The organism is Archangium sp., assembly GCF_057119385.1.
This window is the reverse complement of sequence record NZ_DBNGVP010000154.1, coordinates 1-55,506: the sequence shown is the minus strand read 5'-3', so window position 1 is coordinate 55,506 and position 55,506 is coordinate 1. Positions and strand designations below refer to the sequence as shown.

The window sequence follows — 55,506 nt, the reverse complement described above, 5'->3', positions numbered from 1 at the left end:
ACCGCACCGTTGTCAAGCCTGTGTACCACGGCCCCACAACCCCAAAGACTCGCCTCTCCCATCAATCGCACCAACCGCGGCCCAAAGAACGTCCGGGCAAAGAGCGTATCCGGGCCCCAACGTACGTAGCCCCGCGGATGCTGCAAGTTCCCTTCCTTCAACAGCAACTCCGAAGCGGCTTCCTGGAACTGGATGTCCACCAAGCCGTACTCCACGGGCAGGACAGTGGCCAGTCGTTTAGCCAATTCGAAGAAGAGACATGGATCCTCGGGTCTCAACCTCATCCGGCTGTCGATGCATAGCCAGCCGGGAACACTGTCACTCATGCTCCACGACGCGTTATAGCGCGGCGGAGTCGTCCGCATCAGCACCGGCACGGGTGAATCATCCCCGCGACGCGCCCCATCACCGAAGCGCACCAGCGTCTCACGCTGATAAGGTTTGCGCAGCCCCTCGGCCTCTCCCCAGTGGGTCGGCGCCCCCAAAGGCCCCTGCTCCATCACATCCAGCAGTTTCTGCTTCCACTCCCAAGGGGAACCCGGCAGCAAGAGCTGCAATCTGATCCGGTCGACAGCCTCCATGCTCACCCTCCCATGACAACGATCATCTTGATTTTGTCATCTGAATACTCCACCCGCAGGATGTGAGACCCCTCCTCCCAGGCATCGTAGTACGACTTGGAATCGTCCGGTTCACGCAGCGCCTTGCGGACCTGCTCGCGCGTCATGGAAAAATCCAGACCACCTGGCAGCTTTCCAAAATAGCCAGGCTTGCCCTGGCGAGGAGCCTTCAAAAAGATGGTTCTGATGCAGTTTGTTTCGCTATCCGTGACCAGGCTCACGCCGTGCGATTCGAACATGTAATAAATCTTCTCGGGAGCACCGAGTTCTTCATCGACCACCGGCTCTCCCAGCCTGGCAACGAACTCCTGAACTTCCTCCACCCCATACGGCTTTCCAACCAACTCTCCCAGCCTCAGTGCGCTCATCTCAGCCCACCTTATTCACCATGACCAGCTGCGAAGCACGTCGAAGCACGTCCGGGGCCGAATTCTCGGCCTCCGAGTCGTCTCGTGAAGCGATGATCCACTTCCCCCGTTGGGTGCGTGGAAGCGTGGAGGTTCCCGTGCCATGAGCACGGCAGATGCCGAAAATTCGGCCTCTGGGCCTCTGGTCGCTGAGAGAGGAAGCAGTTGGTGAATAAGGTGGGCTCAGGAGGTCGGGAAGGGATTGCGCTCCTTGAACTGCTTCTGGTGCCAGTAGGGATAGACCGGAGGCGTGGCGCTGGCCGCGTCGAGCTTCGCCACCTGCTCCGGAGTGAGGCTCCAACCAATGGCCCCCAGGTTCTGGCGCAGCTGCTCCTCGTTGCGCGCGCCGATGATGACGTTGGCCACCGTGGGGCGCTGCAACAGCCAGTTCAGGGCGATCTGCGGCACCGTCTTGCCCGTCTCCTTCGCCACCGCGTCCAGGGCGTCCACGACCTGGTAGAGGTACTCCTCGGGCACCTGCGGTCCGCCCGCGGCCGTCACGGCGTTCTGCAGACGCGTGTCCTTCGGCATGGGCTGGCCACGGCGGATCCTGCCCGTGAGCCGCCCCCATCCCAGCGGGCTCCACACCACGGCGCTGACCTTCTGATCCACGCCCAGCGGCATCAGCTCCCACTCGTACTCGCGCCCCACGAGCGAGTAGTACGCCTGGTGGGCCACGTAGCGGGCCAGGTTGTACCGCTCCGACACCGCCAGCGACTTCATCAGGTGCCAGCCCGAGAAGTTCGAGCAGCCGATGTAGCGGATCTTCCCGCTGCGCACGAGGTCATCGAGCGTGTTGAGCGTCTCCTCCACCGGCGTGACGGCGTCGAAGCCGTGGAGCTGGAAGAGATCGATGTAGTCCGTGCCCAGGCGGCGCAGGCTGCCCTCGACGGAGCGGATGAGATGGTGGCGCGACGAGCCCACGTCGTTGGGGCCCGCGCCCGCGCGGAAGGTGGCCTTGGTGGAGATGATCACCCGCTCGCGCCGGCCCTTGATGGCATGGCCCAGGATCTCCTCGGCCACTCCACCGGAGTAGATGTCGGCCGAGTCGAACATGTTCATCCCGGCCTCGAGCGAGATGTCGACGAGGCGGGTGGCCTCCTTCACGTCACTCTCACCAAAGCCCTTGAAGAACTCGTTGGTGCCACCGAACGTCCCGGTGCCCAGACTGAGCACGGGGACCTTGAAGCCTGAGCCACCCAGTTGCCGGAATTCCATGCAGTCGACCTTCCCATCCAGAGGACCGCGCCGACGGGCGCGGTGACGCGCGTTCTAGCGAATCACCGGCGATCCTCAAGCAGGGAGCCCCATGGCCCCCCGTGGATTACAGGAAGAGCGTGGGATCGAACTCGTCCACGCGAACCGGGAGCAGACGCGGGAGCGGCCGCTGGAACACCTTCGCGTTCATCTCCAGGTCGAGGATCTCCAGCCCGGCGGGGACGAGCTCCCGGAAGCGCTGGCTCATGTACTCGCGCAGCCCCAGGATGGCCACCTGCCGCTTCTCCTCGAGGAGCAGGCGCAGGGCGTCCGCGAAGTCCGTCCCGTCGTGGCTGGCGAGCCCGACCGCCGCCTTGGGACGCTGGGTGCGGATGGCCTCCAGGAGCTTGAGGATGCCCAGATCCACCACCTTCTGATCGGGCCGGCCATGCAGGAGCGCCACGTCACAGCCGGCGGTCTTCAGGGCGCGCACGAAGCCGATCATCACATCCGGCAACTGCTCGCCCCGGGCATTCAGCACCACGATACAGCGCACGGGCTTGGGGAAGTGATCTTCACAGAAGGCCACCAGCCGATCGAACTGCACGCGATCCTGGGGCTCGGGCTTGCGTCCCACGACATTGGAGACGGCCCAGTCGACGTTCTCGGCGTCGATGAGGACGTAGGAGGCTGCGGGAGGACGAGAAGAGACCATGGCGCGGGAGAATACCGCGATCCCGCGCCATGCGAGGACGATCCTCGTCCTGCCTCAGTGCTTGACCGCGTACTGCAGGAGCACCACCCCGTTGCGGTACGCCTTGGTCGAGAGCAGCTCGAGCTCGGCCTTCCGGGCCAGATGCGGGGCGAGCGTCTTGCCCGCGCCGATCAGCACCGGGTTCAGCTTGACGATGACCTCGTCGACGAGGCCCGCGTCGAAGAGCGCCGCCGCCAGGGGTCCGCCGCCGCACAGGTAGATGTCCTGGGGGACGCTCATCTTCGCCGCAGCCACCGCGCGGCTCATGTCGGTCTGCTTGCCGGGACGCGACTTGAGTTCCCGGACGAAGGCGACGGGGTCCTCCCGGACGAGGTGCACGCGTGGATCCGGGCTCTCCTTCAGGGTACGCGAGAAGACGTAGGTGTCCAGGGAGGGATACGGATCCGTGACACCCGCCTTGAGCGCGGGCGCGTAGGTGCCACGGCCCATCAACACCGTGTCGTACTCGGACAGCAGGGAGTGGAAGTAGTCCATCACGTGCTCGGGCGAGAGGTTCGCGGGGAAGAAGTCGACCGAGTCGTCCTCACCGGCGATGAAGCCATCGAGCGTCGTGGCCACGTGGTACTTGAGCTTGCGCATCTGGGATTGCATAGGGTCTCCGCTCCTCGCATGCACATGCAACGACGCACCTGCCGGACGTGACAGACAGCGTCACACCCGAGGGTCGCTTCACGGAGCGGAGGTCTTCAGCGAAGGGAGATCATGGACGACACGGCTTCCCGTGCCGGCGCGCAAGGTCTCATGGGCACGCACTGGAGACAAGCATCTCCTTCACCTCGGTGTCTCGTGGCGAACGGCCCCCCTGTCCGTTGCCATCCCGGGCCCGCCCGGCCAGTTTGTCCTTCGGGACAGGCGCGGGAGGGGAACATGGCAGGCACTCGACGGTTGCGAGGACCCACGTGGGTTCCGGGACTCCTCGTCGTGCTCTCGATGGTGGCGAGCGCCGCACCCCAGCCGGTCTTGCCCGAGTACTGGGATGTCCGCGCGTACATCTCCCTCAACTGGGATGTGCTGACGCGCTCGCTGGACACGTGCAAGGTCCTGACGGATCCCAAGGTCCCGGACAGGTCCGTGCTCTACCTGCCGAAGGATCTGCCCGAGCCCGCGTCCATCCAGCCCCTGCGCGAGAGGTGCCCGCGGGTGCGGATCGAGCGTCTGCCCTCGGACATCACCCGGCCCGGGCAGGCGGACGTCCGGGCGATCGATCCACCGGGGCTGCTCTTCCTCGAGAACCCGTATGTCGTGCCCGGCGGCATGTTCAACGAGATGTATGGCTGGGACAGCTACTTCATCATCCGCGGGCTGCTGCGCGATGGGCGGCGGGAGCTGGCCCAGGGCATGGTGCGCAACTTCTTCTTCGAGCTCGAGCACTACGGGGCGGTGCTCAACGCCAACCGCACCTACTACCTCACCCGCTCGCAGCCGCCCTTCCTCAGCTCGATGGTGCTGGCGGTCCACGACTCGCTCGGGGAGGCGGAGAAGCGCGCGTGGCTGACCGAGGCCCTGCCCTACGTGGTCCGCGACTACGAGATGTGGGTGAAGGGAGAGCACCTGGCCGGGGACACGGGGCTGTCGCGCTACTTCGACTTCGGCGAGGGGCCCGTGCCCGAGCTCGACACGCACGCCCGCTACTACCGGGACGTGGTGATGTACTTCCTGAGCAACCCGGAGGCAGGCCAGCCCTACCTGCGCAAGGTGGATCCGGACAACCCGGAGGCGGCGGCGGTGGGCCCCGTCTTCACCGCGCAGATCTGCGAACGGCGAGTCGGGACGACCAGCTGCACGGCCATGGAGTCCTTCACGCTCACGGAGGAGTACTACAAGGGTGACCGCAGCATGCGCGAGTCGGGCTTCGACGTCGCCTTCCACCAGGGGCCCTTCAACGCGGACACGCACCACTACGCGCCGGTGGATCTGAACAGCCTGCTGTACAAGACGGAGACGGACCTGGAGCGCATCAGCACGATGCTGGACCGGCCCGCCGAGGCCCGTCAGTGGCGGGAGCGCGCCGCCCGGCGGCAGGAGCTGATGAACAAGTACCTGTGGGACGCCCAGCGGGGCATGTACTTCGACTACGACTTCGTGGCCGGCAAGCGCTCCACCTACGAGTACGTGACGACCTTCTATCCGCTCTGGGCGGGGCTGGCGTCGCGTGAGCAGGCCCAGGCCGTGGCGCGCAATCTCTCCCGCTTCGAGCAGCCCGGAGGAGTGGCGATGAGCCGCAACGAGTCACACACCCAATGGGACTACCCATATGGGTGGGCGCCCATCCAGCTCCTCACCGTCGAGGGGCTGCGCCGCTACGAATATGACGAGCCCGCCGACCGACTCTCCCGGAAGTTCCTCGACATGGTCGCCGAGAACTTCCGCCGCGATAAGAACATCCGCGAGAAGTTCGACGTGGTGAAGCGCACCACGGAGGTGGACATCAAGGGCGGCGGGTACAAGGAGAACGTCGTCGGCTTCGGGTGGACGAACGGTGTCTTCCTGGAGCTGCTGCACGGGCTGCAGCCGGAGCCAACGCCCCGCGTGGGCACCGGGACGCAGCGTCCACGGCGGGAGCAGCGGACGATGGGGCCTCCCTGACGCGGGCCCGGTGACCCTCAGTGGGTGAGCACCGGGTAGGCCGGGCCCACCCCGCACTTCTGCCGGAAGGCGCGCACGGTCTCGGCGATCTCCGTGCCCGCCTCCACCAGGCCCGCGTGGCCCGCGTCATCCACGAGCACCCATTCCGCGGCCGGCATCCGCTCGCGCATCCGCTCCATCTCGCGCAGGGGGATCAGGAGATCGTTCTTCGCGGCGACGATCTGCGTGGGCACGCGGATCTCCGGCAGCACGTCCCAGCACGGCGGGCAGTCCACCAGTCCGCGCATCATCATCCAGAAGGCCTGCGGATCCATCCGGCGCAGGGCCAGCATGAACTCCACGATGTCCGCGCGAGGGGCGCGGGCCCGCAGCAGGCCCGAGACACGTCCCAGCGGGTACGCCAGCCGCGAGGCGAGCACCTGGTGGACGAGCGGCGCCACCCGGGGCACCAGCGGCGTCAGCGTCTTCAAGGCCCGGCCGAGGGTGGCGTGTCCGCCCGGCAGGGGGATGAGCCAGGCGCTCGGATCCGGGGATCCGGGGCTGCCGGCGATGAGCGTCATGGCGGGCACCAGCTCCGGCCGCCGCCGGTACAGCTCCAGCACCACCCGGACGCCCATGGAGAACGCCACGTGGTGGGGCGGACGGCCATCGCCCCGGACCATCATCTCCTCGGTGACGCGCTCCAGGTCATCCACGTGGACGCGCAGCGCGTAGTCACCATTGACGGACAGCTGGCTGCGGCCGTGGCCCCGGTAGTCCCAGTGCACCACCCGGTGGTCCTGCTCCAGGTCCGCGACGATGTACCGCCAGAAGTTCTCCGATGTGCCAATCCCGTTGGTGAGCAGCACGGACGGCCGGGAGGCGAGCGCGGGTTCCGCCTCACTCTCCGGGGCATTGCCCACATGCGTGTGATACGCAACGCGGGTGCCATCGGGAGCGGTGACGAAGCGGGTGAGGCGGAGATAGGGCATGTTGCTCCCACCATTCGGCCGCTCCCCCCTCGGCGCAAGGTCCGGCGTTCACTAGTGACTATGATGACCCCTTCCCCACCCCTCTCGCGTTGGCTCGAGCCCCGTCCCCTGGAGCCCGGAGCGCCGCCCGCGGCCGTCTCCGTGGGCACGATGAACTTCGGGGCGCGCACCCCGGCGCCCGAGGCGCAGCGGATCATCGCCCGGGCCCTGGAGCGCGGCGTGATCTTCTTCGACACCGCCAACTCGTACGGAAACGGAGAGGCCGAGCGCCTCCTCGGCCAGGCGCTGCGCGGCCGGAGGGCGGAGGTGGGCATCGCCACCAAGGTGGGGCTGGCGCGCGTCCGGGGGAAGCCCGAGGGCCTCTCCCGGGAGCAGGTGGTCCGTGCGGTGGAGGACAGCCTGAAGCGGCTCGGGACGGAGTCCGTGGACGTGCTGTACCTGCATGCCCCGGATGCCGCCACGCCGGTGGAGGAGACACTGGAGGCCGTGCACGGGCTGCTGCGCGCCGGCAAGGCGAGGCACTGGGGCGTGTCCAACCACGCCGCCTGGCAACTGCTGGAGCTGCGCGGCCTGTGCGACGTGCGCGGCATGCCCCGGCCGGTGGTGTCCCAGGTGCTCTACAACGTGCTGGTGCGTCAGGTGGAGGTGGAGTACCTGCCCTTCACGAGGCGCTACCCCCTCCACACCACCGTCTACAACCCACTGGCCGGAGGGCTGCTCTCCGGGCGCCACGTGCCGGGCGGCGCCATTCCCGCGGGCTCGCGCTTCGACGGCAACCGCTTCTACCAGCGCCGCTACTGGTCCGAGCGCCTGCTGGAGCAGACGGTGCGCCTGCGCGAGGTGGCGGAAGCGGCGGGCCTCACGCTGGTGGAGCTCGCCTACGCGTGGCTGGCGAGCCGGCCCGGGGTGGACTCGGTGCTGGCGGGCCCGGCGACGGTGGAGCACCTGGACGCGGCGCTGGACGCCTGCGCGAAACCGCTGCCCCCGGAGGTGGCCTCGCGCGTGGACGAGCTCTCCCGGGAGTGGCTGGGCACGGACGCCACGTACGCGAGGTGAGCATGCTGGCGGTGGATGCGGAGACCTTCGACCTGAGCGGGCCGCTGGCGCACTACGCCGAGCACGGCTACGCGCGCCTGGGCCGGTTGCTCGGCCCCGAGGGCCTGGAGTCCCTGCGCGAGCGCGCGGACGATCTCATGCTGGGCCGGGTGAGCTACCCGGGCTTCTTCTGGCAGATGGACGCGCCCACGGGCCGCTACGAGGACGCGCCGCTGGGGCTCGGCTGGCAGGGGCCGTCGCTGGACTACCGCAAGCTGGAGAAGCTGGAGAAGGATCCGCGCTTCCTCGAGTGGATGGAGAACCCGCTCTTCGAGCGCCTCGCCCGGACGCTCATCCCCGGGGACATCTGCCTCTACCGGGCCATCCTCTTCCACAAGGGCCAGCGGGGCGGCAGCGAGCTGCCCTGGCACCAGGACGGAGGCAAGCTGTGGGGCCTCACGAAGGATCCCGAGCTGCAGCTGTGGACGGCGCTGGACGACGCGCCGCTGGACGGAGGCTGCGTGGAGGTGGTGCCGGGGAGCCACCGCTGGGGGCTGGCCACGGCGCTCGGGGGCGTGGTGCCGCCGGATCAGGTGGCGGCGCGCGGGGCGGACACCCGGGCGGTGCCGCTGCCGGTGGAGGCCGGGGAGGTGCTGCTGCTCCACAACTACGTGTGGCACCGCTCGGCGCCGAGCCGCACGGGCCAGCGGCGGCGGGGCTTCTCGGCCTGCTACATGAGCGCGGACACCCGCTGCGTGCGCAAGAAGAAGGCCCCTCGGGACTTCTTCCCGCTCTTCCGCCGCGCCTCGCGCTGAGCCGCCCTACCCCGCCGTCTTCAGCTTCTTGCGGATGGCGGGCAGGCTGATGCGGAAGGTGCTGCCCCGGCCCACCTCGCTGTGCGCGGTGATCTCCCCGCCGAAGCCGGTGATGATGCCGTGGCAGATGGACAGGCCCAGCCCCGTGCCCTCTCCCACCGGCTTGGTGGTGAAGAACGGATCGAAGATGCGATCCATCACCTCGCGGGGCATGCCACACCCGGTGTCCTTCACCTCGATGATGGCGTGGTTGCTCTCCGCGCGCAGGGTGACGCGGATCTCGTTCTTGTCCGGCTGGCCGGTGGTGATGGCATGGGCGGCGTTGATGAGCAGGTTGAGCACCACCTGGCCGAACCGGGCCTCGCTGCCCTCCACCAGCGGCACCTCGGACACGTCCCTCACCACGTTGGCGCGGTGGCGCAGCTCGCCGCGCGCCAGCATCAGCGCCGAGTCGATGACGCGCCGCAGATCCACCGCCGAGGGCTGCTCCTCGTCGCCGCGCGAGAACGTCTTCAGATCCTGGACGATCAGCCGCACGCGGTTGACGCCCTCGTTCGTCTCCCGGAGCACCTCCTCCACCTCGCCCAGCCGCCCCTCGGGCAGCAGCGAGGAGATGGCCTGCAGCTCCTCCGAGAGGAACGACAGGTTGGAGATGACGAAGGCCAGCGGGTTGTTGATCTCGTGCGCCACGCCCGCGGCGAGCGTACCCACCGAGGCCAGCCGATCGGCGACGACCAGGCGCGCCTGGATCTGCTTGCGCTCCGTCAGATCTCGCGCGCTCACCAGCGTGGCGGGCTGGCCGGCGAAGACGAGCCGCAGGCTGCTGATCTCCGCCGTGAGCAGACCGCCGCCGGGAGGCAGGAAGCGGACCTCGCGCACGCGGTTGGAGGCACCCCGGCCGGGCAAGCCATCGAGCGTGCCGGCGGCGGCGCCCCGATCCTCCGGGTGCACGAAGTCCAGCAGCGAGCGGCCCACCAGCTCACTGGCCTTGAGCCGCAGGAAGGAGCTCGCCGACGGGTTGACGTAGAGCAGCGGCCCGCCGCGGTGCACGAAGATGGCCTCGGGCGAGCCCTCGATGAGGGCGCGGAAGCTCTCCTCGGAGCGGCGCAGGGCCTCCTCGGCCGCCTTGCGCTCGGTGATGTCGAAGGACACGCCTCCGAGGAAGCGCCGGCCCGAGCTGTCGCGCGCGATGAAGCGGTAGGTGAGGAACTGGCGCGGCTCGCCCTCCGGCGTGGGCATCATGCTCTCGGAGACCGAGGGCTGGCCGGACTTGAAGGCCTGATCATCCTGCTCGCGCAGGTGGGCCACCGTCTCGGCCGGCATGAGCTGCTCGTCGGGGATGGTGCTCACGTCCACGCCGGGAGCCAGCCCGAAGAAACGGCGGAAGGGCTCGTTGACGAAGACGCGCCGGCCGGCCTCGTCCTTCATGTACGCGAGCGCCGGGTTGTTGTTGAGGAAGGAGTCGAAGAGGTGCTGGCTCTCCTGGAGCGCGGTGACGATGGAGGCCACCTCCGTCATCAGCGCCTGCTTCGCCGCGTGCTCGGCGGCGTTGCCCATGGCGGCCCCGAGCAGCCCGGCCATCAGCTCCAGCGTGCGCTCGTCCGAGTCCACGAAGGCGAACGGCACCTGGGAGGCGATGCTCAGCACGCCCACCGTCTGGTTGTCGCGCTTGAGCGGCACGTTGAGCATGGAGCGCACCTTGAGCCGGCGCGCCGCGGCCACGTTGGCGCGAGGATCCCGCTCGGTGTCGTCCGTGCGCATCACCTCGCCGCGCAGCACGCTGGTGCCGGCCATGGTGTTGGCGATGGGCAGGCGCGCGCCCTCGAACTGCTTCGAGTAGCCCGTGCACACCCGGTAGAACATCTCCTCGCCCTCGATGATGCCCACGGCCGCGCCGCCCGCGCCGCAGAGGATCATCGCCCGCTCGGCGATGAGCCGCATCACCACGTCCAGATCCAGGCCCGCCAGCGCGATGTCGTTCTGCGTCTGGATGATGGCGGCCAGCCGCTCGATCTCCCCGCGCGCGGACTCCTCGTGGGACTGCCGGCGCATGAAGGCGTAGCAGCGGCGCTCGAAGAGGGCGATGCGGGCGCGCACGTCCACCGGGTTGAAGGGCGCGACCAGGTAGTCGTCCACGCCGATCTCCATCAGCGGGGCGATGTCCTCCTCCGAGAGGCCGTCGGCCATGCCGAGCACGGACACCTCGGCGGCGCGGATCTGCGCGCGCAGCCGGGTGAACCACTCGGACTTCTCGCGCACCTGTTCGGCACCGACCACCAGCACGTCCACCAGGGAGATGGTGGCGGCGGTGACCTCGGGTCCCGAGGCGACCACCACCTCGTGTCCCATCCGGGAGAGCTCCGCCCCGATGGGGTGATCACCGTCGCGACTGAGGAGGAGAAAGCGCATGGAGGCAGGAGCGGATTCTTGGGAAACAGAAGATTGCTAGATCGGAGCCCTTCCGGTCCACCACGAGCGCCCGATTCCGGAAGAACCGCTCTCCGTTGGACGGAAGCCTAACCTCGTTCGCTCCGTGCGGGGGAGGGTTGGGAGGCGCAAGGGGGCACCATGGGCCGCCCGGGAGGCGGGCAAGCCGCCCGCATTATTGCCATGTGTCCAACGTTTGTGCGACCTCGACGTGCTCAATGGTGGTCGCCCGGGAGGAAGAAGGGGCTCGGCCCCCTGGCGTGCGAGCAGGTGCGCCCTATCTCAACGGTGCTGTCCGCCGCGGTCGAGCGCGGGCGGCTCGGAGCGGGGCCGGTCCGAGGGGGGAAGGTCACAGATGAAGTACGGCATCGCGGTGGGGCTGTGGATGGTGGCGCTCGGCGCCTGTCAGGTGGCGACGCTGCCCCAGGTGGTGGACGGACGGGAGGAGCACTCCGCGTCCGGGCTCTTCGATCGAGGCGCCCTCACGGTGATGACACGCGGCCTCTCGGGCGGGAAGCACCTGGAGCAGGTGCTGGAAGGTCCGCTGGCGGAGGAGCCGGTGCGGGCCGCGGAGCTGCTCGAGACGCTGCGCCAGGAGGACGTGCTCGCACGGGCGCGCGAGCTGGCGGATGAAATCCAATACGCGCGGCCGCACCTCATTGGCCTGCAGCAGGTGACGCAGGTACGGCTGCAGTCGCCGGGGGACGCGATCTTCGGGGGCACGCGGCCGGCGGAGGCGCTGCACCTGGACGTGTTGCCGGTGCTGCTGGGCGAGTTGGAGGCGCGCGGGCTGCACTACCGGGAGGTGGCGCGGGTGCGCAACGCGGACGTGGAGCTGCCGCTGCGCACGCGTGGCGCGCTGACGTTCGACGACGTGCGGCTGACGGACTTCGACGTGATCCTCGCGCGGGCGGACGTGGAGGTGAAGGAGGCACGGGCGGGCAACTACGTGGCGCGCCGGGAGGTGCGGCGGCGGGGCCAGGAGCCGGTGGAGCTGTGGAGGGGCTGGGCCTCGGTGGTGGCGAAGGTGGAGGGCCGGAAGTACCGCTTCGTGAGCACGCACCTGGAGCCAGCGAGGGACGAGCAGGGGCTGGGCGTGCAGGTGGCGCAGGCGGGGGAGCTGCTCCGCGGACTGAGGGGCGAGCCGCTGCCGGTGGTGCTGGTGGGGGACTTCAACACGCCGGCCAACCTGGGATTGATGGGGGCGCCCACGTACCGGGAGCTGCTGCTGGCGGGCTACGTGGACGTGTGGACGCACCGGCCGGGGAGCACGCGGCCGAGGGGAGCGGACCTGCCGCTCGCGATGGCGTCATGGGAGGAGCGCCTCAACCTGGTGCTGGTGCGCCAGCCGGTGGCGCCGGGCCCGCGCCGGGTGGGACCCGTGCTGGCATACGGAGTGGGAGGAGCGCTGGGGGAACGGTTCGGCCCCTGGAAGCCGGAGCTGGCGGGAGTGGTGGCGCGCCTGAGCATGTGACCCCTACACTGAGCGCGTGACGGAGCCGCACGCGGGAGTCCTGGTCGCCGAGCAACCCCACTACCTGCCGTGGCTGGACTTCTACGAGCAGGTGGCGAGGGCGGACACGCTGCTGGTGCTGGACAACGTGCAGTGGCTGAGGAGGGGCTGGCAGCGGAGGGCGCGGGTGGCACTGCCGCCGGGCACTCCCCTCCCCGCCTCCACCGAGCCAGCGTTCCAGTGGCTGACGATTCCGCTGGAGGGAGCGCACCGGGACACGCGGATCTCCGAGCTGGCGGTGGACCCGGGGCAGCGATGGACGCGCAAGCACCTGGCGACGCTGACGATGTTGTACGGAAGAAGGCCCTACTTCCGGAGCCAGGTGCTGCCGAGGCTGGAGGGCTTCTACGCGGAGGCGGAGAAGGAGCGAGGCCCGGGCTCGCTGCTGCGCACGCTGTTGGCGAGCATGGCGCTCTTCTACGAGCCGCTGGGCATCAACCCGAGGGTGGAGCTGGCGTCGAAGCTGGACCGCTCGCACCCGGACAAGACGGGGCGGCTGGCGTCGTACTGCACGCAATTGGGGATGGGGACGTACTACTCGGCGGTGGGGTCGCTGTACCTGAAGCCGGGGCCGTTCCGGGATGCGGGGGTGCGGCTGCTGTGGCAGAAGTTCCGCTATCCGGCGTACGACCAGGGGCGCAAGGCAGAACGCTTCGTGGTGGGCCTGTCGATCGTGGACGTGCTGTCGAACGTGCCGGTGGACGAAGTGCGCGAGTGGCTCGAACCCAACCCCTGGGGCCCCTTCGCGAAATAACCCCCACAATTTCCCCTCTCCCCCGGGAGAGGGACGGGGTGAGGGTATCCGTCCCCGTCCTCCCCACCGTGGGGAACACCGTGAGCCCGAGAATCAGCGCTTGTCCCCGCGCTCCTTGTCGAACCGGACGAAATAACTCCGGACCGCGGAATCAATGAGGTCCTGATCCAGCTGCGGCGCAATGCCCCGGTAGTGGGCCATGTCGATCATCTGATCGAGCAGGTCGCGGGGCTGACACGCGGCGAAGCGGCGGCCACTGGGCTTGTAGTGGGTGTCGATGAGGTACTGGACCATCTCGGCGTCATAGGGGACGCCGCGCTTGCGGCACATGACGTCGAAGATCTGATGGAACAGCTCCTCGTCGGGGGGCTGGACCTCGAGCTTGTAGCGGACGCGGCGGAGGAAGGCGTCGTCGACGAGGTCGCTGGGATCGAGGTTGGTGGAGAAGGCGGCGAAGACGTCGAAGGGGACCTGGACCTTCTTGCCGGTGTGGAGCGTGAGCATGTCCACATCGCTCTCGAGGGGGACGATCCACCGGTTGAGGAGATCCTTCGGGGAGACCTTCTGACGGCCGAAGTCGTCGATGAGGAGCATCCCGTTGGTGGCCTTCATCTGGAAGGGGGCCTCGTAGTACTTGACCTCGGGGGAGTAGACGAGGTCGAGCATCTCGAGGGTGAGCTCACCGCCGACGACGACGAGGGGCCGGCGGCAGCGGACCCAGCGCCGGTCATAGGACGGGGTGGTGTCATCGTCCTCGACGGGCTTGTGGAGGATGCTGTCGTAGATGCGGACGACGAAGTCGTCGATGAGGATGGCGTGGGGGATGAAGATCTCCCCATCGAAGCAGTTGACCATGCCCTGGCAGATGGCGGTTTTTCCGTTGCCGGGGGGCCCGTAGAAGAAGATGGCGCGGCCCGAGTTCATGGCGGGGCCGATGCCATCGAAGATGTAGTCGCGGATGATGAGGTCGCCGAACTGGTCCTCCATCCGGTTGCGGGTGATGCGGTTGCCGCGGACGGTCTGCTTCTTGACCGAGTCGATCCACTCTTGGAGGGTGACGGGAGCGGGGCCGTTGTAGCGGTTGCGATCGAGGATCTGCCGCAGCACGTCGGTGGCGAACGTGGTGAGCTGGTAGATCATCGTGGACTTGCCCACGCCCGAGCCGCCGCCGCCGCGGATGTCGATGTACTTCTGGCGGCGCAGGCCCTCGACGACCTCATCGATGATGGTGGAGGGCAGCTTGAGGCGGTTGGCGATGTCCATGCCCCGCATCTCGCCGGCGAAGAAGATGGCCTTGAGGACGAGCTCCTCCACCATGGTGGCGGTGAGCCCCGTCTCGGCGAGGGTGCGCGGCTGGGAAGGCCAGACGGTGGTGGAGCTCGGGGCGCCCCCAGGGTCGGCGATGGCGGCGCGGCGCATCGTGCCGGTCATCCTGCGCTCGGGGGCCGGTACGCCGGACGTGGGACGCCGCGGCTCGGCGGGGACGGGAGGCTGCTCCGACGTCGGGACGGGCGGGCCGGCGCGGCGCGGCTCCACGATGACGGAGGGCAGATCCATGGAGGGCACCGGCGGGGCCGAGCGGCGCGGATGCTCCACGGGGACGGGAGTCATCTCCATGCCGGGCATGGGAGGGGCCTGGCGGCGCGGCTCCGCGGGCACGGGGGGCAGCTGCTCCGTGGGGAGGTTGGAGGTGACGCGGCGGGCCTCGGGGCTGGGAGGGCTCGGGGCGCGGCGCTCGAGGAAGGGACTGGGACCGAGGGGACGGCGCTCGGGGGCACCGCCCTGGGCGGGAGGCCGCGCGGGGCCCCCCTGGGCGGGGGCCTGCCCCGGAGGCGTCCGGAGCTTGGGAGGCGCGGAGAGCACATTGCCCGCGGCGGGGGTCTCCCGTGCGGCGTTGTGACCCGTGTCGGTCTCGAATTCGGGGGACTCGAAAGGAGGGGGATTGCCCCCCGGCCTCCGCTGCTCGGCCATGGTTGCTCCGGGTTGAGGCGGGCGAGTCTAGCAGGAAGTGGCGGCGGCTCGATGGTAGCTTGCCGCGTATGAGCTTCTTCCAGGAACCGCCGAGGCTTGGAAACCAGTACGACGACGACGCCCTGCTGCGCGGGTACCTGGAGCGGGCACTGCCGGCGGACATGCGGACGGGGCTGGAGGACGAGCTCCGGGAGCTGGGCGAGCTGGGAGGCGGGGCCCTGTACCAGTTCCAGCTGAGGGATCGGACGAACGAGCCGGAGCTGACGCAGTGGGACGCCTGGGGGAACCGGGTGGACCACATCGAGGTGTCGCCGCTGTGGAAGGAGGCGGAGACGCTGGCGGCCAGGCGGGGCCTGGTGGCGGTGGCGTACGAGCAGAAGAATGGGGACCGCTCGCGCATCCACCAGTTCGTCCTGAACTACCTGGTGCAGCCGTCGCTGGACGTCTACTCGTGCCCGCTGGCGATGACGGACGGGGCGGCGCGGACGCTGCTGTCGCTGGGGAACCCGGAGCTGATTCAGCGCGCCCTACCCCACCTGACGTCGAGGGACCCGAAGACGTTCTGGACGTCGGGCCAGTGGATGACGGAGCGGACGGGCGGCTCGGACGTGGGGCTGACGCAGACGGTGGCGAGACAGTCCCCCGAGGGGTGGAGGCTGTACGGGACGAAGTGGTTCACCTCGGCGACGACGGCGCAGATGGCGCTGACGCTGGGGAGGCCGGAGGGGAACGGACCCGGGGGCAAGGGGCTGGCGATCTTCTACGTGGAGACGCGAGGGGCGGACGGGAGGCTGAACGGGATCCAGATCAACCGGCTGAAGGACAAGCTGGGAACGAGGAAGGTGCCGACGGCGGAGCTGACGCTGGACGGGACGCGGGCGGTGCCGGTGGCGGGGCTGACGGACGGCATCCGGAACATGGCGTGGATGCTGAACGTGACGCGGACGTGGAACGCGATGGGCGCGGCGTGGAGCATGAGGAGGGCGCTGGCGCTGGCGAGGGACTACGCGAAGCGGCGGGTGCAATTCGGGGCGCCGCTGGCGGAGAAGCCGCTGCACGTGGACACGCTGGCGGGGCTGGAGGCCGAGTTCCACGGGGGCTTCCTGCTGGCGTTCCGGGCGGTGGAGTTGCTGGGGAAGATGGAGGCGAGGACGGCGACGGAGGAGGAGCTGCTGCTGCAGCGGCTGGTGACGCCGTTGGCGAAGCTGACGACGGGGAGGCAGGTGGTGCACGTGACGTCGGAGGCGGTGGAGAGCTTCGGCGGAGCGGGCTACGTGGAGGACACGGGGCTGCCGAGGCTGCTGGCGGACGCGCAGGTGCTGTCCATCTGGGAGGGGACGACGAACGTGCTCTCGCTGGACACGCTGAGGGCGATGGCGAAGGGAGGCGCGCTGGAGGCCCTGTACACGGACGCGGAGCGGCGGCTGGGAGCGGCGAAGGACGCGGGCCTGAGGGCGTGCGTGGCGGCGGCGCAGGAGTCGCTGGAGAAGGCGCGGGCGTGGGTGATGAAGGCGATGGAGAACCCGGCGGGGGTGGAGGCCGGGGCGAGGCGGTTCTCACTGACGCTGGGCCGCACGTACGAGCTGGCGCTGCTGGTGGAACATGCCCAGTGGTGCCTGGACAACGGGCACGGCCCGAGGGCCATGGCGGCGGCGCGTCGGCTCATGCGCAACGGCGTGGACCTGATCGCCAACATGGACCTGGACGACGCGCGGCTGCTGATCGGATGATACCGAATCACCAATCATCTACCACCCACTCATAGCTCGACTCTCTTTGGTGAATAGTCCTTGGACATAGCTCTACTCAAAAAAACGCTTCAGGATCACTTTACTGACGGGCTGGCAATAATAATTGGCTCAGGACTATCAGCCGCATACGGGTTACCAACCATGTGGGCCCTGGAGAAGCATCTGCGCACAATTGTGCCGACGCTTATTCCCGATACCCTCAAAGGCCAATGGGCCGATGTAGAGGCACGACTTGCTGCTGGACGAGGGCTAGAGCTTGCTCTTCAAGACGTATATGTGTCATCCGAGCTTGAACGCATCATTGTAAAGGCCACCGGCGACTTCGTCGCCGAGAAGGAAATCGAAGCAATCTCCAAGAGGCTTTTGAGCGGGCAACTATTCCCATTTGCAAACCTTCTCAAGAAAGCCATTCTCCCAATAATACCATCAGACGGACTGCCGGTAATCAGCACAAACTATGATCGACTCATAGAGTACGCAATCGAATCCACTGGAACAGCCGTGAATTCACTGTTTCACGGCCATATGTGGGGCACGCTGGATCCCAAATCCAGCAAAGACGCACTGGTGGACAAAGTTCATCCGATCCGAAGAAACAATTACGTAGTCAGATACAGACCACATGTCAATGTCTACAAGCCACATGGCAGCCTGGACTGGTTCGAATACCAAGATTCACCAATTCGATGCCCACTATCCCTGAATGCCCCCAGACTCATAATCACCCCCGGCTCCGGAAAATACCGTAAGGGGTACGAAAAGGCCTTTGAAACACACAGAGCGCAAGCTAACGACGCCATCGAAAAAGCAAGCCGCTATTTGATTATAGGCTACGGCTTCAACGATGATCACTTAGAAACAAGGCTCCGCACTGAGATCAAGAAAGGCAAAAGCTGCGTATTGCTAACAATGGGACTCACTGCAAACTCAAAGCAAGTTACAGAAGCCTATCCCAACGTACTTGCAGTCACGCGATACGACACCGGGTCCGAGCAAGGGACCGAAGCATTTCAGAGCGGAAACACCTACCGATTTCCTGGTATCAATATCTGGAACCTCGAAGACTTCGTGAAGGAGGTATATTTATGACCACCACTGCAGCGCTCGTCTTTAACGATGCAGACAAACTGGGATTTGTCGCCAGCGTCGACACAAGTCGTATATACATCAACGTTGCTGACCATAGCCTTCTCGCCCGAGTTGGCGTAGGAAATCTGGTAGCCATCCAAGGGCAGACCGCACAGGAATTTCTCATTGGGATGGTGGAAAAGGTCACTCGCCTCACTCGCGAACAGGTGATGATCTATGAAAGCGAAGAGCAGGCAGCTCTGCCTTCCGACTCCCAGGAAGATACCATTCGCGCAGTGCTTGTTGGTACATACAAAACAATAGAGGGCACCTCCTCGAACATCTTCAAACGCGGGACCGACTCATTCCCTCAGATCGATCGGTCATGCTTCATTATTACCTCCAAAAACCTACAACAACTCATGGGCCTGCTCGCCAAGGATCTAGCCCCTGACAAGCGTTTGCAAATCGGCCACTACGTAGCAGATAGAACGGCTACCGCAGTCGCTGATGGCGACCGTTTTTTTCAACGCCACGCAGCAATACTTGGGAGCACAGGTTCCGGCAAAAGTTGGGCAACCGCATTAATCTTGGAGCGCGCGAGCAATCTACAGTACCCCAACATCATTGTTATGGATATGCATGGTGAATACAAGCCTCTCACCAAGAAATTCGGAGGCTACGCCAGTGGGCTTAGAATTGCAGGGCCTGGCGATCTCGCTACTCCTGACGATGACGTGCTGTTCTTGCCGTATTGGATTTTGAATCGCGAGGAACTGCTATCGCTGGTCCTCGATCGCAACGATCAGAACGCACCAAACCAAGCATCTCGCTTTACAACACAAGTCAGAAGGCTCAAAGAAAACACCCTAAAGACCGAGGGCAAGAACGATGTCCTCAGCACCTTCACGGTCGACTCTCCAATCCCTTACCGTCTAGAAGAACTGCTTGAAGCCCTCAAAAAAGACAACGAGGAGATGGTTCCGGGTGCCAAGCCCAATACAGAGAAACAAGGAGAATGGTACGGCAAACTGACTCGCTTCATCTCCAGATTTGAAACAAAGATGGAAGACAGAAGATACGGCTTTATGTTCAAGCCACCGCCAGTCACATTAGCCTACGATTGGCTCTCAGCGCTAGTAAGTCGACTGCTAGGAGCCGACAAAAGCTCTCCTGGGATCAAAATCATAGACTTCTCCGAAGTCCCCACCGACGTTCTACCTATCGTTGTTGGGGTTTTTGCTCGCCTGATTTACGATGTGCAATTCTGGCTTCCCCCAGAGGAAAGAACTCCTCTAACCATTGTTTGCGATGAAGCCCACTTGTATCTTCCAGCACGAGACGATGCAGATGTTGTGGCCAAACGCGCTCTCGAAATCTATGAGCGAATCGCCAAAGAAGGTCGTAAGTACGGCGTGTCACTACTAGTTGTTAGTCAGCGCCCCTCCGATGTAAGTCGAACCATCTTAAGTCAGTGCAACAACTTCATTGCACTGCGACTGACCAACGAACAGGATCAAGGCGTTGTTCGCCGACTGATGCCTGATTCAATGGCAGGCCTTGTGGACATCCTTCCACTGCTAGACGTAGGCGAAGCACTCGTTCTGGGCGATTCCGTTCTTCTTCCCACCAGAATCAAGCTTGAGAAGCCTAAATTGCAGCCTAGCAGTGCTACTAAGAATTTTTGGACTGATTGGGGTGCAGCTCCATCCGCTCCACACAAGTTCTCTGGAGCAATAGAGATTTTGAGGAAGCAAACGAGAACAAGTACCCCACCATCTACGGTTGCATCACCTACGCCCCCCAGTTCGCCCTGAGTGTATTCACGATAAGTGGTCGTTTTCAGGTCCCAGACGGCCCATTGCAGCCTACTGCTCGCCCTCACGCGCGAACCGCATCAGCGCTTGAAGGGTGGCGGGTTGATCGAGCACGTCATTGTGACGCTTGCCCTCAAGCAGGCGCACGGTGGCGTTCGGGAACAAGGCTCCCAGCGTCTGCCCCATGTCCACGGGGATGACTTCATCTTGTGTCCCGTGGACGATGAGCACCGGCAGTTTCAGCCCGGGGGCCTTGGCCGCGCTGTCGAACGGATCCCTCACGAGCAGGCTCGCGGGTAGCCACGAGAAGAGCCTCGCCCCCAGTTCCACGATGGAGGTGTAGGGCGTGATGAGCACCAGCCGCGAACCGTGGCCCCGCTTCGCCATCTCGACCGCCACGCCCGAGCCGAGTGACTGTCCCTGCAGCACCGTGCGCTCGCGAGGCACGCCCAGCTGTTGGTGTAGGTGCTCCAGCGCGGTCTCCGCCGCAGCGTAGATGCCTGTCTCCGAGGGCCCCTGCGCCGCCGCGAGCCCGTAGCCCGGGTACTCCACCGCGTAGAAGCCGAGCCCTGCCTCCTGGAAGCGCTGCGCCAGCCACGCCCCGTCCGCGAGCTGCTCGCCATTGCCGTGGAAGTGCACCACGGTCGGCGCCCCTGCCGGCGCGGATACATGGAACGCGAAGACCGTCGATCCCTCGGAGCCCGGGATGCGCAGGAGCGTGGCACCGGGCAGCGAGGGCTCACGAGCCCCTGGAGGCACCGGGAAGATCATGTGCCGCTGGTTGAGGAACACCAGCAGGCAGATGCCCACGTACGCAATGACCACGGTGACCAGCACCAGGAGCAGCATCCGCTTCGCTCCTCGGAGGAGACGATCCATGGCGGTACCTTACGCCAGATTGGTCTCCAAATCAGACCCCCACTCAAAGTGGCTTCAAAGTTCCCGCCCTCCACTCCTCCAGCGCCCACTCCGCCGAAAATCCAACCAGGCCACCAGCGCTTTTTGCGAGTTCGGTAAGCACCCGCCTCCCCTCCTCTGGCGCAAACTCCATGACCGCTGTCGCAGTCCAACAGCGAGTGCCCGGGTCTGAATCATCGAGCAACACCAACAATTGCCGCTGAGCTTCTATACCTCTTGCTCGCAACTCCCTGTGAATCGCAATGAGAAGATCGAACATGCGATTTCCGTCCTTGGGCTTGCCTGCATGAATGGCACGCATCCTCTCGGCGGAAATGGTCCTGGTCATTTCAACCAACTGCTCTATCGGAATTTTCTTCAACCGCGCTTTCTTCATGGAACGGGTCCAATCTGGCTCCTCGCCATTCGCGAAGAAAGCATCAAAGAGGTTTGAAGGTACCTGCTTTCCATTGCTCCAGCGTCAGCTCCGCGGAAAAACCCACCAAGCTGTCAGGCAGTTTAGCGAGTTCCGTAAGCACTCGCTCTCCCTCATCTGGAGCGAACTCCAAAACGGATACCGCAGCCCAACAACGGGTCCCCGGATCTGGATCATCGAGCAAACCCATCAGCCGTCGTTGGGCGTCCAGACCTCTCATTCGCAATTCCCTGCGAATTGCAACGAGAAGATCGAACATGCGATTCCCGTCTTTGGGTCTGCCTGCGTCAATGGCACGCCACCTCTCGGCGGAAGTGGCCCTGGTCATTTCAATCAACTGCTCAACCGAAAGCTTCTTCAACTGCGTCTTCTTCATGGGATGACCCCGAACCGCTTCAGAGTCCTCAATCCAAATGCACGTTGTTCCTCATAGGACTTTGTGCGGAGCCACTCACGAACCACCTTGCCACCCGTTTCCTCCAATTTGGACGAGTAGTATGCACTGACTTTGTCATGCAGTTCCTTCCTCACCACAATAACGTTCTCGGTATTATGAATGGCCTCCGGGCCGAAACGCTCAACGTTCACCTTGCGTTGTTCGACGATGTGGTGCCACTGCTTCCCTTCACCCGCAGAGCCCATGAAGTCCTTGAAATCATCGAAGGACTTGAACGCCCGGTGCCCATTCGGAAGCACCCTTCCCTCCTTGGGTGTCCCGCTCCCACCTCCAGAGGATTTGCCACCACCGCCCCGGGCCGACATGGCCACGGCAGTCATGGGGAGCACGGCCCGGAGTGTCCCCTCGGGCACGGACACGATGACCCGCTCGGCTCCGACCGCAGCCTCCATCAGGTTCCAGCCGGTGTTGAGCTCGACGGTACGTGAGGCCTGTCCGAAGCCCGGCAGCGTCGGAGCCCTGGACATGAGTGCCGCTGTCTCCCCTACCGCCACCGTCCCCACCAGCACGAGAATGCGCACGCTGTTGGGGCCTATGACCCGGCCGAACCGCTCGCCCACCTCGCGCAGCTCCTCGAACGTGGTGGCCCGCGCCGCTTCCTCGGAGAGCCGCCTGTAGGCCTGGATCAACTCGAAGAACTCGAACCCGAGGTATCCCCACAACAGCAACGCGGCCCCAGCCGCCACACCCTTGGTCAACACCGGATCCGGCGCCGCCACCAGCGCCATGTAGGCCGTGATGGAGATGCTGAGCGTCGCCAGCACCCGCGTCGGGTCGAGCATGGCCCTCACCTCCGCGTCCACGCCCTCCAGCGCCGGACCCACCGCCAGGGCCATGGCGATGCTCCGCTTGTCGTCCTCCTGGAGGAAGGGCCCGTCCTCGAGCCGCGTGAAGCAGTCGCCCGGCGTTCCGCGCCGCTCGCAGTGACGCATGTAGGACCGGGTCAGCTCCGCCTGCCACGCCTCTCCGCCCGAGCCCCCGGTGCCGGGCATCCACCGGCCGCCGCGCTTCTCAGGGGCGGAGGAGGCCACCCGCAGCGGCATGTCCAGCACCCTCCTCACCAGTGCGTCCTTGAACTCCGCCTCCCCGACTCGCACCGGCGCGAAGTCCGTGGGCAACCTGGCGAAGAGCAGCGAGTCATGACCCGCCCCTCCCCAGGCCGCCTCCGTCCACTCCCGGGTTTCCGAGGGCTGGCGCGGCCCTGGTGGCTGGTCGCGCTGTGCCATCAGCCGCCCCCCCGAGGACGCGCCCGGAGTGCACGCCCCCAGGAGCACCAGCGCCACCAGTGCCAACGCCCCCACCCGCGAGCGCTGCCGCTCACTCGAGGGATCTTGATGAGTAGACATGGCTGGACCTCTCTTGACCGGGGGGTCCAGATGTCAGGTGGCCACGAGTCCCACTGTCAAGCCGACGGATCCGTCAGGTGGCCGGATTGGTTACGCGCGGCACATCTCGTGGGGAAGACCCTCACCCCAACCCTCTCCCAGAGGGAGAGGGAGCATCCACGGATTCATTCCCTGTTGCGTACGTGTTCATTGGACACTATGTTGGTGTCAACAAAACACGAAGACGGAAAGAGTCCAGCCATGAGCATCCGGTACATGAAGGCGCCTCCAACGACGTACGTCATGCAGTTCAAGGATGGGCGGGTGAAGCGGGAGGGGCCGGGCCTCTCCTTCTTCTACTGGGCACCCACCACCACAGTGGTCGCCGTGCCGCTCGCCAGCTCGGACGTGCCCTTCGCCTTCAACGAGATCACCCAGGACTTCCAGGCCGTCACCCTCCAGGGCCAGCTCACCTACCGTGTCGCCGACCCCAAGCTGCTCGCCGGGCTGCTCGACTACTCCGTGAAGCCCTCGGGCGAGTACGCTTCGGAAGACCCCTCGAAGCTCGAGGAACGGCTCGTCCAGATCGCCCAGGTGCGCGCCCGCACGGTGGTGCAGTCCATGCCCCTGCGCGAGGTGCTCGTGCAGGCGGCCACCATCGAGGCCAAGGTGCTCGCGGGGCTGCGGGAGACGGAGGCGGTGCGGATGCTCGGTGTGGAGGTGCAGGGTTTCGCGCTGCTATCGGCGCGCCCCACCCCGGAGATGGCTCGGGCCCTGGAGGCCGAGGCCCGCGAGGCCCTCCAGCGGCGCGCGGACGAGGCCATCTACGCCCGGCGCAACGCCGCCGTGGAGCAGGAGCGGCGCATCAAGGAGAGCGAGATCGCCACCGAGCTGTCCGTGGAGGCCGGTAAGCGGCAAATCCGCGAGGCGCAGATCGCCGCGGACATCGCCGTGGAGGAACAGCGCGCCTCCTTCATGGATCGCTGGAGCGAGAACGAGCGCAAGGCCGCCGAGGCCAAGGCCTACGCGCTGGAGAAGACGCTCGCCCCGGTGCGAGACGTGGATTGGAAGGTGCTCATGGCGGCGGCCGGCGGAGGGAACGATCCCAAGCTGAACATCGCGCTCGCCTTCCGCGAGATGGCGGAGAACGCGGGGAAGATCGGCGAGCTGAACGTGTCCCCGGACCTGCTGCGCTCGTTGCTCTCGGCTCCGTCCGGCAACCAGGGCCGCCATGGCTGAGTACGAGAAGATCGTCCTCGTCACCCGCAAGACGCGGCTCGCCGAGCTGGTAGAGCGCTTCAACACGCGCTCGCAGGCGCGCTTCTACCTGGAGCACGCCGGCCAGGACTTCGAGGACTATGCGCGGGAGGATGACACCTACCGCCGCTCGCTCGATGCACTGCACAAGCTGCTGGAGCTCGGCCTGCCGGTGCAGCAGGTGGACCGCTCGCTGGTGCCCACCTTCCTCTTCACCGGCAAGGAGCTGGTGGTGACGGTGGGCCAGGACGGCCTGGTGGCCAACGTGGCCAAGTACGTGGGCTCGCAGCCCATCGTCGGCGTCAACCCGGACCCCGAGCGGTTCGATGGCGTGCTGCTGCCCTTCGGCGTCGACAAGGCGCGGGTGGCAGTGCGCCACGTGCTGGAGTCGCAGGCCCGCTTCCGTGAGGTGACACTCGCCGAGGTGGTGCTGAGCGATGGCCAGCGGCTGCTCGGGTTCAACGACTTGTTCCTCGGGGCGCGCACCCACGTCTCCGCCCGCTATACCCTGCACTACGAGAAGCGCGCCGAGTCCCAGTCCTCCAGCGGCATCATCGTCTCCACGGGGGCGGGCTCGAGCGGCTGGCTGTCCTCGGTGTTCACGCTGGCCCAGGGACTCACGGCAGCGACGGGTGGACAGCCGGGCCAACCGTGGCGGCTCACCTGGGAGGACCCGCGGCTGGCCTTCGTGGTGCGCGAGCCCTTCATCAGCCGGCACTCAGCGGCCAGCGTGGTGGCCGGATTCGTCAGCGCTCAGCAGGAGCTGGAGGTGGAGTCGCGGATGCCCTCGGGGGGCGTCATCTTCAGCGATGGCGTGGAGGAGGACTTCCTCGCCTTCAACGCGGGTACCACGGCTCGAGTGCGCCCGGCTGCCCAGCGCGCACGGCTCGTGGTCGCGTGATCCACGGCTCTCGAGGCAGACCCTCACCCCAGCCCTCTCCCTCTGGGAGAGGGAGCACACACGGTTTCAGCCCGGAAGCCCCTGGGCGAGCGGCTCCAGGTGCTGCACCTTCACGTTCAGCACCTTCCCCGTCTTCTCCAGTACCCCCTGCCCCACCAGGAACAGTGCGCCGTGGATGTCCTTGCGGAACCGCGCGTACGCGTCCGGCGCCACCACCAGGTTCGCGATTCCCGTCTCATCCTCCAGTGACAGGAAGCAGAATCCCTTCGCCGTCGGCGGCATCTGCCGGGTGATGAGCATCCCGCCCACCGCCACCCGGGCCCCCGCTCGCACCCGCTCCAATCCCGCCGCCGTCACCGCGCCTCGCTTGCGCAGCGCCGGTCTCAACAACTCCAGCGGGTGCTTCTCCAACGACACGCCCACCGTCTCGAAGTCCTTGCTCACCCGCTCCGCCACGTTCATCTGCGGCAGTTCCACCTGCGTCCCGTCCATCGCCATCCCGAAGAACAGGTCCGTCTCCTCCAGCGGGCCCAGCGCCTGGATCTCCCACAGCGCGTCCCGCCGTGAGCCGCTGATGCTCCCCAGCGCTCCCGACAGCGCCAACCGCGCCAGCTCGTGCCTCGGCGCCCGCGTCCGCCGTGCCAGGTCCCCGACACTCGCGAAGCGCCCTCCCTGTCTCGCCGCATCCACCCGCCGACCCGCTGCCTCCTGGAGCCCTCGCACCATCCGCATCCCCAGCCGCAGCGCCCCGCCCTCCTCCAACGTGCAGTCCCACCCCGAGTGGTTCACGTCCACGCCCAGCACCTTCACCCCGTGCCGCTGCGCGTCCGCCACCAGCGTGTGCGGCGCGTAGAAGCCCATCGGCTGCGAGTTCAACAGCGCCGCCGTGAAGGCCGCCGGGTAGTGGCACTTCAGCCATGACGACGCGTACGCCAGCAGCGCGAAGCTCGCCGAGTGGCTCTCCGGGAAGCCGTAGTGCGCGAACCCACGGAACTGCCGGAACAGCGTGTCCACGTACTCGGGCGTGTACCCCCGCGACACTCCGCCCTCCACGAAGCGCTGGTGGAACGGCCCCAGCCGCTCCTCCGCTCGCTTGTGCGACAGCGCCCGCCTCAGTCCGTCCGCTTCCGCCGGCGTGAAGCCCGCCACCGCCATCGCCAGCTTCATCGCCTGCTCCTGGAAGAGCGGCACCCCCAGCGTCTTCTGCAGAATCCGCCGCACGTCCTCCGACGGGTACTCCACCGGCTCCTTCCCCTCCCGCCTCCGCAGGTACGGGTGCACCATGTCCCCGACGATCGGCCCCGGCCGGATCAGCGCGATCTCCACCACCAGATCGTAGAAACACCGCGGCTTCAGCCTCGGCAGCATGTTCATCTGCGCCCGGCTCTCGATCTGGAACACCCCGATCGAGTCCGCGTTGCACAGCATGTCGTAGACCTTCGGATCCTCCGCCGGAATCGTGGCCAGCGACAGCTCGCGCCCGTGGTGCTCCTTGATCAGCGTCAGGCACTTCGCCAGCGCCGTCAGCATCCCGAGCCCCAGCAGATCCACCTTCAGGACGCCCACCGCCTCCAGGTCGTCCTTCTCCCACTGCACCACCGTGCGGCCCTTCATCGCCGCGTTCTCCACCGGGATCATCTCCACCAGCGGCTCACGCGTAATCACGAACCCGCCCACGTGGATGGAGAGGTGTCTCGGGAAGCTCTCGATCTCCTGCGCCAGCGCGAGCGTCTGCCTCACCCGCCGGTCCTCCTCCGACAGCCCCACCTCCTTCAGCAGCTCCAGCGACATCTCGCCGTGCGCCCCCGCCACCTTCGCCAGCCTGTCCACCTGGTCCAGCGACAGCCCGAGCGCCTTGCCCACCTCGCGCAGCGCCAGCCGCCCCCGGTAGCAGATGACCTCGCACACCATCCCCGCCCGGTGCCGGCCGTGCTTCTCGTACACGTACTGCAGCACCTCCTCGCGCCGCTCGTGCTCGAAGTCCACGTCGATGTCCGGCGGCTCCTTGCGCTCCATGCTCAGGAAGCGCTCGAAGAGCAGCCCCATCCGCACCGGATCGATCGCCGTCACCCCCAGCGCGTAGCACACCGCCGAGTTCGCCGCGCTCCCTCGCCCCTGGCACAGAATCCCCTTCGAGCGCGCGAACCGCACGATGTCCCAGATCGCCAGGAAGTACCCCGCGAAGTCCAACGCCGCGATCAGCTTCAGCTCGTGCTCGATCTGCTTCACCACCTCGGGCGGCACCCCTCCCGGGTAGCGCACCTGCAACCCCTGGTACGTCAGCTCGCGCAGCCACGTCGACGTCGTGTGTCCCGGCGGCAGGTCCTCCTCCGAGAAGTGGTAGCGCAGCCCGTCCAGCGTCGCGTTGCAGCGGCTCGCCAGCTCCACCGTGCGCTCCAGCGCCTCCGGGCAGTCCGCGAACAGCCGCGCCATCTCCTCCGGCCCCTTCAGCGTCCGCTCCGCGTTGGGCAGCCGCCTCGTCCCCAACTGCCCCAGCGTCGTCTTGTACCGGATGGCCGTGAGCACGTCCTGCAACGGCTGGCGGCTCCGCTGGTGCGTGTGCACGTCGTTGTGCGCGCACAGCGGCACCCCGAGCGTCTTCGCCAGCGCCTTCGCCCTCGCCACCCGCGCCTCGTCTCCCGAGGACAGCGTGCGGCACATGCCCACGTAGAAGCGATCCCCGAAGGACTCCGCCAGCGGCGCCACCCGATCCGCCGCCACCGGGTACGGCAGCAGCGCCAGCAACCCCTCGTTGCCCTCCGCCAGCTCGCGCCACGGCAGGCCCGCCTCGCCCTTGGGGTGCAGCATCCGGCTCTTCGAGATCAGCCGGCTCAGGTTCGCGTAGCCCCTCGCGTCCTGCGCGTACACCACCACCGGCGGGCCATCCATCAGTGTCAGCTCGCTGGCGATCAGGTATTTGATCCCCGCTTCCTTCGCCGCGAGGTGGGCCTTCACCGCTCCGTACAGGCCGTCTCCGTCCGCCAGCGCCACGGCGGACAGTCCCCGCTCGGCGGCGGCCTGGATCAGTTCCTCGGGGTGCGAGGCCCCGCGCAGAAACGAGAAGTTCGACCGGCAGACCAGCTCGGCGTACACGATCGCCACCCTACTGAGCAGCCGTTCAGGCGGAAGGTCCGCCCCGGTAGGTATGTTGGGTCTACCCGCCGTGTCACGTCACCGGGGAAGTGGGATCAGCCTGAGTGACCTTCTTGGCGAGTGTGGCTCGGGGGTGAACCTGGGATGTCTGCTCCACGAGGGAGAACCCGGGAGACAGATACCCTCACCCCGGCCCTCTCCCGGAGGGCGAGGGAGTGGGGGCGCGAGAACCGGGTTAGGATTCGACGGTGTCCTCGATACGACGATGCACCGGGTGGTGGCTGGGCTTGCTGCTCTTCGCGCTCGGCCTCTCGTGCTCGCGGGGGGACTCACCGCCGCCCCGGGCCCTCACCCACGAGGCCTATGTCTGGCAGCGCGACTGGAGCCCGGAGTTGGGACAGGCCGTCGCGGAAGCACCCTCGGAACTGGGCGCGCTCCGGGTGCTGGCGCGTGAACGCTCCGGGACAGCGCGCACGCCGGTGGATATCGCGGTGGATGTGGAGGCCCTGGCCCGCGGTGGCCGCGAGGTGGTGGCGGTGATGCGCGTGGATGGCACGGCGCCTCTCGAGGGCATCTCCCTCCAGGAGGTCGCCACCCACGCTCGGGCCTGGCGGGCGAAGGGCGTCCGCGTCCGGGGCATCGAGCTGGACCATGACTGCGCCACCGCCGCTCTGCCCGCCTACGCGGACTGGCTCGCGCGCGAGCGGACGGCACTCGGAGACCTGGCGCTCTCCCTCACGGCGCTGCCCACGTGGAGCACGTCCCCGGCACTCGCCCGGCTCGTCTCCATTCCCGACGGCATCGTCCTCCAGGTGCATGCCGTGCGAGCCCCCACGCTCTTCACCCCCGAGGAGGCCCGGAGTTTCATCGAGGCCTGGTCCCGAGCCACTCGCCGTCCCTTCCACGTGGCGCTCCCCACCTACCGGGTGCGGCTGCGTGACGGGACGCCCCTGTCCGCGGAGCCTCGCGAGGTGGCCCGCTTCCTCGCCGGGCTGCGCGAGCGCCCCGTGGAGGGGCTCACGGGCATCGTCTGGTTCCGGCTCGGCCACCGGGGCGATCCGGAGGCGTGGAGCCCGTCCACCCTCTCGGCGGTGGTGCGCGGTGAGTCGCTCGACCCGCGGTTCCTCCCGCGCCTGGTGGACGCGGGGGGAGGCACGCTGGACATCGTCATCGAGAACACCGGCCGCGTGGACGCCCCCGCTCCCGCGCGCCTCACCCTTTCTGGAAATCTCGAGGTCCTCGATGGCGTGGGCGGCTATACCCCGCGAGGAACCTCACTCGTGGCGCGCACGCCTCCCCGACTGCGCGCCGGCGAGCGTCGTGTCATCGGCTTCGTCCGGGGATCCGAGGTGGCCATTGCTGCTCCGTAGTGCACTGACGTTCCTGGTCTTCCTGGTGGTGCTCACGCCCGTGCGCCGCGCGCGCGCCTGTGGCCCCGACTTCCCGCACGATGCACTGGGCAACCGGGCCCGCACGCTGGCGGAGCTGCCGGACGGCGCCTTCATGCACGAGGCCTCGCACCTGCTGCCGAAGCCAGCGGACCCCTTCGTCGTCGTCGAGACCGCCGAGGAGCCGGAGGGCGCCCGGACGGGCGGCGGTGCCCGGGAGACGGCGCTGTACCAGGCCGGCGCCAGGGCCTTCCACGCGGGGCACTGGGACGAGGCGCGTGCCCGTTTCCTGGAGGTGCTCGCACTGCCCGCCGAGGAGCGCCGCCGGTTCTCCACCTTCGCGGCCTTCATGTTGGGGCGCATGGCGGGTGCGGGCACGGAGCTGGAGGAGGCCCGGCAGCGCTTCGCCGAGGTGCGCGAGCTGGTGCGCCAGGGCTTCGACGATCCAGCGGGCCTGGCGGTGGCCAGCCTGGGCGAGGAGGCGCGGCCGCTGTGGAGAGCGGGTGACGACACGGGAGCGATCCGGCTCTACGCGGAGCAGGCGGCCCACGGGAGCACGAGCGGAGCGACCTCGCTGCTGTTCCTGACCCGGGCCATCGCCCGTGACGAGGCGCGCCTGCGCCAGGTGGTGAAGGAGCCCCTGGGGCAGCGCCTGATGGCGACCTATGCCTGGACGCGGGGAGAGGAGACGCTGTGGTTGGACAGTGGTGAGTCCCCCACGCCGCTGCCGCGTCTGTTGGAGGCGCTCGCGGCCGTGCCCGGGCTGGCCGGGGCGGACCGGCTCGCCGCGAGTGCCTGGCGCGCGGGGCGCTTCGACCTGGCCGAGCGTTTCGCGGGACAGGAACAGACTCCGCTCGCCGCCTGGGTGAAGGCGAAGCTGGCGCTGCGGCGGGGAGACAAGGCGGCGGCGGATCGGTTCCTCGCGGAGGCCTCGGAGGGCTTCCCGGATCAGGAGAACTGGGCGCCCCACGAGTGGATGCAGCCGCTGCGTCCGCGGGCACACGTGGGAGGAGAACGGACCATCCTCGCGCTCCTGCGCGGCGATTTCCCGCAGGCGGCGGAGCACGCGTTGAAGACGTGTGTCTGGCAGGACATCGCCTACGTGGCGGAGCGCGTGCTGACGGTGGAGGAGTTGCAGCGGTTCATCGCGGCCCATGCCTCCAGCCCGGAGCTCCGGTGCAAGCCCGAGCCCGGCTTGTGGCTGGAGGAGAACGAGCGCCAGGACGTGGGTGCACAGCTCCGTCTGTTGCTCGCGCGGCGCCTGCTGCGCGATGGGCGTGGGCAGGAGTCCCTGGAGTACTTCCGGGGCACGAAGTGGGAGGAGCCCGCGCGCAAGTACGTGGAGGCGCTCGAGCAGGCCCGGTCCGCCTGGCGTGACCTGGATGAGGCCCAGGCGCTCTACTCGGCGGCGCGGCTCGCCCGCTCCACCGGAATGGAGCTGATGGGCACCGAGGTGGCCCCCGACTGGACCTGGGTCGCTGGATGGTTCGAGGTGGACGTGTGGAAGGCCGAGCTCCAGCGGGTCCCCGAGGGCTCCCCCGCACGGCCCGCCCTGGGAGATCTGCCGCTCAACTCGGAGGCGGAGCTCGCACGGCTGACCGCCAACGCGCCCCCGCACCCCCGGCGCTTCCACTACCGCTCCACGGCGGCGGAGCTCGCCGAGAAGGCCGCGGCGCTGGTGCCTCCCCGCAGTCAGGCGTACGCCGCGCTCCTGTGCCATGCCGCGCGGTTCGTCTCGAGCACCGAGCCGGAGCGCGTCCAGCGTCTCTGGAGCACCTACGTGAAGAACGGAGCGTTGATCTCCGATGCGATGACGTTCGGCCAGAGCTGCCCGGAGCCGGACTTCGAGCGGCTGCGCAACCAGAAGCTCGCCATGCCCTGGCGGACCTGGCGGCTCCGGACCGTGGCCACGGTGGGCACGGGCTTCCTGCTGCTGCCCATGCTGGGCGCCGTGGTCTTCCTGCGCCGCAAACGCCGCCCGTGAGGCACGCTTCCCCTCAGGGGCGGAGGTTTCCCGTCTCGAGGGCGCGGGCCGCCGTCCGGGAGAGCACCCGGACGCCGGTGATCATCGCCGCGAAGCGCTCGTCCTTCGTCAGGCCGTGCTTGAACCGCGAGTAGATCTGCTGCGCGATCACCGACACCTTGAAGAGTGACAGCACGTAGTGGAACGCGATTCCCCGCGTGTCCCGTCCGCTCTTCTCGGCGTAGCGCGCCACCAGCTCCTCGCGCGTCAGGTTGCCCGGGAGCATCGTCGGTCCGAACGGGAGCGCCCGCCGCTCCTCGGGATCCGACGCCTCGGCCCAGTACGCCAGCGCCATGCCCAGGTCCGACAACGGATCGCCGATCGTCGCCATCTCCCAGTCCAGCACCGCGCGGATGCTCGGGAGCCGCTCCGGATCCAACACCAGGTTGTCGTACTTGTAGTCGTTGTGGATCAGCGCCGGCGCCAGCTCCGCCGGGAGGTTCCCCGCCAGCCACTTCGCCACCTGCTCCATCTCGGGGATGTCGTCCGTCCTCGCCTTGCCGTAGCGCTCCGTCCACCCCGCCACCTGCCGGCCCAGGTACCCCTCCGGCTTCCCGAGCTCCCCCAGCCCCGCCGCGCGCCAGTCCACCGCGTGCAGCTCGACCAGGTTGTCCACGAAGTTCTCCGAGAGCTTCCGCATCAGCTCCGGCGTCAGCTCCAGTCCCTTCGGAGCCCTCGCGCGGATGATGACCCCGCTCACCCGCTCCATCACGTAGAAGGGCGCCCCCATCGGGGACTCGTTCTCTCCGCAGAACACCAGCGGCCGGGGCACCTTCGGGTACACCGGCAGCAGCCCGCTGAGGATCCGGTACTCGCGGCCCATGTCGTGCCCGGCCTTGATCGCCTTGGCTCCGAACGGCGGCCGGCGCAGCACCAGCTCCTTCCCGCCCATCCGCAGCAGGTACGTGAGGTTCGAGTGCCCTCCCGGGAACTGCTCCACCACCAGTGGCCCCGTCAGGCCCGGCACCTTCTCCGCCAGGTACTTCTCCAGCCACGCGGCGTCCAGCTCCTCTCCGGGGCGCACCGCGCGCGTCCGATCCAACCACTCCGGCGTGCTCATGACTCCCTCCCCTTCTTCGCTCGTCCTCGTCTCAGCGCATCGTCTGGAGCTCGGGCTCCAACAGGTGTGGCGTCGCGTTGAAGCTCCGCAACGAGATTCGATCCCCCGAGAAGAGGAAGTCCGTACAGGCCGTGTTCCACACCTGGAGGCTCAGCGCGAAGACCTTCTCCGCGCTCGCCTCCAGCGTCAGCCCCGTGGCCACCGCCATCGTCCCCGCCGACGTGAACGCCACCACCTCCGCCTTCCTCCCCGGCTGCCGCATCATCTTCCGCAGCCCCGCTTCCACCCTCGACACGAACGCGCTCCAGGGCTCCACCGCCGGATCCTCCAGCTCGCCCCGCGCCCACGCCCGGCCCAGGGGATCCAACAGGCGGAACAGCCGCCGCGCTCCGTCCGGCCCCTCCAGCGCGCCCGACTCCCTCATCTCGCGCACCTGCTCGTTCCGCTCCGCCAGCTTCGGCAGCAGCACCCGGAACAACGGCTCCGCCGAGTACTCGTCCAGCTCCGGCAACACCACCGGCTCGGGGAACCTCAACCCCCGGGCCAGGTAGGCCGCCCTCACCGCCTCGCACGTCTGCTGGTGGCGCCGGGCCGGCCCCACGTACACCGCCTCGAACGCGTGCTCCGCCGCCGCCCACACCTCGCCCAGCCGCGCCGCTTGGCGCATTCCCAGCTCGGACAGCCGGTCCCGATCGTACCACTCGCCGGACGTCTGCCCGTGCCGCACCAGGATCAACACTCCCATCCGCTACCTCCGCTCTCGAGGGTGTGCTCCAGGGTTCGAAGGTGGCTCACATCGCCGTGGTGCCACCGTCCACGACGAGCTCCGAGCCGGTCATCAGCTTGGACTCGTCCGAGGCCAGGTACAGCACCGCGTAGGCGATGTCGTCCGGCTCGCCGATGCGGCCGAGCGGAATCATGCGCGCGAGCCGCGCCTTGCCCGCCGCCATGTCGCCGCCCAGGCTGGCGAGGTCATCCACCATGGGCGTCTCGATGAACGTGGGGTGCACGGAGTTGCAGCGGATGCCGTAGCCCTTGCGCGCGCAGTGCAGCGCCACGGACTTCGTCAGCAGGCGCACGCCGGCCTTGCTCGAGCAGTACGCGGGCATGGTGTCCACCCCCACCAGCCCCGCCACCGAGCTGATGTTGATGATGGAGCCCTTCGCGCCGCTCTGGCGCATGCCGCGGATGGCGTGCTTGCAGCCCAGGAACACCCCGTCCAGGTTCACCGCGTGCACGAGCCGCCACTCTGCCAGTGAAAGCGACTCGATGTCCTTCGAGACGCCGATGCCCGCGTTGTTCACCACCACGTCCAGCCGGCCGAAGGTGGCCACCACCTCGTCCACCACCCGCTGCCAGTCCTGCTCGCGCGTGACGTCCAGCGCCCAGGCCTTGGCGGACGTGCCCAGCGCCCCGGCCACCTCGCGCACACCGGCCTCGTTGCGATCCGTGAGCGCCACCCGGGCGCCCTCGCGCAGCAGCATGGCCGCCGCGGCCTTGCCCAGGCCCGACGCCGCTCCCGTCACCAGTGCCACCTTGCCCTCGACTCTTCCGGCCATCACACCTCCAGGGGTACGACCAGGTATTCGACGGCGGCGCAGCCTACACGGTCCTGGCGCACCGCGTCTCGAAGGTGGCAAGCTCCCGGCCGCATAGGAGCGTTCATGGACATCCATGGCTGGCAGTTGTGGATTCTCGCGGCGATCATCGGGGGAGCGCTGGAGATGGCCCTCCCCGGCTTCGTGGTGCTCTGGTTCGCGGTGGGCGCGCTGGCCGCCAGCCTCATCGCGGCGCTGGGGCTGGGCATCAACGCCCAGCTCACGGTCTTCATGGGTGTGTCGCTGGCGCTCTTCGCCGGCTCGCGCACCCTCTTCAAGAATGCCTTCATGCGCAACGCCTCCAAGATGAAGACGGGCGTGGAGGCGATGGTGGGCCAGGAGGCCGTGGTGACCGAGGCCCTCGGCGAGGGGCTCAACGGCGGCACCGTGCGCATCAACGGTGAGCTCTGGTCCGCCCGCTCGCTGGGAGGCGGCGTGGCCCCGGGTGAGCTCGTCATCGTCGAGCAGGTGGAAGGTTTGAAATTGTGGGTGCGGCGTCCCTCCGCGTCCCTGGAAGTGTCTCCGAAACAGAAGAAGGAAGGTCGTTAGATGGGTACTGGCCTCTTTGTGATTGGTGCGGTGGCGGTGGTGTTCGCGATGATGAAGGGTCTGCGCATCGTTCCCCAGGCCAAGGTCATGGTGGTGGAGCGCCTGGGCAAGTTCCACCACGTGGCCGGCAGCGGGCCGAACATCCTCATCCCGTTCTTCGACTCGCCGCGCGTGATGGAGATGCGCGTGGGGCACAGCTACCACCGCAGCCACCTGGTGGATCTGCGCGAGCAGGTCATGGGCTTCGAGACCGTGCAGGCCATCACCCATGACAACGTCACCATGGAGGTGGGCTCGGTCATCTACTACCAGATCGTGGACGCCGCGAAGGCGCTCTACGCGGTGGAGAACCTGGCGCTGGCCATCGAGCAGCTGACGATGACGAACCTGCGCAACATCATGGGCGGGCTGACGCTGGACCAGACGCTCACCAGCCGCGAGACGGTGAACACCAAGCTGCGCATCGTGCTGGACGAGGCCACGGAGAAGTGGGGCGTGAAGGTGACGCGGGTGGAGTTGCGTGAGATCGAGCCGCCCGCCGCCATCAAGGACGCGATGGCCAAGCAGATGACGGCCGAGCGCGAGCGCCGCGCCGAGGTGACCAAGGCCGAGGGTGACAAGTCCGCGGCCATCCTCCAGGCCGAGGGCGAGAAGATCTCCCGGATCCTCCGCGCGGAGGCCGAGCGTGACGCGGAGGTGGCGCGCGCCGAGGGCCGCAAGCGTGCCACGCTGCTGGACGCGGAGGCGAAGGCCGATGCCACGCGGCTGGTGTTCGATGCGATCAACTCCGGTGGCGGCGCGACGCCCGAGGTGCTGGCGCTGCGCTACATGGAGACGCTGCAGGAGCTGGGCAAGGGCGACAACAAGATGTTCGTGCCCTACGAGGCCACGGCGGCGCTGGGCAGCATCGCGACGCTCAAGGAGGTGTTCGCGAAGGAGGCCACCCCGAAGGCACAGCCCGCGCCGAGCGCCGCGGCCCTGAGCGCGCAGTCGCTCTCGCGCACGCTGCAGACGCAGCCGCCGGCCGTGCCGGTGCGCAACCGCCCCGCGCTCCCCTCCGAGGAGTAGCCACGGAGCAATCCGAGCGGAACAATCCGCGCGAAACACAGCGCGGATCCATCCCCGCGGCCCCCTCCCCTCACCGCGTCAACATCCCCTCGCCCTCCGGGAGAGGGTCGGGGTGAGGGTATCTCGGTTCTGGAGTTGGAACCTTTCGCGAGCCCCATTGTCCGAGGGGGTGCTCATTCACAAGGAGAGCCCATGTCGATTTCGGATGCGTTCATCGCGGGTGGTTTCGGGATGTACCCCACGCTCATCGCGGGGGTGGCGCTGTTCGTGACCAGCGTGCAGTACGCCAGACGTCCCGAGTCCCGCTATGTCCCGCTGCTGATCAGCCTGGGGCTGTTCACGCTCTTCGCGGGAGGCCTGGGCTTCGTCTCCGGCGTCATCACCATGCTGCGCTTCTACGCGGAGATGCAGGGCGAGCCGAAGCCGGTCATCCTGTATTACGGGTTCCAGGAGTCGCTGCACAACATCGCCCTGGCGCTCCTGCTGACGACGGCGTCGGCGCTGGCCGCGTCCGTGGGCGCCTGGCGGCTCGCCCGGCAGGCTCGGGCCGCCGTGACCGCGACCGTGCCCGTCCGCTGAGGACGAGCCCGTCAGGGATTGCGTGGGGGCCCGTCGGTGGTTGATAGTCCCGAACCCCGAGGTCCGGGTCCCCGCGAATACGAGGCTTCGTACTCCATTGAAGATCCACTCCTGAATCGCCGGCGCTGTCTCCCAGCCAACCCCCGGGCCCCTCGTGCGTGCCCGGAACGATTCCGGAGTTCCTCGTGTCACTCGTTCGCGCCCACCGCGTCTCCTTCGCGTTCTCCGACGCCGTTTCCCTCTTCTCCGATGCCGAGTTCCACCTCCCCGCGGGCTGGACGGGCCTCGTCGGCTCCAACGGCGCCGGCAAGTCCACCCTGCTGCGGCTGCTCTCCGGGGAGCTGAAGCCCTCGGACGGGCACCTCCACTTCGAGCCCACCTCGGCGCTCGTGCACCTCTGTCCGCAGCGGGTCGAGGAGCTCACCCCCGACATCACCGCGCTCGCCGAGGCGTATGACTCCCGCTCCCGGCGGCTGCTCGGTCAGCTCGGGTTGGATGTGACGGCCCTGGAGCGATGGCCCACGCTCTCGCCCGGGGAGCGCAAGCGCTGGCAGATCGGCGCGGCGCTGGCGCGCGAGCCGGACGTGCTGCTGCTCGACGAGCCCACCAACCACCTCGACGCCGAGGCCCGTGAGTGGCTCATCTCCGCGCTGCGCCGCTTCCGGGGAGTGGGCGTGCTCGTCTCCCACGATCGCGAGCTGCTCGAGTCCCTCACCACGTCCACACTGCGTGTACACGGGGGCACGGTGCGCCTGTGGCCCGGGGCCTACACGGCCGCGCGCGAGGCCTGGGAGGCCGAGCTGGAGGGCCGCCGCCATGCCCGGCAGCAGGCCCAGGAGGAGCACCGGCGTCTCCAGCAGCGGCTCGACAAGACGCGCCGGGAGCAGGAGGCCACCTCCGCCGCGCGCAACGCGGGCGCCCGCATGAAGGACAAGTACGACAGCGACGCGCGCACCCTGGGGGCCAAGAACCTCGTGAACTGGGCGGATGCACGGCTCGGCCGCAGCGTGACCCTCGTCCGCCGCGAGGCCGAGCGCGCCGCCAGCGCCGTCGAGTCCATCGAGGTGGAGAAGACGCTCGGCCGCTCCATCTTCGTCGACTACGTCCGCCCGCCCCACGCGCTGCTGTTCAGCCTCGACGTGCCCCGGCTGTGCGCGGGCGAGGTGGAGCTGTTCGGCCCGCTGCGGCTGGACGTGCCGAGGGACGCCCGCATCCGCATCGAGGGCCCCAACGGCGCGGGAAAGAGCACCCTGCTGAAGGCCCTGCTCGAACAGGCGCGCGTGCCGCTGGAGCGCGTGCTGTACGTGCCGCAGGACCTGAGCGCGGACGAGGCCGAGGAGACGCTCGAGTCCGTGCGCGAGCTGCCTCCCACGGAGAAGGGCCGCGTGCTGTCCCTGGTGGCGGCGCTCGGGGTGGATCCGGATCGTCTGCTCGCCTCGGAGCAGCCGTCCCCGGGTGAGGCACGCAAGCTGCTCATCGCGCGAGGGCTCGGAGAGCACGCCTGGGCGCTGGTGCTCGACGAGCCCACCAACCACCTGGACCTGCCGTCCATCGAGCACCTGGAGGAGGCCCTGAAGGAGTACCCCGGGGCCCTGCTGTTGGTGACGCACGACGCGCACTTCGCGCGGCGCTGTACCACCACGCGCTGGCGGGTGCAGGCGGGCGGCGTGGACGTCACCTCGGACTGACGGCGCCCCTACTTCTTCTGGGGCTCGGGCGGGAATTTCTCCAGCAGCTCATCGGCGGCCTTGTTGATGAGCTTCTGGCTCTTCTTCGCGTCCATGTGCTCGGACAGCTCGGCTTGCGCCGTACCGCGCCAGACGAGCTTGTTCGAGGCGCCATCCACGACGTCGAGGATGAGCGTGCCCTCGCGGTACTCGCGGACGACGGGCTGGGACAACCCCGCACCGCCGTACGCGACCGGACCGAAGAAGGGGTCGTACCAGGGGTCCCAGGCGTAGCCGTAGAAGTTGTTGATGACGTCCACGTCCACCTTCTCATCGACGGCGCCGTGCCAGCCCACCTTGAAGTCCGCCTTCTGTCCCTCCTCCACCTTCTGGTAGCCGCGGGCCTGAAGCTCCCGGTCCACCGCCAGCTGGACGCGGGCCTGGATGATGGGGTTGTAGATGCGAGGATCCGCGCCCGCCTTCATCGGCAACCAGGCGTAGGTGCGGTACGAGTCCAACGCCTGCACGGAGTTGGGATCGTAGTTCGTGCTCGTACTGATGCTCGTGCAGGAGGCGAGGCCCAACACCAGCAGCGCACCGGCCAGACGTAACGGCAAGGACATGGAAGTCTCCTCGGCCCCGAGGGGCGGTTCACTCCCAGACAGTAGGCATCGGAAGCCTTCCACCACCGGAACAGGGGAACCTGCCTGCCCCTCCCTCCGGTTGGAGCCAGGAATGCAGATCGGTTTCGATGACCGGGTGAGCGGCGAGCAGCCGAGCTTGCGCCTCATCGAGAACGGGTCAGTATGCGTGGTGAGCCAACGTCTGGAAGACAGACTCGGCAACGTTGCGGAGTCCATCCACGCTGGGGCCACGGCCCCGACAGGAAAGCTGACGGCATGAGCAACTCGCGTCCGGTGCTGCACTTCATCGCGGGGAAGGTAGGCGCGGGAAAGACCACGTTGGCGCGCAAGCTGGCGCTCGAGGTCCCCGCGGTGCTCATCTGCGAGGATCAGTGGATCGCCTCGCTGGGCGGCGAGGTGAAGGAGCTGCGGGACTACGTGCGCGCCGCCGCACGCTGCCGCAACCTGATGGTGCCGCACCTGCGCGACGTGTTGCGCGTGGGGGCCTCGGTGGTGCTCGACTTCGCGGGGAACACGCCGCGAGACCGCGCCTGGGTGCGCGGCATCTTCGAGGCCGCCGGGGCGGACCACGTGCTGCATGTCCTCGACGTGCCGGAGACGCTGTGCCTCGAGCGGCTGCGCCAGCGCAACGCCGAGCGCCCCGAAGGCCTGTTCTGGGGCGAGGTGAGCGAGGAGCTCTTCCACCAGGTCACGAAGTACTACGTGCCCCCCACCGATGCCGAGGGCTTCCGCGTCGTGCGTCATGACGTCACGACAGGCGTGGAGTGATTCCTACGGCCGCTTCCCGGAAACGCGCGGGCGCTCCGACAGAGCCAGGAGCTCCGCGCGCAGCCATTGGTTGCGAGGCTCGTCGTCCACCTGCCGGTGCCAGTAGAGGTGAAGCTCCACGGGTGGGAGCGCCACCGGCATCGGCAGGAGGTGATTGCCGAGCGGAGCATTGAGCGCCGCCGCGTGGCGCCGTGGCATCGTGAGCAGCAGGTCCGAGTCCGCGACGATGCGGCAGGCCGCCTCTGGGTGCTGGCAACGCACGGCGATCTCTCGCTGGTAGCCCAGGCGGCTGAGCACCAGGTCCTCCAGCGCCAGGCCCGTGCGGCGCGAGGACACGGTGACGTGCCGCGCGGCCAGGTAGGCCGCCACATCCAGCCTCCGCTTCCGCGCGCTGACCACACAGAAGGTGTCGCGCAGCAGCACCGTGTGGCGCAAGTCAGCCCCGGTCGGCTGCGCCACGTCCACCGCCAGGTCCAGTCTCCCCGACGCCAGATCCCTCTCGAGGCTGGCCCGCTCCAGCCGCACGCTCGCGACCCGGACCTGGGGGGCACTCTCTCGCAGGCGTTTGACGAACCGTGGGAGCAATGACGGTTCCAGCTCGTCGTTCATCGCGAGCGTGACGTGGCCCGCGTCGCGCCGGGGCTCGAAGTGACGGGTGCGCGCCACCGCCTGCTGGAACAGTGAGAGCGCCTCCTGGATCCCCGGGGCCAGACGCTCGGCGAGCGGCGTGGGCGCCACCCCGCGCCCCTGGCGCACGAAGAGCGGGTCATCCAACCGCTCCCGCAGGCGTGCCAGGGCGTGGCTCACCGCCGACTGGCTCAGGAACAGGACCTCCGCGGCCCGCGTGAAGTTCCGCTCCCGGTAGACGACATCGAACACCCGGAAGAGGTTGAGGTCGAGCTGGGACAGCTTCCCTGTTTCATGCGCCCCATTCATGGCGACACATGACCAACATTCACTGGATTCATCAAGGGGCCTCGCCACAGGATGCGGCGACGATACAAGGGGCCTCTCATGAACTTCGAGCCGAGTGACCGTTCCAAGGACTACCGCGAGCGCGTGCGGCGCTTCATCCAGAAGCACATCCAGCCCGTGGAGGCGCAGTACTGGGCGCAGATCCGCTCGGCCAGCCACGGCGGCGACTGGCGCAAGTGGAAGATCCCCCCCGTCATGGAGGAGCTCAAGGCCCGCGCCAGGGCCGAGGGCCTGTGGAACCTCTTCCTGCCCGACGCGACGCTCGGGGCTGGCCTCAGCACCCTGGAATACGCCCCCGTCGCCGAGGAGATGGGCCGCAGCTTCATGGCCCCCGAGGTCTTCAACTGCAATGCCCCGGACACCGGCAACATGGAGGTGCTCTGGCGCTACGGCTCCGATGAGCAGAAGGCCCGCTGGCTCACGCCGCTGCTCGCCGGGGAGATCCGCTCCGTCTTCTGCATGACCGAGCCCGACGTGGCCTCCTCGGACGCCACCAACATGCAGGCCACCGCCACCGTCGAGGGGGACGAGGTGGTGCTCAACGGCAAGAAGTGGTGGTCGAGCGGCATTGGCGACCCTCGCGCGAAGATCATCATCTTCATGGCCCGCACCGCCAACGAGGGCGGCGACCGCCATCACCAGCACTCCATGGTGCTCGTGCCGCTGGACACGAAGGGCGTGGAGATCCAGCGCATGCTCTCCGTGTATGGTGACTACGACGAGCCCCACGGCCACGGCGAGGTGCACTTCCGTGACGTCCGGGTGCCGGTCTCCCACATCATCGCGGGCCCGGGACGCGGCTTCGAGATCGCCCAGGGACGTCTCGGCCCCGGCCGCATCCACCACTGCATGCGCTGCATCGGCGCCGCGGAGCAGTCGCTCGATCTGATGATCGACCGCGGCATGAGCCGCACCGCCTTCGGCAAGCCGCTGCTCAACCTCGGCGGCAACCGCGAGCGCGTGGCCGAGGCCCGCATCGCCATCGACCAGGCCCGTCTGCTCACGCTCTATGCCGCCTGGAAGCTGGACGAACTGGGCGCCCTGGGCGCGATGAACGAGATCTCCGCCATCAAGGTCGTGGCCCCCAACGTGCTGCAGAAGGTGGTGGATGACGCCATCCAGATCCACGGTGGCGCCGGCGTGTGTGGCGACACCCAGCTCCCGAACTTCTTCGCCCAGGCGCGCACCCTGCGCCTCGCGGACGGACCGGATGAGGTCCACAAGGGCGTCATCGCCCGCATCGAGCTCGCCCGGCGCGGATTCTCCAGGAGCCGCGAGTCATGAGCGACCAGCGCATCTTCATCACCGGTGGTGCCAGCGGACTTGGGCAGGCCATCGCCCTGCGCTACGCCCGCGCGGGTTGGCGCGTCTGCATCGCCGATGTCAACGACACCCGCGGGGCCGAGACCCTCGGGACCCTCTCTTCCCTCACGAAGCATGCGCACTCTCTGCGCTGTGACGTGAGGCGCGAAGAGGACCTGCGCGCCGCCTCCGAGTGGCTCGCCTCGAACTGGGGCGGCGTCGACGTGGTGGTCAACAACGCCGGTGTCGCCCAGGCCGGTGCCATCGACGAGGTCTCGCTCGACGACTGGCAGTGGATCATCGACATCAACCTCCTGGGCGTCGTGCGCGGCTGCAAGATCTTCACGCCGCTCTTCAAGCGCCAGGGCCACGGCCACTTCATCAACGTGGCCTCCATGGCCGGGCTGCTCGATGCGCCCATGATGAGCAGCTACAACGCGACCAAGGCCGCCGTCGTCTCGCTCTCGGAGACCCTGCACAACGAGCTCGCGGACCACCACATCGGCGTCAGCGTCGTCTGCCCGTCCTTCTTCAAGACCAACCTCGCCGAGTCCCTGCGCACCTCCAACGCCGGGCTGCGGACGGTCATGGGCAAGCTGCTCGAGCGCTCGCCCATCACCGCGGACGACATCGCCGATCAGATCTTCCGGGCCGTCGGGCGGCGGGACTTCTACATCCTCCCCCACTCCGAGGGCCGCCAGGCCTGGTGGATGAAGCGGCTCCTCCCGCGCAGCCTCTACGCCTCGGTGATCCGCAAGCGCACCCGCCGGATGCGCGGAGATGGAGGGGCGCAGCAGGCATGACTCCCGCTCTCGATCGCCCAGCAGATCTACTACCGCTACCACCACAAGCAGACGCGCAACCCGGCGTTCAAGAACTTCTGGATCCTCGTCAACTACTTCGACTGGCGTTGCCGGGGCATCCTCCGGAAGGCGTCTCGAAGCTCCCGCTGGCCCATCGGGGGGCTCAAATGATGAAAACAGGACTTTGCGCTCCGAGTGCTCCTGGTAGTAGACGCTGCGTCCTACCGGTGGCCAGGAGCGCTCGTCCTTCCAGCCGCTGACGTCACCCACATTCCGCGAGTCCGCCGTGCTTCCTGCCCACGCACTTCTTTCCGCCTTCCTGACGTTCCAGACTCCCGCACCCGCGCAGCCCGCTACCCCGGCGCAGGCCCCCACCTCCGAGGAAGCCGCCACCGCCGCCGAGCGCGCCGCGTCCTCCGCCGAGCGCGCCGCCGCCGCCGCCGAGCGCGCCGCCGAGGCCAATGCCCGCATGGCCGAGGCCATCGAGAGCCTCGCCCGCGGCATCGCCCGCACGGCGCCTGGCGCCGAGCAGCCCCCGGCCGAGCAGAAGCCCGAGACGGCCGCCGAGAAGAAGGAGGAAGCCCGCAAGGACGTCTGGGACGTCACCGTGGGCCTTGGCCTCATCTTCATCACCGGCAACGCCTCCACCGTCACGTTCAACGGCCTGGTCGCGGCGGAGCGCAAGTCGGAGCACTGGATCTACTCCGTCAAGGCCTCGGGCGTTTACGGCGAGAGCCGTCCGCCCGGGCTCCAGGGCGAGGTGGTGACGGTGGCGCAGGTGACGGCGCTCAACGCGGCCCTGCAGCTGCGCGGAGACCGCCGCTTCACCGAGCGGATCAGCGGCTACCTGCTGGGCGCCGCGGACACGGACCACGTGCGCAGCGTGGAGTTCCGCGGCTCGGGCGAGGCCGGCGTCGGCATCATCTGGTTGGACGAGAAGCGCAAGGACGGTGGTGAGGCCTTCCTGCGCACCGACCTCGCCTTCCGCTACGCCCGCGAGATGCGCTTCCAGTACTACCCCACTCCCACGAATCTGCCGGACGTGTCGATCGGGGGTCCTCGTCTCGGCGTGGCCTTCAAGTACGGCCTCTCCAAGGACGTGGCGTTCCTGGAAGAGTTCAGCGTGCTGCCCAGCCTCGTCGATGACTCGCGCCTGCTCATCAACAGCCAGACGCAGCTCACCGTGCGGCTGACGAAGGCGCTGTCGATCGCCACCACCTTCCTCCTCCAGTACGACAGCGTCCCGGCCGCGGGGAAGCTGCCCACCGACACCTCGCTGTCGGTGAGCGCCGCCATCACCTTCTAGGCGCTCCGCTCAGCCCTCGGTACCGCGGTACCACGCCACCAGCTTCGCGAGCCCCTGCTCCAGCGGTACCGAGGGACGGAAGCCCGTCTCGCGCTCCAGCGCCGTCACGTCCGCGCACGTCACCGGCAGCTCGCCCGGCAGCGCGGGCCGCAGCTCCACCCAGGCCTTCGTCCCCAGCTTCTCCTCCAGCAGGTCCACGAAGCGCGCCATCGTCACCGGCATGCCCCGCCCCACGTTGAGCACCCGGTACGGCGGCTCGCCCGCGGGCGGCTTGTCCAGCAGCCGCACCAGCGCCTCCACCACGTCATCCACGTAGGTGAAGTCGCGCTGCATGGTGCCCTCGCCATGCAGCACGATGGAGCGGCCCTCCAGCATCGCCCGGAGGAACAGCATCGGCGCCATGTCCGGCCGGCCCCACGGGCCATACACGGTGAACAGCCGCAGCCCCGTCACCGGCAGTCCGTACTGGTGGCTGTACACGTGCGCCATCAGCTCGTCCGCGCGCTTCGTCGCCGCGTACAGGCTCAGCGGGTGATCCGCCGGCGAGCTCTCGGAGAAGGGCACCGGCGTGCCCGCCCCGTACACCGAGCTCGACGAGGCGAACACCAGGTGATCCACCTTCGCCATCCGGCACAGCTCCAACACCTGCAGGAAGCCCGTGACGTTCGTCTCCGCGTAGTCCGGCGCCTCCGAGGGCATCGCCCGCACGCCCACCCGCGCCGCCAGGTGCACCACGCGATCCGGCTTCGCCCCGTCGAAGAGCTCCCGGCAGGCCTTCACGTCCCGGATGTCCATCCGGTGGAAGCCGAAGCCCGGCGACGCCTTCAGCCTCGACAGCCGCGTCGCCTTCAACGTCACGTCTCCCGACGTGTCCAGGTTGTCGACTCCAATGATCGTGTCCCCACGCGCGAGCAGCCGCTCACACACGTGATACCCGATGAAGCCCGCTGCGCCCGTGACGAGCACCTTCATGACTCGACTCCCACTTCGCGATCCAGGACCCCGGAACTGCTCTGGGAAGACCCTCACCCTGACCCTCTCCCAGAGGGAGAGGGGACATAGCACCGAGTCAGTCCTCGATCTGCGTTTCGAGAAATGGTTTCTGCCGGGCGCGCCAGACTCGGGAACTCGCGCCTTCCGAGACCATTCTCCCCACCGTCAGACCCGCCGCGCACGCGTGGTGCACGTTGTCGTGGACGAAGAGAGCGCTTCGCCCCACCGGGTAGAGGCCCTCCACCCGACTCAATTCGTTCAACGCCCGCTCGCGCGCCACCGCGAAGCCCTTGCGGTACAGGGGATAGGCCGCCGCCATGCGCCGCACCCGGGCGCCCAGCACCTCCACGCCCGCCAGCCCCGTCCGCTCCAGCGCCGGGCGCACCCGCTCCGTGAGCTCCTCCGGCGAGGCCCGCCAGAGGCCGTCCCCCACCGCGCACGGAAGGTCGAAGCCCACCACCGTCTGGCCTGAAGGCCCCGCGCCGCCCAGGAAGTTCCTCGCCTCGAAGAGCCGGTTGGCCGGGAGCCGCTCGTCCGCGAAGTAGTGCACGTCCTGCGGCGTGCCACGCCGCGTCGCGAGCAACAGGTACAACAGCGTCAGGGCCCGGTAATCCAGGCCCTCGGCCGCCTCGGGCCGCCCCGTCCACGCGCACAGCAGTGGCAGCGGCACCGTGGCCACCACCGACTCCGCCGGCAGCTCCCGCCCCCCCACCACCACCGCCCTCACCCGCCCCTGCTCCAGCACCAGCCCCTCGGCCGCCGCGCCACAACGCACCTCGCCACCGGCCCGGCGGATGCCTTCCGCGAGGCCCTCGGCCAGCGCGCCCACGCCGCCCTCCGGGTAGAAGTACCGCCGCCCCGCGGACGCGCCTCCGCGCCCGAGCGCCGCGCGCACCACCGCCAGCGGGCCCCCCTTCTGCACCCGCGCCCGCCCGAGCGAGGCGTCCAACTCCTCCGGCGCCAGGCCCCACACCTTCCTCGCCGCGGGCCCGTACAGCACCCTCGCCGCGTGCCGTCCCAGCCGCCGCGCCGCCTCGGCCCCGAAGTGGTTCCCCTCGGGTGGACGCAACCGCGCCATCACCGCCGACAGCCCGTGCCTCGCCACCTCGGAGAGCCCCAGGCCTCGCGCGATGCCGAGCAGCGACAGCGGATACGGCAGCCGCCTCCCGCCCACGTGCACCATGCCGCTGCGCGCCCTCACGTGCAGCGCGCCGCCCAGGGCTTCCCGGTAGAGCGCCAGCACCTCCGGCCCCGCCGCCTGGTGCAGCCGGTGCGGGCCGTAGTCCACCTTGAAGCCCGCGAAGTCGAACGAGCCCGACAGTCCGCCCACCTGCTCGGCCGCCTCGAGCACCACCACCCGCTTACCGGCCCGGACGAGCGCATGCGCCGCGGCCAGCCCCGAGGGTCCCGCGCCGATGACCACCGTGGCGCTCACCCCGTGCCTCCTACCGCCGGCAGCTCCAGCGCCGCGAGCGTCCTCGGGGCCCGGCCCTCGCGCAGCCAGCCGATGCCTCGCGCCACCGTGCGGCCCATCAGCCACGTGTCCCGCACCGGCCGCCACTTCGAGCGGCCCACGCGCGCGTGGTAGTCGATGGGCAGGAAGACGATGGGGTCTCCCGCCGCCGCCAGCGCCAGCGTCAGCGTCGTGGTGAGCGAGAAGCGATCCGGCAGCACCGGTGCGAGCGACAGCAGATCCGCCGTGCGCAGCACCCGCAGGCCCGAGTTGAGATCCGGTGCCTCGAAGCCGCCCAGCCACCGCACCGCGCCGCGGAAGAGCGCCTTCACCGCCGAGCGCGCGAAGGGCTCGGAAGCGCCGAGCTTCGGCCGCGCGCCGATCGCCTGCCGCGCGCCGCCTCGCACCGCCGAGAGCAACCGGGGCAGCGCCGCTTCCGGGTACGTGCCGTCCGCGTCGATGAGCGCCAGCAGCGAGCCATGCGCCTGGGCGGCTCCAGCCTTGATCGCCGCGCCGTAGCCCACGCCAGTCAACGTGAGCACCCGAGCCCCGGCCTCGCGCGCCACCGCGCCCGTGCCGTCCCGCGAGCCGTCATCCACCACGAGAATCTCATGCGCCTCCCCCGCCAACGCCGCGCCCACCCGCCGCACCACTCCGGCGATGGCGCCCACCTCGTCGCGTGCGGGGATGACGACGCTGATCATCCCGGCGCCACCTCCGACGAGGCTGGCACCGGCCGCCACATCTCCCACAGCGGCCACACCAGCATCGGAAACCACCCCACCGCCGCGCCCACCACAGACACCGGCATCAGCCAGCCCCACCGCGGCCCCACGAAGCGCACCAGCAGCGGCGCCAGCAGGTGCACGAACGTCGCCACCGAGGCCACCGTGATGACGCCCACCTTCAGCCGCACGGACAGCGCCGTCAGCATGAACAGGTGCCCGACGATCAGCAGCACCACCGGCACCGTGAACAGGTGGAAGTGGAACGTCTCCATCACCTGCCGAGCGGGCTTCTCCAGCCGCATGGGCGCGGTGGCCGCCGTCTCCCCGGGCAGGTCCATCGCCGGTCCATCCGGGGGCAGCTCCAGCGCGGGGCCTCCCGCCGCGTCTGCCCCGGGCGCGATCACGGCCTGCGCGGCACCGCCCCGGTAGTACTCCGTCGCGCTCCGCCCGGACAGGCCTCCGAACGAGTCCGCGTACAGCCACACCGAGGACACGAAGCCCAGCACCAGGAACAGCAGGAATCCGGTGTAGAGGACGCGCGCCTCGAGCGACAGGCGGGTGATGGGAAACGGCCGGGCGTACTGGCGCACGAGAAGGCTACCCCTTGGGCTCACCCGGATCGGGCTTGAGAATGAGCTCGTCCAGCAGCACGAGCGCGCGGCGCACCCCCATGGCCATCGACCTCGACGAGATGGTCGCTCCCGTCACCACGTCGATGTCCACCCCTGCCCTCACCGGATCCTTCGCCGTCTTCCCCTGGAACTGGCGGCGGAAGCGCGCGTCGGTGATCTCCTGGCCGTACGACTCCCGGTACACCATCACCTCGTGGCGCTCGACCACGCCCTCGGACGACAGCTTCACCGCGAAGGTGATCTGCTCGTGCTGGCCCAGCTCGTCGTCGATGATGGCGTAGCCGTCCACGTGCTCGCCCGTGGTGGCCACGAAGATGACGTACTCGGGCTTCGCCGGCTTGTAGCCCAGCCGCCCCTGCACCGCGGCCAGCTCGGCGGGCCCGAGCTTCACCTTGCGGTAGGTGACGCGCTGGCTCTTGGGGAAGAACTCCTTGAGCACCTGCGGCGTCGTGAAGAACGTCCCCGCCGCCCGCGCGGGCAGCGACGCCCCGAGCCCCAACCCCACCACCAATGCCAGCGCCAGGTGCTTCACGGTCATTCCCCTTACCACGCTCATGGCAACTCCCGAACCGCCTGGATGACGGCCTGCCGGACATGCGAGCGCCAATCCGTCCGGGCGCGATAGAGACTCTCCGACGTCGTGCTCCGGCGATCGTCGCTCGACAGGACCCGCCCATCCGGGCCCACCATCATGGACTCCAGCTCCACCTCGGCGCGCCCGAGCGGCTGCACCGACGAGAGATCCAACCGCGTCAGCACCAGCACCACTGCCGCCTGCGCGCCGTACTGGCGTGCCAGGGCCGCGGCCTGCTCCACCGTGGGCGCCGCCCCCGCCGTCAGCTCCACGCCCAGCACCTCGTAGCCGCGGGTGCGCAGGGCCTCGGCGCCCTCGCGGGCCACCACGTCGCGCGGATTCTCCGAGCCGAACACGTCTCCGGTGAACCCTCGCGGCGCGGGCCTGGGCACCACCGACGCACCCACCACCACCACCCGGGAGAGAGCCCCCTCCGGACGCACGGCCTTCCCGCCGCACGCGGCGGCGAGCAACACAGCGGTGGTGAGCAGCAAGGCGCGCATCGGTTCTCCGGCTCTCAGAAGAGGTAGGCCACGCTGGCGAGGAACGTCCCATGGCCCTCGCTCCAGAAGTCACCCGACCACGCGTGGGGCTGCACGCCATCGCCGCCGCTCTTCTCCCAGAAGAAGCTCGTCTTGAGCACGTAGGGCGGCAGTGGCCGGAAGTTCAGGCCGAGCGTCAGCCGCGCCACGTCTCCCGCGGTGATGAACTCCGTGTCGGTGTCCTTCTCCTCGTAGCGGAGTGAGGCGGTGAAGTGGCCCTCCTTCCACTCGTCCGGCAGCAGCCGGAAGAAGGGCTCGATGCGGAAGCGGTAGTTGGCCTGTCCGTAGTAGCCGAACATGCCCGTGGGCACCCGGTCGCGCGTGTTGGCCGTCGAGCCATTCGGGAAGCCCTGCACGAAGCCGGGATCGATGAAGGCGCGCACCACCTCGCCCGTGAGATCCCACGCGCCGAGCCGCCAGAAGACGTCGGCGTTGATCATGTTCACCCGGCGGCCCTCGGCGTCATACGCGCCCGTGTAGCCGGACAGGCCCGCCTCCAGCCCCAGGAAGGGCGAGACGGACACGCGGCCGGTGATGGCCTTGTCGTTGTTGTTGTCCTCCAGGTGGCTGCCGCGCGCCGCCCGGAAGCCCTGCCCGTCGAGGATCTTCGCGTCCAGGCCGTTGACCGCGTACACCTCGTAGGACAACCGCCAGTCCTGGCCCAGATCGAAGCCTCCGAGGAAGCCCGCGCCGGACTCGAACCAGGTGGTGGGCACGATCGTCGTGTACGCGATGGGGCGCTCGGGCAGCTCCTGCGCCGGAGCGTCGTGCCGCAGGTTGTACGCGCCCACCGGCACCAGGATGACGCCCGCCCGGAACGTGGCCCAGTCCGTCAACATCAGGTCCACCACCGAGAACTCGAGCAGCACCTCGCCCGCCCCCAGGACGCCGTCACGCTTGAGCGGGCTGCCCGCGAACTCGAACTCGATCTCCGTCGCCGTGGAGACGCGCTCGGAGATGTGGCTGTAGACGAAGAGCACGTACCGGTGGGCGCGGAACGTGCTCACGCCCTCCTGCGGCAGGATGAAGTCGTGCTCGGCGTAGCCGCCCAGCGTCGTCCGGTCGAGGATCGCCGCCACGCGCTGCGTCAGCGTGGTGGTGGGCTGGAGCCGCTCGGTGAAGGTGTCCTGCTCCGCCTGCCCCGGTGTCTCGGCGTTGGGCGTCGGAGCCGCCGTGCCCGTGTTGGCCGGATCCTCCAGTCCTTCCAGGTCCAGACGCGGGCCCTCCTCCTGCTTCGGCGCGTCCTGGGCGGGCCGGTCGGACGTGGAGCCCTCTTGCTGCGCGAGGCCCGTGAGCGGCGCGAGCAGCAGGGACAGCAGCAACAGGTGATGGCGGCCCGGCAGGGTGGCTCTCGAAGTCATACGCATCACTCGCCCGTCTCCACGTCCACGCAGCGGCCCCGCAGGCACGTCTTGCCCGTGGCGCACTCGCTCTCCGGGGCCGCGCCCCCACAGCACACGCCCACGCAGACGCAGCACACGGTGCCCTCGGGCGCGGTGCCCGCCAGACACTCGGGCGTCGCCTGGCAGCCCGGCGGATCCACGCACACCACCGCCTTGGGCGCGTTCGACTCGCCCACGTACGTGACCGTGCCGTAGTACGAGTCCACCACCTCGCGGCCCGGGCTCCCCATGTTGGTGTCGAAGTACTCGTAGACACCCGGCTTCGGGAAGGCGTAGCGCCAGTAGGAGAACGTCTGCCCGGACTCGGTGGCCACGTTGTAGGGGCGCACCAGGTTGGGGCTGAAGAGCGGCGCGGGCGACGACAGCGAGGTGATGTTGGTGGGCACCTCGGGCTGGTAGTTGCGGAACTCGACGATCTGCTCCGGCAGCATGGACAGCCCGCCCGCCCGGGTGAAAGCCGCCGTGCCCTCCGGCACGTCCACCGTGTACCGCGGCCCGATGCACATAGGCGTGATGGTACGGTAGCGGCCGTCGACGATGCGGTTGAGGGACACGGTGATACGGGGCGCCCCCTTCGCCGAGTCCTGGACGGGCTGGAAGTCCGCGGGCACGGGGCCCTTGCACGCGGCGGCACAGAGCGCGAAGGCGAGGAGCAGGCGGGCGCGCATCAGAGGACCTTCTCGGGGCGGGCCGGCGGCGCGGGCCGGTAGTGGAAGAGGACGATGTCGTGGGCGTGCGAGCGCACACGCCGGTCGCACGTGAAGCGCGACACGGGCTCCAGGTGGGGCGCGAGCGCCTCGGCCCCGGGAGCGGTGGAGGTGACGTAGACGTCCGCCCCGGCGGCGGCCACGCGCTCCACCTCGCGGCGCAGCTGCTCGCCCGTGGCGGGACGGCCGGCGCGGAAGTGGGGCACGTAGTGCTCGAAGAGCCGTGCCTCCTCGCCGGTGAAGAGCAGCGTGCCGGACGGGGCCAACTTGGAGGACACGTGCGCCACCAGCCGCGCCGCGGGCGAAGGCTCGCGGCCCTGCTCGAGCGCCACGGGCAGCATGACGGCCGAGGTGCTGACGGCGAGGGCCCCGGCCACGGAGAGGGACACCCGGGACGGCCGGGACGGCCGGGCGCGGGCGAGCACCGCCACGCCGACCGCTGTCAGCAGGGACAGCGCGAGCACCACAGGCAGGGCATGGCGCGCCTTGAGCAGGTTCTGCCCGAGGAACATCCACGCGGCGTAGGGGCCGCCGAGCGCCAGGGCCAGCAGGGCCACGCGACGCTCGGAGGCGGACAGCGACGCACGGAGCGCCGCATGGGCGAGCGCCACCAGGGCCGCGGTCAAGCCGAGTGCCAGGAGGAGCCGCGCGGCCAGCACGGGCACGGAGTCACCGCCCACGCCGGGCCAGGGAAGCCCGAGACCCGCGGCCAGGATGTCGAAGCCGAAGTGCTCCAGGCGCCAGCCGAGGTCCGGGCGCACGGCCACGGTGCCGCCCCACTTGCCCGCGTGGCCGAGCAGGAAGCCCGAGCAGATGCGCAGCAGCTCGGCCGGGCCCGTGAGGACCACCAGGGGGACGAGCCACGCCCCCACGCCGATGCCGCTGCCCGCGAGCGCCGCCAGCCGCTGGCCGCGAGGCACCACCAGGGCCAGTCCGAGCAGCGCCGGGAGGAACGAGGGCCGGGCCCCGAGCGCCACACCCGCCACCGCGCCCGCCAACACCGCCACTCGGGGCGCGGAGTCGGCCACGCTCAGCGAGGCACAGGCGGCGAGCACCAGGAACGCGAGGCCCGTCCCATCGGAGCCCGGGGTGGCGCCGAAGAGCACGGGCAGGGGCAGCAGGGCCAGCAGGGCCGCGGCCGCCAGCGCCCCGGTGTCCCCCAGGTACCGCCGCAGCACGAAGCCCAGCGCGCCGATGGCCACCGCGCCGAGGACGATTCCGGGCAGGGCCAGCGCGAGCACCTCGGAGGCACCGGCGGCCGAGGCCAGGCGGGCCAGGGCCACGTACACGGGGTAGCCCGGGAAGTGCGGAGCCTGCGCGGCGAGCTCGAAGCGGCCGAGGGAGCGCGCGAAGTTCACCGCGTCCAGGTCCGGCAGGAGCCTGGGCAGTGCGAGCACGCGCGCCGTCACTCCGGCCCCCACCACCAAGGCGAGGGCACCCGCGAAGGCCCCGGAAGGCGCGGAGTGAATGATTTTGAGATTCATTCTCAAAAACAGAGAATGCATGACGTACTACGCGTCCGGGCAGGAGGTCAAGTTGAGGGGGTGGGTGGCGCCAGTAGGGCATCTCATGTGACAGAGGGAGGCCATGATGCTGAGTGCCCTGCTGGTGGTGGTGATGGCCGCTGCACCCGCGCCGCGAGTCCGCACCGAGACGCGTCCGATGATGGGGACGACGGTGACGGTGACGCTGGTGGGAGGAACGCCGGAGAAGGCGCGCGAGGGGTTCGACGCGGCCTTCGGGGCCTTCGAGCGCGTCAACCAGGTGATGAACGAGTGGCGCCCGGACAGCGAGCTGTCGGCGGTGAACCGCAAGGCCGGGGATGGCGAGTGGGTGACGGTGCCCGAGGACCTGTGCGCGGCGCTGCGGCGCGGGGTGCAGGGGGCGGAGCAGACGGGAGGGCTGTTCGATCCGACGTGGGCGGCGCTGCGGGGGATGTGGAGGTTCGGGACGGACCTGACCCCTGCCCTGCCGGACGCAGCCGAGCTGAAGAAGCGGTGCGCGCTCATCTCGTACGAGGACCTGGAGTTCGCGCCGGCAGCGGACGGAGGGGCACCCGGGTGCGGCGTGCGGCTGAAGCGTGCGGGGATGCAGCTCGGGCTGGGAGGTCTGGCGAAGGGCTGGGGCGTGGACGAGGCGGTGAAGAAGCTACGGGCACAGGGGTTCAAGGACTTCTTCGTGCAGGCCGGAGGAGACTTCTACGCGGCGGGGAAGAAGCAGGGCCGGCCGTGGAAGGTGGGAATCCGGGATCCGCGAGGCGAGCCGGACAGCGTGTTCGCGGTGCTCGAGGTCTCGGACGCGGCGTTCTCGACGAGCGGAGACTACGAGAACTTCTTCGTGCTGGAGGGCAGGCGCTACCACCACATCATCGATCCACGGACGTGCTACCCGGCGACGGCCTCGCGCTCGGCGACGGTGCTCGCCCTGAGCGCGGTGGACGCGGAGGTGCTGACGAAGTCCGTGTTCATCCTCGGAGGCCAGGAGGGACTGGCGCTCGCGGAGAAGTACGGTGCGTCCGCGGTGGTGGTGACGGGGGACAACCAGGTGCTGGTGTCACCCAGGCTGGAGAAGAAACTGAAACGGCTGAAGACCCCGAGTCCCTAATTTCCAAGCCCTAGCACCTGAAACCAGATATCTCTATAATCAGAAGCAGAACCCAACCACCCCCCACACCTCAACACCACAAACAATGCCATCACCCACAAAAAAACCAAAGGTATTCCTGAGTTACGCAAGAGCAGACTCAGAGATAGCCAACAATGTAGCCAAGTTGCTTGAGCGTGAGGCGGTAGATGTTTGGCTTGAGCAAAAAGCGACTCCTGGAGCGAACATCTCCGAGCAACTCGACCAAGCCATGGCAGCAAGCGATTTCCTGGTGGTGCTCCTCTCGCGCCACACATCTAACTCCCGACTCATCAAGGCGGACATCGCCCTCGCTCAAGCCAGAGCACTCAAACAGCGCGACATCACTCTAATCCCTGTTCTCCTAGACCAAACTCCCCCCCCTCAAGAACTTGAGCAATACCTTCCGATCAAAGCTTATAACAAACCAGAACAGCAAATAAAGCTCCTGATCAACATAATAAAAAACGCCTCACTAATTGACTTCTCACACATAACACCAAAAACCTTCGAGTTGCTCATAGAGCAACTACTGCCGCATTTTGGATTTCACGACATCAAAGTCGCTTCGCCCAGTGATGGAGGATTCGATCTTCGGGCATATCTCACTAGACATAATCCACCAGGGCACCCACCAACCGAAGAACCCTGGTTCATTCTGATCAAGCACTACCGTCATGTACGACCTAGCTTAGCCCTAATACGCCAAATGGCAGCCACTCTAGAGCATCTCCCTCAAGACAGCCATATAGCGCTCATCACAAGCGTCGAACTGACATCCATTGCAAATGAATGGCTGGAACGAATCAATACCGAATCCAACGAGCGTCTTCGGGTAATCGAAGGCACCGAACTAAAGCGTATCCTGGTAGCTCACGAAGACCTGGTGAGAAAATTCTTTCCTCTTACCAACAAGAGGAAGCAATGAACACTCGCCAGTTGCTGAAAAAACTATCTAAATGCCCAGCAGGCCAAGACGGGTGGAAAGAATTCGAAGACATCTGCATTAAAATTCTTCAAGCACTCTTTGTCCCACCATTATCAAAACCTCACATCCAATCAAGAACACAATCCGGAACAGACAGGCGTGATGCAATCTTTCCCAACCGAATGCGTGATCACAAGAATGCATGGGGCCTAATCCACCTCGATCACGAGGCCAAATACATCCCCTTCGAGTTCAAGAACTACGACAAACAAAAAGTCACCAAAGAAGACGTCGAACAAATCAAAAACTATCTGACTTCAAAATTTGGGCGCCTCGCATTCTTATGCACCAGAACCATCCCAGGAAAATCCGCTCACATCAAAAGAAACGCTATCTACTCAGAAGAAAAGAAAATCATTATATTCCTAGAGCCTAGACATCTAATTGAAATGGTGGACTTGAAGGAGCGCGGACAAGATCCTGCCGATCTTTTGCTGGACTTGATTGATGCCTTCATGTTCCAGCACGAATGAACTCGCAAGAATGAATGACCCTCACCCCAGCCCTCTCCCAGAGGGAGAGGGGGAATACACAGGGTCAATCGAACAGGCCCTGGAGGTAGAAGCGGCCGTCCCGCGCGTCCCGAAACACCCACGCCGGGCCCAGTCCCTCGAAGTGCACCCGGTAGTAGTCCCGGCTGTACGGCCCCGCGTCCCACCAGTCCCCGCTCAGCCGCTCCGGGCCCACCAGCGCCATCACCCGGCGCCTCCAGCCCCCAAGTCTCGCCGCCAGCAGCACCCCCGAGGCCGTCATCTCCACGTCGATCGTGGCCGGTGTCCCCAGGCTCCGTGAAGGCCGCTCCCGCATGAACTCGGGCACCGGCTCCGCCGCCTCTACCGGTTGCAGCAGTTCCCCCTCCAGTCCGCGCCTCATGGGCGGTGGCCGGAAGGTCTTGGTCTCGTACGCGTCCTCGGGCCGGTGCATGTCCTCCAGCGCCGCCATGCGTGCACCGGACCATGTGGAACACCGATTCCGGGGCAAGTGGAACACTGATTCCGGAGCAAGTGGAACGCCCATTCCGGCCATGTGGAACACCGATTCCGGGCAAGTGGAACGCACCC

52 protein-coding genes (1 of these 52 only partly in view) are annotated in these 55,506 nt (G+C 67.9%); 24 read left to right on the top strand and 28 right to left on the bottom strand.

Translation table 11 applies throughout. The annotated features are described in order from the left end of the window. From AC16DP_RS36515 to AC16DP_RS36495, 5 genes are all read right to left on the bottom strand, one after another. Positions 1-581, bottom strand: the 5' portion of a protein-coding gene (locus AC16DP_RS36515; protein WP_329726241.1) for a hypothetical protein. The gene continues 169 nt to the left of window position 1, outside the view; the window shows 581 of its 750 coding nt (coding positions 1-581); it begins with the start codon at positions 579-581; the stop codon falls past the left edge of the window. Between the two features lie 2 nt (positions 582-583). Continuing rightward, positions 584-988: a hypothetical protein gene (locus AC16DP_RS36510; protein WP_329726242.1), complete on the bottom strand. Its 405-nt coding sequence runs from the start codon at positions 986-988 to the stop codon at positions 584-586. A 222-nt stretch (positions 989-1,210) separates the two neighbouring features. Continuing rightward, positions 1,211-2,245 carry an aldo/keto reductase gene (locus AC16DP_RS36505; protein WP_329726243.1) on the bottom strand — a complete coding sequence of 345 codons (1,035 nt, stop codon included), beginning with the start codon at positions 2,243-2,245 and terminating at the stop codon, positions 1,211-1,213. Positions 2,246-2,351: 106 nt separating this feature from the next. Beyond that, positions 2,352-2,939, bottom strand: coding sequence for an NYN domain-containing protein (locus AC16DP_RS36500; RefSeq protein WP_329726244.1), 588 nt, complete (start codon positions 2,937-2,939; stop codon positions 2,352-2,354). Positions 2,940-2,993: 54 nt separating this feature from the next. Beyond that, positions 2,994-3,590 carry a dihydrofolate reductase family protein gene (locus AC16DP_RS36495; protein WP_329726245.1) on the bottom strand — a complete coding sequence of 199 codons (597 nt, stop codon included), beginning with the start codon at positions 3,588-3,590 and terminating at the stop codon, positions 2,994-2,996. A 276-nt stretch (positions 3,591-3,866) separates the two neighbouring features. Here AC16DP_RS36495 and AC16DP_RS36490 point away from each other — a divergent pair, with 276 nt between their 5' ends. Then, positions 3,867-5,585 carry a trehalase family glycosidase gene (locus AC16DP_RS36490; protein ID WP_329726246.1) on the top strand — a complete coding sequence of 573 codons (1,719 nt, stop codon included), beginning with the start codon at positions 3,867-3,869 and terminating at the stop codon, positions 5,583-5,585. Positions 5,586-5,602: 17 nt separating this feature from the next. Here the strand turns inward: AC16DP_RS36490 and AC16DP_RS36485 are convergent, their stop codons facing one another. Further along, positions 5,603-6,556 (bottom strand): alpha/beta fold hydrolase, encoded by a 954-nt coding sequence (locus tag AC16DP_RS36485; protein ID WP_329726247.1) that lies wholly within the window; start codon positions 6,554-6,556, stop codon positions 5,603-5,605. Between the two features lie 60 nt (positions 6,557-6,616). On the opposite strand from AC16DP_RS36485, the gene AC16DP_RS36480 reads away from it, so the two are divergent. Together AC16DP_RS36480 and AC16DP_RS36475 are read left to right on the top strand one after the other, a co-directional pair. After that, positions 6,617-7,612 carry an aldo/keto reductase gene (locus AC16DP_RS36480; protein ID WP_329726248.1) on the top strand — a complete coding sequence of 332 codons (996 nt, stop codon included), beginning with the start codon at positions 6,617-6,619 and terminating at the stop codon, positions 7,610-7,612. A 2-nt stretch (positions 7,613-7,614) separates the two neighbouring features. Then, complete coding sequence (locus AC16DP_RS36475) at positions 7,615-8,406, top strand: phytanoyl-CoA dioxygenase family protein (RefSeq protein WP_329726249.1); 792 nt, start codon at positions 7,615-7,617, stop codon at positions 8,404-8,406. Between the two features lie 6 nt (positions 8,407-8,412). On the opposite strand, the gene AC16DP_RS36470 is transcribed toward AC16DP_RS36475, so the two are convergent. Then, a complete protein-coding gene (locus tag AC16DP_RS36470) occupies positions 8,413-10,815 on the bottom strand; it encodes an ATP-binding protein (protein WP_329726250.1) in 2,403 nt (800 codons plus the stop codon). Between the two features lie 373 nt (positions 10,816-11,188). Here AC16DP_RS36470 and AC16DP_RS36465 point away from each other — a divergent pair, with 373 nt between their 5' ends. Then, positions 11,189-12,307, top strand: coding sequence for an endonuclease/exonuclease/phosphatase family protein (locus AC16DP_RS36465; RefSeq protein WP_329726251.1), 1,119 nt, complete (start codon positions 11,189-11,191; stop codon positions 12,305-12,307). Positions 12,308-12,323: 16 nt separating this feature from the next. Next, complete coding sequence (locus tag AC16DP_RS36460) at positions 12,324-13,100, top strand: WbqC family protein (protein ID WP_329726252.1); 777 nt, start codon at positions 12,324-12,326, stop codon at positions 13,098-13,100. Positions 13,101-13,193: 93 nt separating this feature from the next. Here the strand turns inward: AC16DP_RS36460 and AC16DP_RS36455 are convergent, their stop codons facing one another. Next, the gene (locus tag AC16DP_RS36455; protein ID WP_329726253.1) at positions 13,194-15,071 is read right to left on the bottom strand and encodes an ATPase; all 1,878 of its coding nucleotides are present in this window, start codon (positions 15,069-15,071) and stop codon (positions 13,194-13,196) included. A 68-nt stretch (positions 15,072-15,139) separates the two neighbouring features. Here AC16DP_RS36455 and AC16DP_RS36450 point away from each other — a divergent pair, with 68 nt between their 5' ends. The 3 genes from AC16DP_RS36450 to AC16DP_RS36440 are packed head-to-tail and all read left to right on the top strand — an operon-like array spanning position 15,140 to position 19,707. Next, positions 15,140-16,801 (top strand): acyl-CoA dehydrogenase family protein, encoded by a 1,662-nt coding sequence (locus tag AC16DP_RS36450; protein ID WP_329726254.1) that lies wholly within the window; start codon positions 15,140-15,142, stop codon positions 16,799-16,801. Positions 16,802-16,861: 60 nt separating this feature from the next. After that, positions 16,862-17,911, top strand: a complete 1,050-nt coding sequence (locus AC16DP_RS36445) for an SIR2 family protein (protein ID WP_329726255.1) — start codon at positions 16,862-16,864, stop codon at positions 17,909-17,911. Next, the gene (locus AC16DP_RS36440; protein ID WP_329726256.1) at positions 17,908-19,707 is read left to right on the top strand and encodes an ATP-binding protein; all 1,800 of its coding nucleotides are present in this window, start codon (positions 17,908-17,910) and stop codon (positions 19,705-19,707) included. Before AC16DP_RS36445 ends, AC16DP_RS36440 begins: the two co-directional genes overlap by 4 nt. Before the next feature lie 51 nt (positions 19,708-19,758). Here AC16DP_RS36440 and AC16DP_RS36435 read toward each other — a convergent pair whose 3' ends face one another. The 4 genes from AC16DP_RS36435 to sitA5 are packed head-to-tail and all read right to left on the bottom strand — an operon-like array spanning position 19,759 to position 22,843. After that, positions 19,759-20,586: an alpha/beta hydrolase gene (locus tag AC16DP_RS36435; RefSeq protein WP_329726257.1), complete on the bottom strand. Its 828-nt coding sequence runs from the start codon at positions 20,584-20,586 to the stop codon at positions 19,759-19,761. Positions 20,587-20,629: 43 nt separating this feature from the next. Beyond that, the gene (locus AC16DP_RS36430; protein WP_329726258.1) at positions 20,630-21,001 is read right to left on the bottom strand and encodes a DUF2019 domain-containing protein; all 372 of its coding nucleotides are present in this window, start codon (positions 20,999-21,001) and stop codon (positions 20,630-20,632) included. A 43-nt stretch (positions 21,002-21,044) separates the two neighbouring features. Continuing rightward, positions 21,045-21,416, bottom strand: coding sequence for a DUF2019 domain-containing protein (locus AC16DP_RS36425; protein ID WP_329726259.1), 372 nt, complete (start codon positions 21,414-21,416; stop codon positions 21,045-21,047). Next, entirely contained in the window at positions 21,413-22,843 is a 1,431-nt protein-coding gene (sitA5, locus tag AC16DP_RS36420) for a SitA5 family polymorphic toxin (protein WP_329726260.1), read from the bottom strand. The genes AC16DP_RS36425 and sitA5 overlap by 4 nt, the downstream gene beginning before the upstream one ends. Before the next feature lie 240 nt (positions 22,844-23,083). Here sitA5 and AC16DP_RS36415 point away from each other — a divergent pair, with 240 nt between their 5' ends. Beyond that, entirely contained in the window at positions 23,084-24,061 is a 978-nt protein-coding gene (locus AC16DP_RS36415) for an SPFH domain-containing protein (RefSeq protein ID WP_329726261.1), read from the top strand. Next, positions 24,054-24,980, top strand: coding sequence for a diacylglycerol kinase catalytic domain-containing protein (locus AC16DP_RS36410; RefSeq protein ID WP_329726262.1), 927 nt, complete (start codon positions 24,054-24,056; stop codon positions 24,978-24,980). The genes AC16DP_RS36415 and AC16DP_RS36410 overlap by 8 nt, the downstream gene beginning before the upstream one ends. 66 nt (positions 24,981-25,046) lie before the next feature. Here the strand turns inward: AC16DP_RS36410 and AC16DP_RS36405 are convergent, their stop codons facing one another. Then, positions 25,047-28,076 carry an error-prone DNA polymerase gene (locus AC16DP_RS36405; RefSeq protein WP_329726298.1) on the bottom strand — a complete coding sequence of 1,010 codons (3,030 nt, stop codon included), beginning with the start codon at positions 28,074-28,076 and terminating at the stop codon, positions 25,047-25,049. A gap of 245 nt (positions 28,077-28,321) precedes the next feature. Here AC16DP_RS36405 and AC16DP_RS36400 point away from each other — a divergent pair, with 245 nt between their 5' ends. Together AC16DP_RS36400 and AC16DP_RS36395 are read left to right on the top strand one after the other, a co-directional pair. Beyond that, entirely contained in the window at positions 28,322-29,443 is a 1,122-nt protein-coding gene (locus AC16DP_RS36400; RefSeq protein ID WP_329726263.1) for a DUF3142 domain-containing protein, read from the top strand. Beyond that, positions 29,430-31,445: a hypothetical protein gene (locus AC16DP_RS36395; protein ID WP_329726264.1), complete on the top strand. Its 2,016-nt coding sequence runs from the start codon at positions 29,430-29,432 to the stop codon at positions 31,443-31,445. The genes AC16DP_RS36400 and AC16DP_RS36395 overlap by 14 nt, the downstream gene beginning before the upstream one ends. A gap of 13 nt (positions 31,446-31,458) precedes the next feature. Here the strand turns inward: AC16DP_RS36395 and AC16DP_RS36390 are convergent, their stop codons facing one another. The 3 genes from AC16DP_RS36390 to AC16DP_RS36380 are packed head-to-tail and all read right to left on the bottom strand — an operon-like array spanning position 31,459 to position 34,103. Continuing rightward, positions 31,459-32,544 carry a phosphotransferase family protein gene (locus AC16DP_RS36390; RefSeq protein ID WP_329726265.1) on the bottom strand — a complete coding sequence of 362 codons (1,086 nt, stop codon included), beginning with the start codon at positions 32,542-32,544 and terminating at the stop codon, positions 31,459-31,461. Positions 32,545-32,575: 31 nt separating this feature from the next. Continuing rightward, positions 32,576-33,289, bottom strand: coding sequence for a histidine phosphatase family protein (locus AC16DP_RS36385; RefSeq protein WP_329726266.1), 714 nt, complete (start codon positions 33,287-33,289; stop codon positions 32,576-32,578). A 46-nt stretch (positions 33,290-33,335) separates the two neighbouring features. Continuing rightward, positions 33,336-34,103, bottom strand: coding sequence for a glucose 1-dehydrogenase (locus tag AC16DP_RS36380; protein WP_329726267.1), 768 nt, complete (start codon positions 34,101-34,103; stop codon positions 33,336-33,338). 105 nt (positions 34,104-34,208) lie between these two features. Here AC16DP_RS36380 and AC16DP_RS36375 point away from each other — a divergent pair, with 105 nt between their 5' ends. From AC16DP_RS36375 to AC16DP_RS36360, 4 genes are all read left to right on the top strand, one after another. Continuing rightward, entirely contained in the window at positions 34,209-34,691 is a 483-nt protein-coding gene (locus AC16DP_RS36375; RefSeq protein WP_329726268.1) for an NfeD family protein, read from the top strand. Beyond that, entirely contained in the window at positions 34,692-35,759 is a 1,068-nt protein-coding gene (locus tag AC16DP_RS36370) for an SPFH domain-containing protein (RefSeq protein ID WP_329726269.1), read from the top strand. 192 nt (positions 35,760-35,951) lie between these two features. Further along, a complete protein-coding gene (locus AC16DP_RS36365) occupies positions 35,952-36,338 on the top strand; it encodes a hypothetical protein (RefSeq protein WP_329726270.1) in 387 nt (128 codons plus the stop codon). Positions 36,339-36,523: 185 nt separating this feature from the next. Beyond that, positions 36,524-38,026, top strand: a complete 1,503-nt coding sequence (locus AC16DP_RS36360; RefSeq protein WP_329726271.1) for an ATP-binding cassette domain-containing protein — start codon at positions 36,524-36,526, stop codon at positions 38,024-38,026. A gap of 8 nt (positions 38,027-38,034) precedes the next feature. On the opposite strand, the gene AC16DP_RS36355 is transcribed toward AC16DP_RS36360, so the two are convergent. Continuing rightward, positions 38,035-38,628: a DUF4136 domain-containing protein gene (locus AC16DP_RS36355; protein ID WP_329726272.1), complete on the bottom strand. Its 594-nt coding sequence runs from the start codon at positions 38,626-38,628 to the stop codon at positions 38,035-38,037. A 112-nt stretch (positions 38,629-38,740) separates the two neighbouring features. On the opposite strand from AC16DP_RS36355, the gene AC16DP_RS36350 reads away from it, so the two are divergent. Continuing rightward, entirely contained in the window at positions 38,741-38,908 is a 168-nt protein-coding gene (locus tag AC16DP_RS36350; RefSeq protein ID WP_329726273.1) for a hypothetical protein, read from the top strand. Beyond that, positions 38,905-39,417 carry a P-loop nucleotide/nucleoside kinase family protein gene (locus AC16DP_RS36345; protein WP_329726274.1) on the top strand — a complete coding sequence of 171 codons (513 nt, stop codon included), beginning with the start codon at positions 38,905-38,907 and terminating at the stop codon, positions 39,415-39,417. Before AC16DP_RS36350 ends, AC16DP_RS36345 begins: the two co-directional genes overlap by 4 nt. A gap of 3 nt (positions 39,418-39,420) precedes the next feature. Here the strand turns inward: AC16DP_RS36345 and AC16DP_RS36340 are convergent, their stop codons facing one another. Next, positions 39,421-40,353 carry a LysR family transcriptional regulator gene (locus tag AC16DP_RS36340; protein WP_329726275.1) on the bottom strand — a complete coding sequence of 311 codons (933 nt, stop codon included), beginning with the start codon at positions 40,351-40,353 and terminating at the stop codon, positions 39,421-39,423. A gap of 78 nt (positions 40,354-40,431) precedes the next feature. Between AC16DP_RS36340 and AC16DP_RS36335 the strand changes: the two genes are divergently transcribed. The 3 genes from AC16DP_RS36335 to AC16DP_RS36325 all read left to right on the top strand — a co-directional run bounded on the left by AC16DP_RS36335 (position 40,432) and on the right by AC16DP_RS36325 (position 43,803). Beyond that, positions 40,432-41,676, top strand: coding sequence for an acyl-CoA dehydrogenase family protein (locus AC16DP_RS36335; RefSeq protein ID WP_329726276.1), 1,245 nt, complete (start codon positions 40,432-40,434; stop codon positions 41,674-41,676). Then, complete coding sequence (locus tag AC16DP_RS36330; protein WP_329726277.1) at positions 41,673-42,497, top strand: SDR family oxidoreductase; 825 nt, start codon at positions 41,673-41,675, stop codon at positions 42,495-42,497. The genes AC16DP_RS36335 and AC16DP_RS36330 overlap by 4 nt, the downstream gene beginning before the upstream one ends. A 286-nt stretch (positions 42,498-42,783) precedes the next feature. After that, complete coding sequence (locus tag AC16DP_RS36325) at positions 42,784-43,803, top strand: DUF481 domain-containing protein (RefSeq protein ID WP_329726278.1); 1,020 nt, start codon at positions 42,784-42,786, stop codon at positions 43,801-43,803. A gap of 9 nt (positions 43,804-43,812) precedes the next feature. Here the strand turns inward: AC16DP_RS36325 and AC16DP_RS36320 are convergent, their stop codons facing one another. The 9 genes from AC16DP_RS36320 to AC16DP_RS36280 form a co-directional block, all read right to left on the bottom strand. Continuing rightward, positions 43,813-44,775: an NAD-dependent epimerase/dehydratase family protein gene (locus tag AC16DP_RS36320; RefSeq protein ID WP_329726279.1), complete on the bottom strand. Its 963-nt coding sequence runs from the start codon at positions 44,773-44,775 to the stop codon at positions 43,813-43,815. Positions 44,776-44,872: 97 nt separating this feature from the next. Further along, on the bottom strand, positions 44,873-46,231 hold the full coding sequence (locus tag AC16DP_RS36315) for a protoporphyrinogen/coproporphyrinogen oxidase (protein WP_329726280.1): 1,359 nt from the start codon (positions 46,229-46,231) through the stop codon (positions 44,873-44,875). Beyond that, complete coding sequence (locus AC16DP_RS36310; protein ID WP_329726281.1) at positions 46,228-46,953, bottom strand: glycosyltransferase family 2 protein; 726 nt, start codon at positions 46,951-46,953, stop codon at positions 46,228-46,230. Before AC16DP_RS36310 ends, AC16DP_RS36315 begins: the two co-directional genes overlap by 4 nt. Then, positions 46,950-47,567 (bottom strand): hypothetical protein, encoded by a 618-nt coding sequence (locus tag AC16DP_RS36305; RefSeq protein WP_329726282.1) that lies wholly within the window; start codon positions 47,565-47,567, stop codon positions 46,950-46,952. The genes AC16DP_RS36310 and AC16DP_RS36305 overlap by 4 nt, the downstream gene beginning before the upstream one ends. 7 nt (positions 47,568-47,574) lie before the next feature. Next, entirely contained in the window at positions 47,575-48,165 is a 591-nt protein-coding gene (locus tag AC16DP_RS36300) for an FMN-binding protein (protein ID WP_329726283.1), read from the bottom strand. Further along, complete coding sequence (locus AC16DP_RS36295; RefSeq protein ID WP_329726284.1) at positions 48,162-48,686, bottom strand: hypothetical protein; 525 nt, start codon at positions 48,684-48,686, stop codon at positions 48,162-48,164. The genes AC16DP_RS36300 and AC16DP_RS36295 overlap by 4 nt, the downstream gene beginning before the upstream one ends. Positions 48,687-48,700: 14 nt before the next feature. Further along, positions 48,701-50,086, bottom strand: coding sequence for a hypothetical protein (locus tag AC16DP_RS36290; protein WP_329726285.1), 1,386 nt, complete (start codon positions 50,084-50,086; stop codon positions 48,701-48,703). A 5-nt stretch (positions 50,087-50,091) separates the two neighbouring features. Next, complete coding sequence (locus tag AC16DP_RS36285; RefSeq protein WP_329726286.1) at positions 50,092-50,796, bottom strand: hypothetical protein; 705 nt, start codon at positions 50,794-50,796, stop codon at positions 50,092-50,094. Beyond that, positions 50,796-52,319: a glycosyltransferase family 39 protein gene (locus tag AC16DP_RS36280; RefSeq protein ID WP_329726287.1), complete on the bottom strand. Its 1,524-nt coding sequence runs from the start codon at positions 52,317-52,319 to the stop codon at positions 50,796-50,798. The genes AC16DP_RS36285 and AC16DP_RS36280 overlap by 1 nt, the downstream gene beginning before the upstream one ends. Positions 52,320-52,422: 103 nt before the next feature. Here AC16DP_RS36280 and AC16DP_RS36275 point away from each other — a divergent pair, with 103 nt between their 5' ends. The 3 genes from AC16DP_RS36275 (at position 52,423) to AC16DP_RS36265 (ending at position 54,918) form a co-directional block, all read left to right on the top strand. Beyond that, entirely contained in the window at positions 52,423-53,439 is a 1,017-nt protein-coding gene (locus AC16DP_RS36275; protein WP_329726288.1) for an FAD:protein FMN transferase, read from the top strand. Positions 53,440-53,524: 85 nt separating this feature from the next. Further along, positions 53,525-54,385, top strand: coding sequence for a TIR domain-containing protein (locus AC16DP_RS36270; protein WP_329726289.1), 861 nt, complete (start codon positions 53,525-53,527; stop codon positions 54,383-54,385). Further along, positions 54,382-54,918: a hypothetical protein gene (locus AC16DP_RS36265; RefSeq protein WP_329726290.1), complete on the top strand. Its 537-nt coding sequence runs from the start codon at positions 54,382-54,384 to the stop codon at positions 54,916-54,918. Before AC16DP_RS36270 ends, AC16DP_RS36265 begins: the two co-directional genes overlap by 4 nt. Before the next feature lie 64 nt (positions 54,919-54,982). On the opposite strand, the gene AC16DP_RS36260 is transcribed toward AC16DP_RS36265, so the two are convergent. Next, positions 54,983-55,387: a hypothetical protein gene (locus AC16DP_RS36260; RefSeq protein ID WP_329726291.1), complete on the bottom strand. Its 405-nt coding sequence runs from the start codon at positions 55,385-55,387 to the stop codon at positions 54,983-54,985. Positions 55,388-55,506 lie beyond the last annotated feature (119 nt).

Bases quoted from the DNA above. Each gene is read 5' to 3' on its own strand.
- AC16DP_RS36385 (WP_329726266.1), bottom strand. From the start codon at position 33,289: ATGGGAGTGTTGATCCTGGTGCGGCACGGGCAGACGTCCGGCGAGTGG.
- AC16DP_RS36295 (WP_329726284.1), bottom strand. From the start codon at position 48,686: ATGCGCGCCTTGCTGCTCACCACCGCTGTGTTGCTCGCCGCCGCGTGC.
- AC16DP_RS36435 (WP_329726257.1), bottom strand. From the start codon at position 20,586: ATGGATCGTCTCCTCCGAGGAGCGAAGCGGATGCTGCTCCTGGTGCTG.
- AC16DP_RS36480 (WP_329726248.1), top strand. From the start codon at position 6,617: ATGATGACCCCTTCCCCACCCCTCTCGCGTTGGCTCGAGCCCCGTCCC.
- AC16DP_RS36380 (WP_329726267.1), bottom strand. From the start codon at position 34,103: ATGGCCGGAAGAGTCGAGGGCAAGGTGGCACTGGTGACGGGAGCGGCG.
- AC16DP_RS36440 (WP_329726256.1), top strand. From the start codon at position 17,908: ATGACCACCACTGCAGCGCTCGTCTTTAACGATGCAGACAAACTGGGA.
- AC16DP_RS36355 (WP_329726272.1), bottom strand. From the start codon at position 38,628: ATGTCCTTGCCGTTACGTCTGGCCGGTGCGCTGCTGGTGTTGGGCCTC.
- AC16DP_RS36335 (WP_329726276.1), top strand. From the start codon at position 40,432: ATGAACTTCGAGCCGAGTGACCGTTCCAAGGACTACCGCGAGCGCGTG.
- AC16DP_RS36485 (WP_329726247.1), bottom strand. From the start codon at position 6,556: ATGCCCTATCTCCGCCTCACCCGCTTCGTCACCGCTCCCGATGGCACC.
- AC16DP_RS36465 (WP_329726251.1), top strand. From the start codon at position 11,189: ATGAAGTACGGCATCGCGGTGGGGCTGTGGATGGTGGCGCTCGGCGCC.
- AC16DP_RS36505 (WP_329726243.1), bottom strand. From the start codon at position 2,245: ATGGAATTCCGGCAACTGGGTGGCTCAGGCTTCAAGGTCCCCGTGCTC.
- AC16DP_RS36310 (WP_329726281.1), bottom strand. From the start codon at position 46,953: ATGATCAGCGTCGTCATCCCCGCACGCGACGAGGTGGGCGCCATCGCC.
- AC16DP_RS36265 (WP_329726290.1), top strand. From the start codon at position 54,382: ATGAACACTCGCCAGTTGCTGAAAAAACTATCTAAATGCCCAGCAGGC.
- AC16DP_RS36430 (WP_329726258.1), bottom strand. From the start codon at position 21,001: ATGAAGAAAGCGCGGTTGAAGAAAATTCCGATAGAGCAGTTGGTTGAA.
- AC16DP_RS36375 (WP_329726268.1), top strand. From the start codon at position 34,209: ATGGACATCCATGGCTGGCAGTTGTGGATTCTCGCGGCGATCATCGGG.
- AC16DP_RS36495 (WP_329726245.1), bottom strand. From the start codon at position 3,590: ATGCAATCCCAGATGCGCAAGCTCAAGTACCACGTGGCCACGACGCTC.
- AC16DP_RS36490 (WP_329726246.1), top strand. From the start codon at position 3,867: ATGGCAGGCACTCGACGGTTGCGAGGACCCACGTGGGTTCCGGGACTC.
- AC16DP_RS36285 (WP_329726286.1), bottom strand. From the start codon at position 50,796: ATGCGCGCCCGCCTGCTCCTCGCCTTCGCGCTCTGTGCCGCCGCGTGC.
- AC16DP_RS36345 (WP_329726274.1), top strand. From the start codon at position 38,905: ATGAGCAACTCGCGTCCGGTGCTGCACTTCATCGCGGGGAAGGTAGGC.
- AC16DP_RS36450 (WP_329726254.1), top strand. From the start codon at position 15,140: ATGAGCTTCTTCCAGGAACCGCCGAGGCTTGGAAACCAGTACGACGAC.
- AC16DP_RS36300 (WP_329726283.1), bottom strand. From the start codon at position 48,165: ATGAGCGTGGTAAGGGGAATGACCGTGAAGCACCTGGCGCTGGCATTG.
- AC16DP_RS36415 (WP_329726261.1), top strand. From the start codon at position 23,084: ATGAGCATCCGGTACATGAAGGCGCCTCCAACGACGTACGTCATGCAG.
- AC16DP_RS36260 (WP_329726291.1), bottom strand. From the start codon at position 55,387: ATGGCGGCGCTGGAGGACATGCACCGGCCCGAGGACGCGTACGAGACC.
- AC16DP_RS36510 (WP_329726242.1), bottom strand. From the start codon at position 988: ATGAGCGCACTGAGGCTGGGAGAGTTGGTTGGAAAGCCGTATGGGGTG.
- AC16DP_RS36320 (WP_329726279.1), bottom strand. From the start codon at position 44,775: ATGAAGGTGCTCGTCACGGGCGCAGCGGGCTTCATCGGGTATCACGTG.
- AC16DP_RS36390 (WP_329726265.1), bottom strand. From the start codon at position 32,544: ATGAGCACGCCGGAGTGGTTGGATCGGACGCGCGCGGTGCGCCCCGGA.
- AC16DP_RS36365 (WP_329726270.1), top strand. From the start codon at position 35,952: ATGTCGATTTCGGATGCGTTCATCGCGGGTGGTTTCGGGATGTACCCC.
- AC16DP_RS36500 (WP_329726244.1), bottom strand. From the start codon at position 2,939: ATGGTCTCTTCTCGTCCTCCCGCAGCCTCCTACGTCCTCATCGACGCC.
- AC16DP_RS36280 (WP_329726287.1), bottom strand. From the start codon at position 52,319: ATGAATCTCAAAATCATTCACTCCGCGCCTTCCGGGGCCTTCGCGGGT.
- AC16DP_RS36340 (WP_329726275.1), bottom strand. From the start codon at position 40,353: ATGAATGGGGCGCATGAAACAGGGAAGCTGTCCCAGCTCGACCTCAAC.
- AC16DP_RS36470 (WP_329726250.1), bottom strand. From the start codon at position 10,815: ATGCGCTTTCTCCTCCTCAGTCGCGACGGTGATCACCCCATCGGGGCG.
- AC16DP_RS36425 (WP_329726259.1), bottom strand. From the start codon at position 21,416: ATGAAGAAGACGCAGTTGAAGAAGCTTTCGGTTGAGCAGTTGATTGAA.
- sitA5 (WP_329726260.1), bottom strand. From the start codon at position 22,843: ATGTCTACTCATCAAGATCCCTCGAGTGAGCGGCAGCGCTCGCGGGTG.
- AC16DP_RS36455 (WP_329726253.1), bottom strand. From the start codon at position 15,071: ATGGCCGAGCAGCGGAGGCCGGGGGGCAATCCCCCTCCTTTCGAGTCC.
- AC16DP_RS36275 (WP_329726288.1), top strand. From the start codon at position 52,423: ATGATGCTGAGTGCCCTGCTGGTGGTGGTGATGGCCGCTGCACCCGCG.
- AC16DP_RS36370 (WP_329726269.1), top strand. From the start codon at position 34,692: ATGGGTACTGGCCTCTTTGTGATTGGTGCGGTGGCGGTGGTGTTCGCG.
- AC16DP_RS36290 (WP_329726285.1), bottom strand. From the start codon at position 50,086: ATGACTTCGAGAGCCACCCTGCCGGGCCGCCATCACCTGTTGCTGCTG.
- AC16DP_RS36475 (WP_329726249.1), top strand. From the start codon at position 7,615: ATGCTGGCGGTGGATGCGGAGACCTTCGACCTGAGCGGGCCGCTGGCG.
- AC16DP_RS36350 (WP_329726273.1), top strand. From the start codon at position 38,741: ATGCAGATCGGTTTCGATGACCGGGTGAGCGGCGAGCAGCCGAGCTTG.
- AC16DP_RS36410 (WP_329726262.1), top strand. From the start codon at position 24,054: ATGGCTGAGTACGAGAAGATCGTCCTCGTCACCCGCAAGACGCGGCTC.
- AC16DP_RS36270 (WP_329726289.1), top strand. From the start codon at position 53,525: ATGCCATCACCCACAAAAAAACCAAAGGTATTCCTGAGTTACGCAAGA.
- AC16DP_RS36330 (WP_329726277.1), top strand. From the start codon at position 41,673: ATGAGCGACCAGCGCATCTTCATCACCGGTGGTGCCAGCGGACTTGGG.